This window comes from Pseudomonas sp. NPDC090592, assembly GCF_044769185.1.
Classification (GTDB): domain Bacteria; phylum Pseudomonadota; class Gammaproteobacteria; order Pseudomonadales; family Pseudomonadaceae; genus Aquipseudomonas.
The window spans coordinates 1-54,250 of the sequence record NZ_JBIVXJ010000035.1 but is presented as its reverse complement, the minus strand read 5'-3'; the positions used below and the strand labels follow the sequence as shown (position 1 = coordinate 54,250).

Here is a 54,250-nt window from a genome sequence, read left to right as displayed (position 1 = left end):
CTTGTTACACACGATCTTCCCAAAAAGTGCGGGGGCGGCCCCCCCCCCACCACAATGTCCCCTTGCGCTTCCCCCCCCCCCCCCCCGGGGGGGGGGGGGCCGCCCCCGCGAAGAGGCCGGCACAGGCAACACAAATGTCACTGCCCAGTGACAATCCCGCCGTCCTTCGTGACATCCACCCAAACCCCGCTGGCTAGAATTCGCAAACGACTGGCAAGGATCAAGCTGGCCCATGAACACCCTCAATCTGCCACCCACCAGCTGGCTCAACGCCCCGGCCCATTCCAACTGGCGCCAGGCCGAAGCACAGCGTCTGCTGCATTTCGCCAAGGCCGCGAAACTGCCTGACGGCTTCGGCAACCTCGACGCCAACGGGCAACTCGCCCCCGGCGCCCGCGCCGAAACCATGAACACCGCGCGCATGACCCACTGTTTCGCCCTGGCCCACCTGCAGGGCATCCCCGGTTGCCTGGCGTATGCCGAACACGGCGTGGCCGCCTTGCGCGGCGCCATGCAGGACGCCAGCTATGGCGGCTGGTTCGCCCACCCCGGCGGCCAGGAAGACAGCGGCAAGGCGGCCTACCTGCATGCTTTCGTCGCCCTGGCCGCCAGCTCGGCAGTGGTGGCCGACGCGGTTGGCGGCCGGGCCCTGCTGGCTGACGCAGTCCAGGTGATCGAAACGTATTTCTGGAGCGAAGCCGAAGGCGCCCTTCGCGAGACCTTCTCCCGCGCCTGGCAATTACCTGAGCCGTACCGTGGCGCCAACAGCAACATGCACGCGACCGAGGCATTCCTGGCCCTGGCAGATGTCACCGGCAACAGCCTGTGGCTACAGCGCGCCTTGCGTATCGCCGAGCGCATCATCCATACCCATGCTGCCGCCAACGGCTATCGGGTCATCGAGCATTTCGACGCCCATTGGCAGCCGCTACCGGATTACAACCACGAACACCCCGCCGACCATTTCCGGCCGTATGGCACCACGCCCGGGCATGCCCTGGAATGGGCGCGGTTGCTGCTGCACCTGGAGGCCAGTCTCGAGCAGGCCGGCCTGCAGGCTCCGCAATGGCTGCAAGGGTGTGCTCGCGGCTTGTTCGAAACAGCCTGCCAGCAGGCCTGGAACGCTGATGGCAAACCTGGTTTCGTCTACACCCTGGATTGGGTCAATCGCCCGGTCGTACATGCACGTTTGCACTGGGTGCATGCAGAAGCCTGCGCCGCCGCCGCAGCCCTGTTGCAGCGTACTGGCGAGGCACAGTACGAGCAGTGGTACCGCAACTGCTGGGGCTTTATCGCCAACCACTTCATCGACGCCGTCGGTGGCAGCTGGCACCACGAACTCGATGCCCGCACCCGGCCAGCCGGGACTATCTGGCCCGGCAAGCCTGACCTCTATCACGCCTATCAGGCGCTGCTGCTGCCAGGCCTGCGGCTTGCCCCCAGCCTGGCCAGCAACCTGGCCGGCAATGTAACCAGATGATGACATTCACGCATCGCTTCGTTACCTGACGAGGCGGGCACGCTGTTTAGACTCCATGCAACGCAAGCGATCGACTTGCACGGCATAACAACAAGAAAGGTGCTTCGATGAATTCCACGCTCCGTCTCGCTGCCGCCATATCCCTGGCCTCTCTACTCCCGCTCGGTGCCCAGGCTGCCGAATCCAAAGGCAGTGTCGAAGTGGTGCACTGGTGGACGTCTGGCGGTGAAAAAGCGGCAGTCGATGTGCTGAAGGCGCAGGTCGAGAAAGACGGTTTCACCTGGAAGGACGGCGCTGTTGCCGGTGGTGGTGGTGCCACTGCCATGACCGTACTCAAGAGCCGCGCCGTCTCCGGCAACCCGCCGGGTGTCGCGCAGATCAAAGGCCCGGACATCCAGGACTGGGCGGCCACCGGCCTGCTCGACGCCGACGTGCTCAAGGATGTGGCCAAGGAAGAGAAGTGGGACTCGCTACTCGACAAGAAGGTCGCCGACACCGTGAAGTACGAGGGTGACTACGTCGCCGTACCGGTGAACATCCACCGCATCAACTGGCTGTGGATCAACCCCGAAGTTTTCACCAAAGCCGGCATCGACAAGGCGCCTGCCAGCCTGGACGAATTCTACGCCGCCGCCGACAAGCTCAAGGCCGCTGGTTTCATCCCGCTTGCCCACGGTGGCCAGCCATGGCAAGACAGCACCGTGTTCGAAAGCGTGGTGTTGGCCGTGATGGGCGCCGACGGTTACAAGAAAGCCATGGTCGACCTCGACAGTGCGACCCTGACCGGCCCGCAGATGGTCAAGGCGCTGACCGAGCTGAAAAAGGTCGCCACTTACATGGACCCGGATGGCAAGGGCCAGGACTGGAACCTGGAAGCCGCCAAGGTCATCAACGGCAAGGCCGGCATGCAGATCATGGGTGACTGGGCCAAGAGCGAATGGACCTTGGCGAAGAAAACCGCCGGCAAGGATTATCAGTGTGTGCCGTTCCCGGGTACCGACAAGGCCTTCTTGTACAACATCGACTCGCTGGTGGTGTTCAAGCAGAACAACGCTGGCACCTCCGCCGGTCAGCAGGACATCGCGCGCAAGGTGCTGGGTGAGGACTTCCAGAAAGTCTTCAGCACTAACAAAGGCTCGATCCCGGTGCGTAACGACATGCTTGCCGACATGGGCAAATATGGTTTCGATGCCTGCGCGCAAACCGCCGCCAAGGATTTCCTGGCCGATGCCAAGACCGGTGGCCTGCAGCCAAGCATGGCGCACAACATGGCCACCACGCTGGCCGTGCAGGGCGCGTTCTTCGATGTGGTGACCAACTACATCAACGACCCCAAGGCCGACCCGGCCGATGCGGCGAAGAAACTGGCGGCGGCGATCAAGGCTGCCCAGTAAGGGCTGACGCAATCCCGCTGTAGGAGCGGCCTTGCGTCGCGATGGGCTGCGCAGCAGCCCCAGAACCTGCGCACTCGATCTTTCAGATAGGTGTTGAACTTGCGTCCTTGGGGCTGCTTTGCAGCCCATCGCGACACAAGGCCGCTCCTACAGGGGAGTGCGGCGCCTTTGAGGTGAACCATGACCACTACAACCGCCCAACTGCGGGCCTCACCCCTGGACGCGCTTCAGCGCTGGCTGCCCAAACTGGTGCTGGCGCCGAGCATGTTCATCGTCCTGGTGGGCTTCTACGGCTACATCCTCTGGACCTTCGTGCTGTCCTTCACCACCTCGACGTTCCTGCCCACCTACAAATGGGCTGGCCTGGCGCAATACGCCCGGCTGTTCGACAACGACCGCTGGTGGGTCGCCAGCAAGAACCTGCTGCTGTTCGGCGGCCTGTTCATCGCCATCAGCCTGGCTATTGGCGTGTTGCTGGCGGTGCTGCTGGACCAGCGCATCCGCCGCGAAGGCTTCATCCGCACTATCTACCTGTACCCCATGGCCCTGTCGATGATCGTTACCGGCACCGCCTGGAAGTGGCTGCTCAACCCCGGCATGGGCCTGGACAAGCTGCTGCGCGACTGGGGCTGGGAGGGCTTTCGCCTGGACTGGCTGATCGACCCCGACCGGGTGGTGTATTGCCTGGTGATCGCCGCCGTGTGGCAGGCCTCGGGCTTCATCATGGCGATGTTCCTGGCCGGCCTGCGGGGCGTCGACCCGTCGATCATCCGCGCCGCGCAGATGGATGGCGCCAGCCTGCCACGCATCTACTGGACCGTGGTGCTGCCGAGCCTGCGTCCGGTGTTCTTCAGCGCGCTGATGATCCTTTCGCACATCGCCATCAAGAGCTTCGACCTAGTGGCAGCAATGACCGCAGGCGGCCCGGGCTATTCGTCCGACCTGCCGGCCATGTTCATGTACTCGTTCACCTTCAGCCGCGGCCAGATGGGCATGGGCTCGGCCAGCGCCATTCTCATGCTCGGGGCAATCCTGGCGATCCTCGTGCCGTACCTGTACTCGGAGCTGCGGAGCAAACGTCATGCATAGCCCTGCCAACAAGGCGCCGCTGAGCGCGAGCCGTATCGCCATCCACGCCGTACTGCTGGCTGCGGTGCTGTTGTACCTGGTGCCGCTGGTGGTGATGCTGCTGACCAGCTTCAAGAGCCCGGAAGACATCAGCACCGGCAACCTGCTGAGTTGGCCGCAGGTGATTACCGGCATTGGCTGGGTCAAGGCCTGGGGCACGGTCAGCGGCTACTTCTGGAACTCGATCATGATCACCGTGCCAGCGGTATTGATCTCCACCGCCATCGGCGCGTTGAACGGCTATGTGCTGTCGATGTGGCGCTTTCGCTGCTCGCAGCTGTTCTTCGGCCTGCTGCTGTTCGGCTGCTTCCTGCCGTTCCAGACCGTGTTGCTGCCGGCCTCGTTCACCCTCGGCAAGCTCGGCCTGGCCAGCACCACCGGCGGCCTGGTGCTGGTGCATGTGGTCTACGGCCTGGCCTTTACCACGCTGTTTTTCCGCAACTTCTACGTGAGCATCCCCGATGCGCTGGTCAAGGCCGCGCGGCTGGACGGTGCCGGGTTTTTCACCATTTTCCGCCGCATCATCCTGCCGATGTCCACGCCCATCATCATGGTCTGCCTGATCTGGCAGTTCACCCAGATCTGGAACGACTTCCTGTTCGGTGTGGTGTTCTCCAGTGGCGACTCACAACCGATCACCGTGGCGCTGAACAACCTGGTCAACACCAGCACCGGGGCCAAGGAATACAACGTCGACATGGCGGCGGCGATGATCGCTGGCCTGCCAACCCTGCTGGTCTACGTGGTAGCAGGCAAATATTTCGTCCGCGGGCTCACGGCCGGCGCGGTCAAGGGGTAAGTCATGGCAACGCTCGAACTTCGCAATGTGAACAAGACCTACGGCAGCGGCCTGCCGGACACCCTCAAGGACATCCAGCTGTCGATCAAGGATGGCGAGTTCCTGATCCTGGTTGGTCCTTCTGGTTGCGGCAAGTCGACCTTGATGAACTGCATCGCCGGCCTGGAGCAGATTACCGGCGGCGCGATCCTCATCGACGAGCAGGATGTCAGCGGCATGAGCCCCAAGGACCGCGACATCGCCATGGTGTTCCAGTCCTACGCGCTGTACCCGACCATGAGCGTGCGCGAGAACATCGAGTTTGGCCTGAAGATCCGCAAGCTGCCCCAGGCCGCTATCGACGAAGAGGTGGCGCGGGTGGCCAGGCTGCTGCAGATCGAGCACCTGCTGGCGCGCAAGCCGGCGCAGCTTTCCGGTGGCCAGCAGCAACGGGTGGCCATGGGACGGGCGCTGGCGCGACGGCCGAAGATCTACCTGTTCGATGAGCCGCTGTCCAACCTCGATGCCAAGCTGCGGGTCGAGATGCGCACCGAAATGAAACTGATGCACCAGCGCCTGAAGACCACCACCGTGTACGTCACCCATGACCAGATCGAAGCCATGACCCTGGGCGACAAGGTGGCGGTGATGAAGGACGGCATCATCCAGCAGTTCGGCACCCCGCAGCAGATCTACAACGACCCGGCCAACCAGTTTGTCGCCAGTTTCATCGGTTCGCCGCCAATGAACTTCATCCCGGTGCGCCTCACCCGGCAGGAAGGGCGCCTGCTGGCCGTGCTCGACAGTGGCCAGGCACGTTGCGAGCTGCCTTTGGGCGCAGCCGGTGAAGAACTGGATGGCCGCGAGATCATTCTCGGCATCCGCCCTGAGCAGATCGCCCTGGGTGCCGCCGAGGGCAACGGCCTGCCAGGCATCCGCGCCGAGGTGCAGGTGACCGAACCCACCGGGCCGGACCTGCTGGTGTTCGTCACCCTCAACCAGACCAAGGTGTGCTGCCGCCTGGCGCCGGATGTGGCGTGCCGGGTGGGTGACAGCCTCAACCTGCAATTCGACCCGGCCCGGGTGTTGCTGTTCGACGCCAACAGCGGCGAGCGCCTGCACCTGGCCAGCAGTGCCACAACCGCAAAGGACAACGTGGCTCACTTCAAAGGCCGTTAACTCGTCTACACCATCAATAAGAAAAAAGAGGACGCAAAGGGATGGAACAGCGCAAACGCATCAGGACACTGGGTTCGCTGGCATTGCTCGCCGTGGTCGGCAGCGGCAGCGCGCAAGCTGCCGAGGCTTTCTCCAGTGAATCGAAATGGATGACCGGCGACTGGGGCGGCACGCGTACCGAGCTGCTGGACAAAGGCTATGACTTTACCCTCGATTACGTCGGCGAGGTGGCCGGCAACCTGCATGGCGGCTACAACGACGACAAGACTGCCCGCTACAGCGACCAGTTCGCCCTGGGCGCGCACCTTGACCTGCAGAAGATTTTTGGCTGGCACGATGCCGAGTTCAAGCTGGCGATCACCGAGCGCAGTGGCCGCAACCTGTCCAACGACCGCATCAGCGACCCGCGCGCCGGGCAGTTCAGCTCGGTACAGGAAGTGTGGGGCCGTGGCCAGACCTGGCGCCTGACCCAGATGTGGATCAAGCAGAAATACTTCGACGGCGCCCTGGACGTAAAATTTGGCCGCTTCGGCGAGGGCGAGGACTTCAACAGCTTCCCTTGCGACTTCCAGAACCTGGCCTTCTGCGGCTCGCAAGTGGGCAACTGGGTCGGCGGCATCTGGTACAACTGGCCGGTCAGCCAGTGGGCGCTGCGGGTGAAATACAACATCACCCCGGAATTCTTCGTGCAGGTCGGCGCCTTCGAGCAAAACCCGTCCAACCTGGAAACCGGCAACGGCTTCAAGCTCAGTGGCAGTGGCACCAAGGGCGCGATCCTGCCGGTGGAGGCGGTGTGGTCGCCCAAGGTCAACGGCCTGCCGGGCGAGTACCGGCTGGGTTACTACTACAGCACCGCCAAGGCCGACGATGTGTTCGACGACATCAACGGCAACCCGCAGGCGTTGAGCGGCGGGGCCTTCAAGTCGCATTCCAGCAAGCATGGCTGGTGGGTGGTGGCGCAGCAGCAGGTCACTGCGCATGCGGGTGATGTCAACCGTGGCCTGAGCCTGTTCGCCAACTTCACCGTGCACGACAAGGCCACCAACGTGGTCGACAACTACCAGCAGGTGGGGATGGTCTACAAAGGCGCCTTCGATGCCAGGCCCAAGGATGACATCGGCTTTGGTGTGGCGCGAATTCATGTGAATGACGACGTGAAGAAGCGCGCTGAATTGCTCAATGCCCAGAGCGGAATCAACGATTACGACAACCCAGGCTTCGTGCCGCTGCAACGCACCGAGTACAACGCCGAGCTCTACTACGGCTTTCACGTCACCAACTGGCTGACCGTGCGGCCCAACCTGCAGTACATCAAGAGCCCCGGCGGGGTGGACGAGGTGGACAACGCGCTGGTCGCGGGGTTGAAGATTCAGTCGTCATTCTGAGGGCATTTGTTGTAAATTTACGCCAATCCCTTTTCGGTTCCCGGCACCCACTGGCCTGCAGTGGTTGTCGGGGATAGGCCGAGACAGCGCTATCTCAAACAACAAGAGCTCTGAACCATGCCCGAACATCCGCTCCATCGCTTCTTTTCCTCGCAGCGGCCTAGGCCTGTATTCGAGTGGGAGCGTTACCAGCAGCGCGATGTGCTGATCATCGATCACCCCCGTTGCCAGGCGGTATTCAGCCGCCAGGGCGCGCAGCTGCTGCATTTTCAGCCAGCGGGCGAACGGCCATGGCTGTGGTGCGCCGAGCAGTGGCCGCAGGTGGGGGCGATTCGTGGTGGCGTGCCGGTGTGCTGGCCCTGGTATGGCCGCCACCCCAGTGAGGATTTATGGCCGGCCCATGGCTGGGCACGGCTGCTGGACTGGAAGCTGGTGGACAGCCGCGAAGACGAGCAGGGCGTGACCCTGAAGTGGCGGCTGGACCTGTGCGACTGGCAGGTTGACCTGCATGCAAGGCTCGGTAACCGTATGGAGCTGAGCCTGAGCACCGAGCACCAGGACAGCGAACCCTGCCAGCTGAGCCACGCGCTGCTGGCCTATTGGCGTATCAGTGACGTGTCTGAGATAGCGCTGTCTGGGCTGGAGGATATTGAAGGCTACGACCGCCTCAATCGCCAGGTCTGCCGCGAAGAAGGCGCGCTGAAGCTCAAGGGCGGCTGCCAGAAGGTCTACCCCGGCACGCCGCGGGTGCAACTGCAGGACCCGGCCTGGCAGCGCGAGCTGTGCATCGATACCGGTGATAGCGACGACACCGTGGTCTGGCACCCGGGCAACCGCCCGCTGATGGGCGTGACCGGCCGCGAAACCCAGGGTTTTGTCTGCGTCGAAGCCGCCAGCGGCAGTGGTGAGGGCTTGAGCCTGGCGCCGGGGCAGCGTGCCCACCTGAGCCTGCAGGCGCACCGGCTCAGTTGAGTTCGTCGTCCTCGATCGGGTAGCGGCTGGCGTTGAGGCTTTCCTTGATCTTGCGCAGGTGCGGCTGGAAGTCCACGCCGCGGCGCAGGGTCATGCCGGTGGCCAGCACATCGAGCACGGTCAGCTGGATGATCCGCGAGGTCATCGGCATGTAGATGTCGGTGTCTTCCGGCAAGGGAATGTGCAGGCTCAGGCTGCAGGCATTGGCCAGCGGCGAGCCGGCGGCGGTCAGGCCCAGTACCGAGGCACCGTTTTCACGGGCCAGGCGGGCCACTTCGACCAGTTCGCGGGTGCGCCCGGTGTAGGAAATGATCACGAACAGGTCACCGGTGTGCGCCACCGAGGCCAGCATGCGCTGCATCAGCACATCGGCGTGGGCCGACACTGCCAGGTTGAAGCGGAAGAACTTGTGCTGTGCATCCAGGGCCACCGGGGCCGAGGCGCCAAGGCCGAAGAAGTGGATCTGCCTGGCCTGGATCATCATGTCCACGGCACGGCTGACCTGCAGCGGGTCGAGTTGCTGGCAGGCACTGTCGAGCGAGGCGATGGCACTGGCGAAGATCTTCTGGGTATAGGCGGCCGGGTCATCGTCGGCCTCTACTGCACGGCTGACATAGGCGGCGCCGCTGGCCAGGCTCTGCGCCAGTTGCAGCTTGAGTTCCGGGTAGCCGCTGACGCCAAACGAGCGGCAGAAACGGTTGACGGTCGGCTCGCTGACCTTGGCCGCCTGGGCCAGCGCAGCAATGCTGAAACGGGTAGCTTGTTGCGGGTTGAGCAGGATGACTTCGGCGACTTTGCGTTCGGCCTTGTTCAGCTCGTCGAGGCGGCCCTGGATCTGTTCCAGGAGGTTTCGCACGCGGTCCATGGGTGTGTCCTTGGGTCGGGAAGACAGCCGGCTGACGAAGCAGCAGGCTTTTTGCACGGTCGTCTATCGTACTGTCGGTGCGGGTGGCGCACCACTTGTCTGTAATACTTATGTGCGATGTTGTGGTTTTTACTACATTATCCCTTGAAAACCGTATGTGAAAGCGGTATTCCTAGACCAACTTTAGGAAAGAACCTACATCATGGCTGCGATCAGTGTCGAACCTTGCACCTTTGCCCTGTTTGGCGCCCTTGGCGACCTGGCATTGCGCAAGCTGTTTCCTGCGCTCTATCAGCTCGACCGTGCCAACCTGCTGCACCCGGACAGCCGCCTGCTGGCGCTGGCCCGCGAGGCGGGTAGCGCGCAGGAGCACCTGAACAGCATCGAAGCCCATTTGCGCCGGCACGTACCCGAGGCCGATATCGAGCCTGCCGCATTGGGCCGTTTCATGGCCCGACTGGGCTATCAGCACCTGGACTTTCTCCAGCCCGAGGGTTACCAGGCACTGGCCGAACAACTGCCGGGCGAGCAGCCGCTGATCGCCTACTTCGCCACGGCGGCGGCGGTGTACGGGGCCATCTGCGAAAACCTCGACAAGGCGGGGCTGGCTGCACGCACCCGGGTGGTGCTGGAAAAGCCCATTGGCCACGACCTGGAGTCGTCGCGCCGGGTCAACGATGCCGTGGCCCGGTTCTTCCCCGAGGGCCGGGTCTACCGTATCGACCACTACCTGGGCAAGGAGACGGTGCAGAACCTGATTGCCCTGCGTTTCGCCAACAGCCTGTTCGAAACCCAGTGGAACCAGAATTCCATCTCCCACGTGGAGATCACCGTCGCCGAAAAGGTCGGTATCGAAGGCCGTTGGGGCTATTTCGACAAAGCCGGCCAACTGCGTGACATGATTCAGAACCACCTGCTGCAGTTGCTGTGCCTGATCGCCATGGACCCACCCAGCGAGCTTTCCGCCGATGCCATTCGTGACGAGAAGGTCAAGGTGCTCAAGGCCCTTGCACCGATCACTGGCGAAGGGTTGAGCACCCGGGTGGTGCGTGGCCAGTACATTGCCGGCTACAGCGAAGGCAAGCCTGTGCCCGGCTACCTGGAGGAAGACAACGCCAACGCCCAGAGCGACACCGAAACGTTCGTCGCCCTGCGCGCCGACATTCGCAACTGGCGCTGGTCGGGTGTGCCGTTCTACCTGCGGACCGGCAAACGCATGCCGCAAAAGCTGTCGCAGATCGTCATCCACTTCAAGGAAACGCCACACTACATCTTTGCCCCGGAACAGCGTTTGCAGATCGGTAACAAGCTGATCATCCGCCTGCAACCGGACGAAGGCATTTCTTTACGGGTGATGACCAAGGAGCAGGGCCTGGACAAGGGCATGCAGCTGCGCAGTGGCCCCTTGCAGCTGAATTTTTCCGACACCTGGCGTAGCGCACGCATTCCGGATGCCTACGAGCGGCTGTTGCTCGAAGTGATGCGCGGCAACCAGAACCTGTTCGTGCGCAAGGACGAAATCGAATATGCATGGAAATGGTGCGACCAGTTGATCGCCGGCTGGCGTAACGCGGGCGATGCGCCCAAGCCTTACGCGGCGGGCTCCTGGGGGCCAATGAGCTCGATTGCATTGATCACACGCGATGGGAGGGCGTGGTATGGGGATATCTGAACTGACGCTGCCAGCAACCGTAAAGGTTCACGACCTGGCAAACGCCAAGGCGCTGGCTGAAACCCTGGCCCATGACGTGGCCGAACGGCTGCGTGCAGCCATTGCTGCCAAGGGCCAGGCTTGCGTGGTGTTGTCCGGCGGCCGCAGCCCGGTGCCGTTCCTTGAGAAGCTGGCCAGCGAAAACCTGGACTGGGCCAAGGTCACCGTCAGCCTGGCGGATGAACGCTGGGTACCGGTGGAGCACGCCGACAGTAACGCCGGCCTGTTGGCCCGTCACCTGTTGAAGGGGGCGGCGGCCAAGGCCCGTTTCGTTGGGCTTTACCAACAGGTGGAGAACCTCGATGCAGCTGCGCTGAAGGCCGAGCAAACCCTGGCCGGGTTGCCGCCCATCGACGTGCTGGTGCTGGGCATGGGGGACGACGGCCATACCGCTTCGCTGTTCCCGGCCAGCCCCAACCTGGAAGCCGGCCTGGAGCTGGCTGGTCAACGTCGATGCCTGCCGATGCTGGCGCCAAGCGTGCCCCACCAGCGCCTGTCCATGACCCGCTCGCTACTGGCCAGCGCTGCCTTTACTGCGCTGTCCGTGCAAGGGCCGGGCAAACTCGCTACCCTGCGCGCCGCGCTGGCTGGCAACGACCTTACTGAAATGCCGATTCGCGCTTTTCTTCACGACCCCCTGGACATCTACTGGTGCCCATGAGCCAAGGATCCACTGTCATGACCACCCTCGAACGCCCACAGCCCAAGCTCTCGATGGCCGACAAGGCCGCCCGGATCGACGCCATCTGCGAAAAGGCGCGCATCCTGCCGGTAATCACCATCGCGCGTGAGGAAGACATCCTGCCGCTGGCTGATGCCTTGGCCGCTGGCGGTATCCGTACCCTGGAAGTGACCCTGCGTTCACAGCATGGCCTGAAAGCGATCCAGGTACTGCGTGAGCAGCGCCCGGAATTGTGTGTAGGGGCAGGCACCGTGCTGGATCGCAGCATGTTCGCTGCTGTCGAGGCGGCCGGTGCGCAGTTCGTCGTTACCCCGGGCATCACCCAGGACATTCTCGAAGCGGGTGTAGACAGCGAGATCCCGCTGCTGCCGGGTATCAGCACACCGTCCGAAATCATGATGGGCTACGCCCTGGGCTATCGCCGCTTCAAGCTGTTCCCTGCGGAAATCAGCGGCGGCGTGGCGGCGATCAAGGCCTTTGGCGGGCCGTTCGGTGATATCCGTTTCTGCCCTACGGGCGGCGTGAATCCAGCCAACGTGCGCAATTACATGGCCTTGCCCAATGTGATGTGCGTGGGTGGCACCTGGATGCTCGACAGCAGCTGGATCAAGAACGGCGACTGGGCGCGGATCGAAGCCTGCAGTGCCGAGGCGATGGCGCTGCTGGACGCCAACTGAATCTGTTGTGTGCTTAACGGCTTGTGGGGCGCTTGGTCGGCGCCCCTTTTTTTTGCTCCGCAAATTACTTCCTGTAGAACGTTTCCTGATGAGGAAAAAAGAACATATAGGCGTGGTCGGCCAAGGCCCCTTAGTCTCTTGCACCCTGGAACTATCTAGAGGTGTACGATGGCAAGCTATGAACTTTTGTCACCCGACGAATTTCCACGTTTAAGCGGCTCCTATCTGATTGAAAAGTACCTCTTGGGTGGAGATGAGTCTAATCGTGGGTGTTGGGTGGAAGGCGAAACTGTTTATGGCAGGTTTGCGCTTCCTACCGGAAATAGCAACGTCTTTACCCGTCCCGTTTTTGCCTACCTTGATTATTTGGGGACTCATATTGCCTTGGGCACCGAGGAGTGTGAGCTTGAGTTCTCTCGCGCCAGTGGGCATGAAGTCTGGTTTGCTCACGAGCCCGAGCGCTTTTCTGCACCCAAAGCGCTTGAGTTGGTCAATGTGATCTCGGAATTAATGCCAGGCGTCTGCCCTGCGGAGAGTTGGAAGCCGCAATCATTGGTGAGGCATTCGGTGCGTGTAGCAGGGACTGAGCGCTATGTAGCTTGCCAGGTGAAGTTGGTTTATGCGCATTGGTTGAAAGAAGGTACACCCGAGTGTGCCGATTTGTTCTCGGTACAGCCGGCGTCTGCGCAGGGCAATAGCGATGGGGTGTTCTTTCTCTCCTCGGTCGCCACGGACATGGTATTGGTAACGCCTGCCTCAATTGAAGTTAGTGCGCCACTATCGCGAAAGCTGATTTACCACCTGGTCTTGAATCTAGCATCCGAAGCGTCCGGCACCGATGGTTGGGGCTTCAATGAGCGGGCGCTTGATAGCCAATTCTTGCAATACTGACCAAGGGGATGTCATGACTAACCAAATAGACGAAATCATGCAGTACCCGCTCATGAGAGGGTCGTATGAAATCGAGCAGTACTTGATAGGCGACGAACTCAAGGCCGGTTGTTGGATTGAAGGTGATACGAAATATGGTGATGTGCACTGTGGCAACCAGGATTGGGCTACCTATACGCGCCCCGTCTTTGCCTACCTGCAGCATGTCGCCACGATTCGATCCAATGTACAGACGGAGCATGAGCGAGAAGTGGTTGTTTGCGAGGGCTTCAGCAAGAGCTTTTCCAGGGGGGTCGAGTTTTCGGTTGGCTTCTCAGCTGATTTCAGTGCCGTCAATGTGGGGGCCGAAATCTCCGCCATGTTCTCGGTGACGGAAACCATAAGCAGTTCTCAATCCATCAAACGCGCCCTCAAGGTCAAAGGAGAAGGGACCATCATGGTGTATCAAGTGCACCTGGTTTACGCTCACCATTTAACGTCTGCGGGTATGCTTGCCTTCAGTGTCCCTAACTCCAGGGCTGCTGAAATATTCGATAATGATGGGCGGCGAGTGCGGGAAGACCTTACGTTGCTCTCCTCAGTGGTCTGTGATCAGCTTGTTCCGGTCAGGCTGGAAAAATCAATAAGACCCCTGACCTGGAAGCAGGTCACTGAGGCCGTCCTGTTCAAGCAGTATGAGAAGGAACGAGGCGCCAGGCGCTGGAACTTCGATTTCTCCGCCGCGTGAACACTCGCAATAAAAAAGCCCGCTTCCAGTAAGCGGGCTTTTTGCGTGCAGGTGTGACTCAGGCCGCCTTGGCTTCCTGCTGGCTCAGCGAGCGGTTCAGTGCACTGAACAGTGCCTTGAAGCTGGCCGTGGTGATGTTTTCATCGATGCCTACACCATGCACCGGACGGCCACCGGCTACTCGCAGTTCAATGTAGGCCGCCGCCTTGGCATTGGTGCCAGCACCAATCGCATGCTCGTTGTAGTCCATGATCTCAACCGAAATCGGCAGGCCGGCTACCAGCGCTTCCAGGGCGCCGTTGCCCTTGCCGCGCCAGTGCAGGGTGGTTTCACCTTCGCCGGCCACTTCCACTTCCACGGCGCTGTGGCCGTTTTCTTCCTGCAGGCGGTGGCTGACCAGTGCATACGGTGCGTTGGCCTGGAGGTATTCCTTGTGCAGCAGGCTGTAGATCTGCTGGGCGGTCATTTCCAGGCCCAGGCGGTCGGTTTCACCCTGAACCACCTGGCTGAACTCGATCTGCATACGGCGCGGCAGGCTGATGCCGTATTCCTGTTCGAGCAGGTAGGTGATGCCGCCTTTGCCCGACTGGCTGTTGACGCGGATCACCGCCTCGTAGCTGCGGCCGATGTCGGCCGGGTCGATCGGCAGGTACGGCACTTCCCACAGCTCGCCTTCCTGCTGCTTGGCGAAGCCCTTGCGGATGGCGTCCTGGTGCGAGCCGGAAAATGCGGTGTGAACCAGGTCGCCGACATACGGGTGACGCGGGTGCACCGGCAGCTGGTTGCACTCTTCGACGACTTTGCGCACGCCGTCGATGTCGGAGAAGTCCAGTTGCGGGTCGATGCCCTGGGTGTACAGGTTCAGCGCCAAGGTCACCAGGTCCACGTTACCGGTACGCTCACCGTTGCCGAACAGGCAGCCTTCGGCGCGGTCGGCGCCGGCCATCAGGCCCAGCTCGGTGGCGGCAATGCCGGTGCCACGGTCGTTGTGGCAGTGCAGGCTGATGATCACGCTGTCGCGGCGGCTGACGTTACGGCAGAACCACTCGATCTGGTCGGCGTAGATGTTCGGCGTGGACACTTCCACGGTGGCCGGCAGGTTGAGGATGACTTTGTGCTCAGGCGTCGGGTTCCACACTTCGATGACTGCGTCGCAGACTTCCTTGGCGAACTCCATTTCGGTGGCGCTGAAGGTTTCTGGCGAGTACTGGAAGGTCCAGTGGGTTTCCGGCTGCTGGGCTGCGTACTTGACGAACAGCTTGGCCGCGTTCACCGCGATGTCCTTCACGCCTTGCTTGTCCTGGTTGAAGACAATGCGGCGGAACGACGGGCTGGTGGCATTGTACAAGTGCACGATGGCTTTCTTGGCACCGCGCAGCGATTCGAAGGTGCGGGCGATCAGGTCTTCACGGGCCTGGGTGAGCACCTGGATGGTGGTGTCGTCCGGGATGTGACCGTCTTCGATCAGGGTACGCACGAAGTCGAAGTCGGTCTGCGAGGCAGACGGGAACGAGGCTTCGATCTCCTTCACGCCCACCTGCACCAGGGTCTTCCAGAAGCGCAGTTTCTTCTCCGAATCCATCGGCTCGATCAGCGACTGGTTGCCATCACGCAGGTCGGAGCTGCACCAGATTGGTGGCTCGGTGATGGTTTTCGACGGCCAGGTACGGTCAGGCAGGTCGATGGTCGGGAAGGCGCGGTATTTCTTCGAAGGGTCTTTGAGCATGGTCATGGAAGCAATCCTTTTGTGTGCGGCCGAGATCGGGCCTGCCGGGCAGTAACGAGATGAAGGGGCGAGGCGACGCGATTCAGCCTGGTAGTCGGGCGCTGACCAGGCAGAGGCTGCGATGTTGTCGGAGCAGGATGAGGGTGCTGAAGGTTTTCATGCCTTCAAACTTAACCAGTGAGATGGGGGATGGCAAGCGTTCGGGGAAAATTGAGAGGAATGCTTAAAAAAAGCGCTTAGGCGAGATTTTATGGCTGATGTTTTCTAGCTGGCTATTGATTGTTGCGCAGTACTTTTCGATGGCGCAACACAGTTGAACTGATAGTACCTGTGCTGGCATCTTCGCGGGCGCGCCCGCTCCCACAGGTATTGCGCCGAGTCCGAGGGCTGCACTGTACCTGTGGGAGCGGGCATGCCCGCGAAGCAGGCGCCGGGGTTTCAGGGCTGGAACGCACCAATGAATATCGCCGGATCCACTCGCGCATCATTCAAGCTGACATTCCAGTGCATGTGCGGCCCGGTAGCCCGCCCGGTCGAACCCACGCGCCCGACCACTTCGCCCCGGCGCAGCTGCTGCCCCACCTGCACATCGATCTTCGACATGTGGCAGAACATGCTGATGAACCCCTGCCCATGGTCGACAAACACGGTGCGGCCATTGAAGAAGTAATCCCCCACCAGAATCACCTTGCCATTGGCCGGTGTCTTGATCGGCGTGCCTGCTGGCACCGCGAAGTCCAGCCCGGCATGCGGGTTGCGTTCTTCGCCATTGAAGAAGCGGCGAACACCAAACTTGCTCGAGAGTGGGCCGTTGACCGGCTTGTCGAGGATCAGGTTGCTCGGCAGGGCAGGGCTGAAGCTGCGGTAGGCCTTGATCTGCTCGGCCAGTTCACGGTCGATACGCTTGAGGTCGGCGGGGTTCGGGTTGACCTGGCGAGTGTTCTTCAGCGTGATGCGCTGTTCGGGGTACTTCTTGCTCCCCACGCTGAAGGGCAGTGTGCGGCCGCCTTGGTTCAGCACGGCAGTGCCGGGCTTTTGCGTCAGCGGGATGCCGACGATGGCCAGCCAGGTGTCCTGCTCCTTTACCACCAGCACCGGCTTGCCGTCGAAGCGGGCACTGGGCACGCTGGCAGCTGGGCCCAGGTCGACCACGGCCACGCCACCAGGCACCGGCTTGTTCAGTGTGCGGGTGATGTAGCTGGCCTGGGCGCCGCCGGCGAGCAGCAAGAGGAAGAGGGCAAGCAGGGGCGCGAGCAGGCGGGGCATGTGTCAGTCCAGTAGTGAGAGGGTGACCGGGGTCAGGTGGTTGTCTTCGACGCGCACCCGCAGTTCGCCTTCGTTCAGGCGCGCAGTCAGGCGCTGGCCGTTGCGGGTTTGCCCGGCGCTGCGGATGGCGTGGCCCTGCTCGTCCAGCAGGATGCTGTAACCACGGGCGAGGGTGGCCAGCGGGCTGACCACTTGCAAGGTTTGCAGCTGGGCCTGGAAGCGTTGGCGACGGTCTTTCAATACCTCGCGCATGGCCCGCGGCAGGCGCTCGGCCAGGCTGTCCAGGCGCTGGCTCAGCAGTTTCAGGTTGCGCCCCGGGTGCTGGGCGGCCAGGCGCGTGTCCATGCGGGCCAGGCGCTCGCGGCGCTGGCTGAGGCTGAGCATGAACGCCCGGCGCAGGCGCATGTCCAGGTCGTCCAGGCGCTGGGCCTGCTGGCGCAGGCGTTCGCCTGGGTGGCGCAGGCGCCGGGTCAGTGACTCCAGGCGCAGCCGGTCATGGGTCAGGCGGTTCTGCATGCGCAGCAGCAGGCGCCGTTGCAGGCCGTCCAGGCGTTGCTGCAAGCCGCTGTTGTCAGGGGCCAGCAACTCGGCGGCGGCAGACGGTGTGGGGGCGCGTACATCGGCCACGAAGTCGCTGATCGATACATCGGTTTCATGGCCCACGGCGCTGACGATAGGGGTGACGCAGGCGGCCACGGCACGCGCCACGGCTTCTTCGTTGAAGCACCACAGGTCCTCCAGCGAACCACCACCACGGGCCAGGATCAGTGCATCGAAACCAAGGCTGTCGGCCAGGCGAATCGCGCGCACGATCTGCGCGATGGCTTCGCGGCCCTGCACCGCCGTGGGGAGCAGGTTGAGTTCCACCTGCGGGGCACGTCGGCCGAACACGCTGATGATGTCGCGGATCACGGCGCCGGTAGGCGAGGTGATGATGCCGATCCGTTGTGGGTGAGCCGGTAGCGGCTTTTTGCGTTCGGTGCTGAACAGCCCCTCGGCACTGAGCTTTTCCTTCAATGCCTCGAAGGCCAGACGCAGTGCGCCGTCGCCTGCCGGCTCGACGGTGTCGAGAATCAGCTGGTAGTCGCCACGCCCTTCAAACAGCGAAACCTTGCCACGCACCCGCACTGCCAGGCCGTCGCGCAGGGCCTGGCGCACCCGCGTGGCGTTTTGCCGGAACAGCGCACAGCGTACCTGGGCGCCGCTGTCCTTGAGGGTGAAGTACATGTGGCCGGACGCCGGGCGGGCGAGGTTGGAGATTTCGCCTTCCACCCACACGCTGCGGAACACGTCTTCCAGCAGCACCCGGGCGCGGCCGTTGAGTTGGCTGACGGTAAGGACCTCACGGTCCAGGCCGAGTCGTTCGAAGGGGTCTTTGATCATGGTGGGCATCATAAGGGGCGAGGTAGGGGGCGCCAAGTGCATGTCGGGAGATTTATGGTGGTGTCGAGATCGAGCGCCGCCCGCGCGGCGCTTCGCGGGGCAAGCCCGCTCCCACATTTGTTTCGGGCCAGTCCATCCTGAGTTCTTGTCGCGCGGGCCTTTGTTGGTACAACGCGATATCGTGCCTTGCGCCAAGGGGGGGCGTGCGCCTATGTAAGCAGGAATAATTGGCCCGAAACAAATGTGGGAGCGGGCTTGCCCCGCGAAGCGCCGCGCGGGCGGCGCTCGATCTCAAAGGCGCTATAACTTCCCTGGCATGCACCTGTCCGCCGCGCCACAATCTCGCGACGGACACCCAAGGACACCCCAGGACTCCAGCACGATGCTCACCCAGCTCCCCCTCGCACCCTACGAATGGCTCCCCATCCTCCTGGCCATCGCCGCCGCCTACATCGTCTTTGGCATAGCCGGTTTCGGTACCGCGCTGGTGGCCGGCCCGGTGCTGATCCACTTCATGCCGTTGTCACGGATCATTCCACTGCTGGTGCTGCTCGACTTTGTCGCGGCCTTCGGCAACCTGCTGCCTTCGCGCCGCGATGTGGTGCGCGGCGAGTTGCTGCGGCTGTTGCCGTTCATGGCGATTGGCTGCACCTTGGGCGTGGTGTTCCTGTTGCAGTTGAAGTCCGATTTGTTATTGCTGTTGATGGGCCTGTTCGTCACGGCCTATGCGCTGTACGGCCTGGCGGTGAAAGTACGGCCGGCGCACCTGTCCGGTTTCTGGGCCGTACCGATGGGCACCGCAGGTGGGCTGTTCGGCGCTTTGTTCGGCAGTGGTGGTTTTCTGTACGCCCTGTATCTGAGCGCCCGGCTGGAAGCAAAGGAACAAGTGCGCGCCACCCAGAGCGCGCTGATCAGCTGTAGTACGGTTGTGCGCCTGTCGCTGTTCCTGATCGCTGGCGTTTATGCCGACCAGCGTCTGCTGCTGCTCGCTGCCTGCCTGCTGCCGGTGATGTTCATCGGCCTCTGGGTCGGGCGCCGGCTTACCCACCGGTTGTCCCGCGAAGCCTTCGTGCGCCTGATCACCTGGCTGGTGCTGGCCAGCGGCCTGGCGCTGATCGGTCGCTACCTGAGCGGCTGAGCTGTAGAATTGCAGGATTCCCGCAGTCCGCAGGCCCGCTTCGTTCATGAATACCCAGAGCATCATCGTCCCCAAGCTGTCCACCGTCGAGGTGCACGAAGCCCGTGCCCGTGCCATCCTGCGCTGGCTGGTGCGCGAGAAGATCGTCGAAGAGCAACTGACTACCTGCGGGCGCACTGGCAACCGCATGGGCCATGCCTTGGCGGCGGGCGCGCGCAAGGTCGCCCTGCATCCTGAAAAGCTGCCGTTTGGCGAGCAGGTCAATGGCCTGGAAGTGATGCTCAAGCGCTGCATCTATACCCCGACCGAGGGGTTCCTCGAGGAAGCCGGCTGCCCGGAATGCCGCCGCGAAGTGGGCGAGCCGCTGTTCGAAAGCCTTGAAGAGTGGACCCCGGCAGTGAGCGACAACTTCACCTGCCCGCTGTGTGGCCACGAAGATGACATCAATGGCTTCATTTTTCTGCAGCCATGTGCCTTTTCCAACCTGGGGTTCATCTTCAACAACTGGGGCGAGGCCGGGTTTACCCAGGCCTTTCTCGACAGCTTTGCCGACTGGCTCGACCAGCCGGTGGCGGTGGTGCAGGTAAAACTGCCACAAGGCTGACCGAAGGCCCTTATTTTGCATTGAGCGGCGCGCCGTGCATGAGTATAATGGCGCGCTTCCATTTTTCCCGCCCGGGAGCCCCCGCGATGCTGCGTATCAGCCAAGAAGCCCTGACCTTCGACGATATCCTCCTTGTACCTGGCTACTCCGAGGTACTGCCCAATGAAGTCAGTCTCAAGACCCGTTTGACTCGTGGCATCGAGCTGAACATTCCGCTGGTTTCCGCTGCCATGGATACCGTGACCGAAGCGCGTCTGGCCATTGCCATGGCCCAGGAAGGCGGTATCGGCATCATCCACAAGAACATGACCATCGAACAGCAGGCCGGCGAAGTGCGCAAGGTCAAGAAGTTCGAGGCTGGCGTGGTCAAGGACCCGATCACCATCGACGCCGACGCCACCGTGCGCGACCTGTTCGACCTGACCCGCCTGAACAACATCTCCGGCGTACCGGTGCTGGCGAACGGCGACCTGGTCGGCATCGTCACCTCCCGTGACGTGCGCTTCGAAACCCGTCTGGACGCCAAGGTCCGCGACGTGATGACGCCAAAAGAGCGCCTGGTCACCGTCCGCGAAGGCGCCGACAAGAACGAAGTGCGCGAGCTGCTGCACAAGCACCGCCTGGAAAAAGTCCTGATCGTTGACGACAAGTTCAACCTCAAGGGCATGATGACCGTCAAGGACATCGAAAAAGCCAAGGCCTACCCGCTGGCCAGCAAGGACGACCAGGGTCGCCTGCGCGTTGGTGCTGCCGTCGGTACCGGCAAGGACACCGGCGAGCGCGTTGCCGCCCTGGTTGCCGCTGGCGTTGACGTGGTGGTGGTCGACACCGCACACGGTCACTCCAAAGGCGTTATCGACCGCGTTCGTTGGGTGAAGGAAACCTACCCGCAAGTGCAGGTGATCGGCGGCAACATCGCCACTGGCGCTGCTGCCAAGGCCCTGGCCGAAGCGGGCGCGGACGCCGTCAAGGTCGGTATCGGCCCAGGCTCGATCTGCACCACCCGTATCGTTGCCGGTGTCGGCGTGCCGCAAATCAGCGCCATCGCCAACGTTGCCGCAGCACTGGAAGGCACTGGCGTGCCACTGATCGCCGACGGCGGCATCCGCTTCTCCGGTGACCTGTCCAAGGCCATCGTTGCCGGTGCTTCCTGCGTGATGATGGGTTCGATGTTCGCCGGTACCGAAGAGGCCCCGGGTGAAGTCGAGCTGTTCCAGGGCCGTTCCTACAAGGCCTACCGCGGCATGGGCTCGCTGGGTGCCATGGCTCAGGCGCAAGGCTCGTCCGACCGCTACTTCCAGGACTCCTCGGCCGGTGCCGAGAAGCTGGTACCGGAAGGTATCGAAGGCCGTGTTCCCTACAAGGGCGCCCTGGCCGCGATCATCCACCAGCTGATGGGCGGCCTGCGTTCGTCCATGGGCTACACCGGCAGCGCAACCATCGAAGAGATGCGCACCAAGCCGGAATTTGTACGCATCACCGGTGCCGGCATGGCCGAGTCCCACGTGCATGACGTGCAAATCACCAAAGAAGCCCCTAACTACCGCGTCGGCTAACGCCTCCAGCGGTAAGCGACAAGCTTCAAGCTACAAGCGGTAGTTGCGCTGCAGCAACTACCGCGTTCTCCCCGATCAACTTGCAGCTTGCGGCTTGACGCTTGCAACTGCATCAGAGATTGAGTCATGGCCCTCGACATTCACGCTCACCGCATCCTGATCCTCGATTTCGGTTCCCAGTACACCCAGCTGATCGCCCGCCGCGTGCGCGAAATCGGCGTGTACTGCGAACTGCACCCGTTCGACATGGACGATGAAGCGATCCGCGAATTCAACCCGCGCGGCATCATCCTCGCTGGCGGCCCCGAGTCGGTTCACGAGGCCAACAGCCCACGTGCCCCGCAGGCCGTGTTCGACCTGAACGTACCGCTGCTGGGCATTTGCTACGGCATGCAGACCATGGCCGAGCAGATGGGCGGCAAGGTCGAAGGTTCCGACCTGCGTGAATTCGGTTATGCCCGCGTCGATGTGGTCGGCAAGAGCCGCCTGCTCGACGGCATCGAAGACCACGTAGACGACGACGGCGTACTGGGCCTGGACGTGTGGATGAGCCACGGCGACAAGGTCACCCAGATGCCAGGCAACTTCCACGTGCTGGCCAGCACCCCAAGCTGCCCGATCGCCGGCATGTTCGACGACAGCCGCGGCTACTACGGCGTGCAGTTCCACCCGGAAGTGACCCACACCAAGCAGGGCGGTCGCATCCTGTCCCGCTTCGTGCAGGACATCTGCGGCTGTGAAGCCCTGTGGACCCCGTCCAACATCGTCGAAGACGCCATCGCCCAGGTGCGTGAGCAAGTTGGCTCGGCCAACGTCCTGCTGGGCCTGTCCGGCGGCGTTGACAGCTCGGTGGTTGCCGCGCTGCTGCACCGCGCCATTGGCGACCAGCTGACCTGCGTATTCGTCGACAACGGCCTGCTGCGCCTGCACGAGGGCGACCAGGTGATGGCCATGTTCAAAGAGAACATGGGCGTCAAGGTGATCCGCGCCGATGCTGAAAAGCAGTTCCTCGACAACCTGGAAGGCGAAGCGGACCCTGAGAAGAAGCGCAAGATCATCGGCCGCACCTTCATCGACATCTTCGATGCCGAAGCCAGCAAGCTGGACAACATCCAGTTCCTCGCCCAGGGCACCATCTACCCGGACGTGATCGAGTCGGCTGGCGCCAAGAGCGGCAAGGCCCACGTGATCAAGTCGCACCACAACGTCGGTGGCCTGCCGGAAGAGATGAACCTCAAGCTGGTCGAGCCGCTGCGTGAGCTGTTCAAGGACGAAGTGCGCAAGATCGGCCTGGAACTGGGCCTGCCGTACGACATGGTCTACCGCCACCCGTTCCCGGGCCCGGGCCTGGGCGTGCGCATCCTGGGTGAGGTGAAGAAGGAATACGCCGACATCCTGCGTCGTGCCGACCACATCTTCATCGAAGAGCTGCGCAAGGCCGACTGGTACCACAAGACCAGCCAGGCGTTCGTGGTGTTCCAACCGGTCAAGTCGGTTGGCGTTGTTGGCGACGGCCGTCGCTACGCCTGGGTCGTAGCCCTGCGCGCCGTCGAGACTGTGGACTTCATGACCGCACGTTGGGCGCACCTGCCGTACGAGCTGTTGGAGACTGTCAGCGGCCGTATCATCAACGAAATCGACGGTATCTCGCGCGTTACCTACGACGTGTCGAGCAAGCCGCCGGCTACTATCGAGTGGGAATGATTGAATACCCGAAAATAGCCGATACTCAATAGCAATGAAAATCAAAAGCCCGCGTAACTGCGGGCTTTTTGCCTTCCAACGGAGCTAAGCGCCAGAGTGGTTTTGCATGGCCAAGGAGTACATCTCTGTGGCATGGTACGGGGCAGTGGTTGAGCCAAATTTCATGCGGGCTGCCAAGCAGTATATCTAGTAGTTGAGGGCAGCGGCTCAGCGCCATCTAAGCTCATTTTTCACATTCAGGTCCCGTGGTTAATGCGGGGGATTGCCTTAGGGAGCGTCTGTGATCGCTACGCCATCTTCGTTTCCATATCGCCCTTATCTTGCTCCGCTGCTTTTGATCGATGCCGCTGGTAACGCGGATCAGCAATCCGCCGATATGTTGGCGTCCCTCGTTCATAGTGCCTTATCTCCATCAGCCATCCCGGTGTCTGCTGCACCTGGAGCAGTACGAGTTCGCGTTGTGGGCAGTGCAAGCGCAGCAATCCTTCATGGCGGGCTCTGGATCTCCACCCTAAGCTATAGCCAATCCACTCCACCAGCATGGGCGATAGTAGGCTCGAGTATCCCTAATGACGTTTCGCAGCACTTGGTGGTAATCGCTGCCAAAGGTAGTAGGGCCGCGATCTGTGCCTCTGACACGTCTATCTATTCGTCACTGGTTCGGGCAATAGCAGGTAGCTTCGCGCCGCTTGATCGGGTGAGCATGGACAGCGCCTTCGTTGGATCTCAGGCCAAGGCAATATGGATGAATGGCGTGCATGCGCCCACGTCTGTCAAGCCAAGCGCAAAGACGCTGATGGGGTCAGCACTTGAGTACTCGATAGACCCGCTCGGAGACCAGAGTTTTTATTACTCGGCCATGCGTAGCACAGTCACTATCAGTCAGGGAGGCCAGCCAACTGAGCGTGTTGTTGGCGTTTCGCCTGGCAAAGCTCGTGTTTGGACAGGTCGACCTAAGGATTGGACTGCCTTTATAGGTGAGCTGGAGGCATTGATTGATCACGCCGCAGGGCTTCATGCTGGTAGGAACCTCTATGGAGCCTTGGCCCGGACTGTGACAGATTTCACGACGGTTGGCGCCCCGTTCTCAGTTGTTGTTCTACCGCCCGAGCTGCTCTCGGAGGATGATGTCTCAACTTCCTTGCGCGAAATAGCCGTAGCATGGGCGTACGGCGCCAAGCTGGACATTACAGGCGGAACGGCGACTACCATTACGGTGGAAGTAAGTCTGCAAGGGCTGAATCTCGGTAAACTGTCGATCAATATTACTCCTCAAATCGACAGGCATCTGATCGAAGGCGCTTGGACAGACATCTACGTCGATCCCGACCCATTAATCGCAACCAAGCAAAGGGACGCGCGCGCAGTGGGCCTAGAGCATCTGATCGATCGCGACTGGATCAGCATTCACTATGACAGCGGTCACACTTTGACGCAGGGCCAGCTTTTTCTACCAAAGTTCCGGGATGCTCCCTTTGATTGGGGCAAATCGCTCGATCTTAGGGGCTACGATGTTAACGTTGAAAAGCCGGAGCACGACAAGGCTCATCCACTGATCAATTGCATTGCAGCAAACGACAGAAATGGGAATAAAGACACTTCGCTCTTTGCTTATGTGGTCGAGCAAATGTTCAAGGATGCCAGCGGCAATCGCTACGGATGGCTTGCCAGCGATGATGGTTCCATGGAGTTTGCCGATTTTGTCCATATCGATCCAGTCGCGGAGGTTGTCACGCTGGTCCATGTCAAAGCCGCCAACTCGGATGTGGTCTCACGTGAAATTTCAGTTTCGGCGTACGAAATTGTCATTGGCCAAGCTATCAAGAATCTGCGCCACCTTGATCATCATCATCTCGCCGATGCCCTCCACAAGGGGCAGCACAAAAAAATTGCCAGGGCCGTTTGGCACAACGGCATTCGCCAAACTAATCGTAAAGGCATTATTCAGGCCGCCCGGGCACTGCGTCCGGATTACACGCGACAATTGCTCGTGCTTCAGCCGCAGTTGACCGACGCGGAGCATAAAGCCTGCTGTGACGGGACTGCGACGCCTGGTCGAATTGAGCGCCTGAAGTTGCTGAGCACGCTGCTAAACGGCGCGCGGGCCAATGCAAATAACGTCGGCGCCAAGTTTTCATGTCCGCGATGCGTGTAGCTGCAGGAGGAGGGTAGTGAAGGGCGAGAGAATAGGGAGAAGCTCAGTTGCTCTCATGTACCCATTTCGCCAACCTAGCGCGCCTGCTAAGGCCCATGTCGTCGCACCATACGTAGAACTGGCCGTTCTCGGTGCGGATGCATGCCAGTACGCCAATATCTGCTTTAACCGTTAGCAGCACATTGGTTTCGAACGGAGCAACCAGGTGGTGCGGCGCTACGGGCCTGAACGGCGCGGGCAGTCGTGTTCTGTCGCTGGTAGCGTCGCCACCGATATGCAAACAGCGACTGTACGTCGTGTGACAACACTTCACTTAATATTTCCCATTTGCAGGTGTATCGTATTCGCCCTTCATCGTCAGCCATTGCTGGCAGCTTGATTGCGCAGAACACGAGGTACCCGCACCGATGTCCTTCACCCGTCGACAAATGCTCAAAGGCCTTACCGGCCTGGTTGTGGTTGGCCTGGGCGCCGGTGGCGCGGCGCGTTACTGGCTGGGCAAGGTCGAAGATGACAATGCCGGGCATGATTACGAGCTGATCGCAGCGCCATTGGACGTAGAGCTGGTGCCGGGCTTCAAGACCGAGGCTTGGGCCTTTGGCCCCTCGGCGCCGGGCACTGAGTTGCGCGTGCGCCAAGGCACCTGGCTGCGGGTTCGCTTCATCAACCACCTGCCGGTGGAAACCACCATCCATTGGCACGGTATCCGCCTGCCGCTGGAAATGGACGGCGTGCCGTATGTGTCGCAGTTGCCGGTCAAGCCAGGCGAGTACTTCGACTACAAGTTCCGCGTGCCGGACGCCGGCAGCTACTGGTACCACCCGCATGTCAGCAGCTCCGAGGAATTGGGGCGCGGCCTGGTCGGGCCGCTGATCGTCGAAGAGCGTGAGCCGACCGGCTTCGAGCATGAGCGCACCCTTAGCCTGAAGAACTGGCACGTGGACGAGCAGGGCGCCTGGCTGCCTTTCAGCATCCCGCGCGAGGCTGCGCGCAACGGGACTGCCGGGCGCCTGATCACCATCAACGGCCAGGCCGACTCGGTTACCGAACTGCCGGCCGGCCAGGTGGTGCGTGTGCGTTTGCTCAACCTGGACAACACCTGGACCTACCGCATCAACCTCAAGGGCAACTGCGAGGCGAAAATCTATGCCCTCGACGGCAACCCGGTGACCCCACGCCCATTGGAAGACGAGTACTGGCTAGGCCCCGGCATGCGTATTTGCCTGGCCATCCGCATTCCCCAGGCGGGTGAGGAAATCTCCCTGCGTGACGGCTTCGTGCGCCTGGGCACCTTGCGTTCGGTGGCCAGCAACGACGCGCCGAGTGACTGGCCGCCGGCGCTGCCGCCCAACCCGATCGCCGAGCCGGACCTGGAGAATGCCGAAAAGCTGAACTTCAATTTCGAGTGGGCGGCCAAAGTCTCTGTCACCACTGACCCGGACAAACCGTCGAGCATGTGGCAAATCAATGGTCAGGTCTGGGATATCACCGACAAAACCTGCGCCGACCGCCCCATCGCCACCTTGAAAAAGGGCAAAAGCTACATCTTCGAGCTGAAGAACATGACCCAGTACCAGCACCCGATCCACCTGCACGGCATGAGTTTCAAGGTGATCGGCTCCAACCGCCACGACATCAAGGAGCCGTGGTTCACCGACACCTACCTGCTGGGCAAGAACGAGCGCGCGCAGGTGGCGCTGGTGGCGGATAACCCGGGTACCTGGATGTTCCATTGCCACGTCATCGACCACATGGAAACCGGCCTGATGGCCGCGATTGCGGTGGTCTGATGCGCCCGCAGATCATTGATCGCAGCCGCGATCAGGAATTCATGCGCCTGGCCCTGGCCTTGGCCGCCGAAGGCGCGACCATGGGCGAGGTGCCTGTGGGGGCGGTGCTGGTGCAGCATGGGCAGGTGATTGGCCAGGGCTTCAACCGGCCGATCATCGACAGCGACCCGAGTGCGCATGCCGAGATGGTGGCGATCCGCGCGGCGGCCAGGGCGGCCAGCAACTACCGCCTGCCCGGCAGTACCCTGTACGTGACCCTGGAACCCTGCAGCATGTGTGCGGGGCTGATTGTGCATTCGCGGGTGATGCGCGTGGTATATGGCGCGCTGGAGCCCAAGGCGGGGATCGTGCAGAGTCAGGGGCAGTTCTTTGGCCAAGGCTTTTTGAACCACCGGGTGATGGTGGAGGGCGGGGTGCTGGCGGAGGAGTGCGGGCAGATTCTCAGTGACTTCTTCAAGGCGCGTCGGGCCAAGGGCTAACCTGTGCCGGCCTCTTCGCGGGCATGCCCGCTCCCACAGGAATATCACACCCCTCAGGCCTGTATTTAACCTGTGGGAGCGGGCGTGCCCGCGAAGAGGCCAGATCAGGTTTACATCGGCGGCGACTGGTCTGCCGGCTTGTCCTTGTTCACCCCAGGTACATGCAGGTTACCCTCGGCCACCTGGCCTTCAAGCTGCGGCTGGGTCACCCAGGTGAGGATGTCGTAGTAGCGACGGATGTTGGCCACGAAGTGCACCGGCTCACCGCCACGGGCATAGCCGTACTTGGTCTGCCGGTACCACTGCTTCTGCGACAGGCGCGGCAGCATCTTCTTCACATCCAGCCATTTGTTCGGGTTGAGCTTCTCGCGTTTGGCCAAAGCACGCGCGTCTTCCAGGTGGCCGCTGCCTACGTTGTAGGCGGCCAAGGCAAACCAGGTGCGATCCGGCTCCTGGATACTGTCGTCCAGTTCAGCCTTGATCTTCATGAAGTACTTGGCACCGCCCTGGATGCTCTGCCTGGGGTCCAGGCGGTTGGACACGCCCATGGCCTGGGCGGTGCGCTGGGTCAGCATCATCAGGCCACGCACGCCGGTCTTGGAGGTGACCTCCGGCTGCCACATCGACTCCTGGTAGCCGATGGCGGCCAGCAGGCGCCAGTCCACCTGCTCGACCTTGGCGTAGCTCTTGAAGTGCTTCTCGTACTTGGGCAGGCGCTGCTGCAGGTGTTGGGCGAAGGTGTAGGCCCCGACATAGCCCAATACGTCGACATGGCCGTAATAACGGTCTTTCAGGCGCTGAAGGGTGCCGTTCTTCTGCGCCTTGTCGAGAAATTCGTTGATCTCGTTGAGCAGGCTGTTGTCTTCGCCCGCTGCCACTGCCCAGCGCTGGTCGCGGGTGTCGCCCACGTCAAAGGCAACGCGTACGTTGGGGAAGTACACCTGGTTCATCGACAGCTCGTTGGAGTCGACCAGGGTCAGGTCGATCTGGCCTTCGTCGACCATGCGCAGCAGGTCGACCACCTCCACGGCATCCGACTCTTCATATTCCAGGCCAGGGTTCTGCTTTTTCAGCTCGGCCAGAAGGTCAGCATGGCTGCTGCCTTTGAGCACCATGATTTTTTTGCCGACCAGGCCCTTGGCGTTGGTCGGGCGTGGGCGGCCGTTGCGGTAGATGACCTGTGGGGTCACTTCCAGATACGGGTGCGAGAATTTTGCCTGCGCGGCGCGCCGCTCGCTGCTGACCAGGCCAGCGGCTGCAAGCACGGGGCCGGAAGGTTTGCCAAGGTCGTCGAACAATTCGTCGAGGTTGTCGGCGGTCTCGATCTCCAGCTTTACGCCGAGATCGTCGGCAAAATGCTTGACCAGCTCATATTCGAAGCCGGTTTCGCCGTTACGGTCCTGGAAGTAGGTGGCCGGGCTGTTGCGGGTGATGACGCGCAGCACGCCGTCCTCCTTCACGCGCTCCAGGGTGCTGGGTTTTTCAACGCAGGCACCGAGCAGCAGAAAGAGTCCGGTTGCGAAAAGCCATTTGGCGCAACGCTGGCGCAAAGCAGTGTGGGCGAACATAGGTTGCAGTATACGCAAAGGACCGGCCCAACCATATCTCGACAACTGTTAGCTTGTCTGGTAGCAGTTTCTGTGCTGCAAGCCATAAGCTGCAAGCTGCAAGAAAAAGCAGTCGGCGCCAGGCCTGCTTTTTCTTGTGGCTTGCAGCTTATGGCTTGCAGCTTTTTTTCTGACCCGAAAGTCCGGTTCCACCGCCCGGCAGCCGTGGCGTAGAGCGGGTGCCGAAAGCCATCGAATTAGGCTAGAATGCACGGCCTCTAAGCACACCCCTTCCTGAGGCTGTCCCGACGATGTTGATCCTGCGCGGCGCTCCTGCCCTTTCTGCCTTTCGCCACGGTAAATTACTCGAGCAACTGAGCCAGAAAGTCCCCGCTGTTACTGGTTTGTATGCCGAATTCGCCCACTTCGCCGATGTCGACGGCGAGCTGACCGCCGACCAGCAGCAGGTGCTGGGCCGTCTGCTCAAGTACGGCCCGAGCGTGCCGGTACAGGAGCCGACCGGCCGACTGTTCCTGGTCGTACCGCGCCTGGGCACCATTTCGCCCTGGGCCAGCAAGGCCAGCGACATCGCCCACAACTGCGGCCTGCAGTCGATCCAGCGCCTGGAGCGCGGCATCGCCTACTACGTGGCCGGCACCCTGAGCGACGCTGACGCTGCATTGGTCGCCGCCGAACTGCACGACCGCATGACCCAGCGTGTGCTGGCTCAGCTGGAGCAGGCGGCCGACATGTTCAGCCACGCCCAGCCCAAGCCGATGACCTCGGTGGACATCCTGGCCGGTGGCCGTGACGCGCTGGCCAAGGCCAACATCGACCTGGGCCTGGCCCTGGCCGAAGACGAGATCGACTACCTGGTCAATGCCTTCCAGGGCCTGAAGCGCAACCCGAACGACATCGAACTGATGATGTTCGCCCAGGCCAACTCCGAGCACTGCCGCCACAAGATCTTCAACGCAAGCTGGGACATCGACGGCCAGGCTCAGGACAAGAGCCTGTTCGGCATGATCAAGAACACCTACCAGATGCACAACGAAGGCGTCCTGTCTGCCTACAAGGACAACGCCTCGGTCATCGTCGGTAACGTGGCCGGCCGTTTCTTCCCGAACCCTGAAACCCGCCAGTACGGCGCGGTGCAGGAGCCGGTGCACATCCTGATGAAGGTGGAAACCCACAACCACCCGACTGCCATTGCCCCGTTCTCCGGCGCCTCCACCGGCTCCGGTGGCGAAATCCGCGACGAAGGTGCTACCGGCCGTGGCGCCAAGCCCAAGGCTGGCCTGACCGGCTTCACCGTGTCCAACCTGCGCATTCCGGGCTTCGAACAGCCATGGGAACAGGCCTACGGCAAGCCGGAGCGCATCGTCGACGCCCTCGACATCATGATCGAAGGCCCACTGGGCGGCGCTGCGTTCAACAACGAATTCGGTCGCCCGGCCCTGACCGGTTACTTCCGTACCTTCGAGCAGGCCATCAACACCCCGCACGGCGAAGAAGTGCGCGGCTACCACAAGCCGATCATGCTCGCCGGCGGTATGGGCAACATCCGTGAAGACCACGTGCAGAAGGGCGAGATCACCGTCGGCGCCAAGCTCATCGTGCTCGGCGGCCCGGCCATGCTGATCGGCCTGGGCGGCGGCGCCGCTTCGTCGGTGGCGACCGGTGCCAGTTCGGCAGACCTGGACTTCGCCTCGGTACAGCGCGAAAACCCGGAAATGGAGCGCCGTTGCCAGGAAGTCATCGACCGTTGCTGGCAGCTGGGCGACGCCAACCCTATCGCCTTCATCCACGACGTTGGCGCCGGTGGTATCTCCAACGCCTTCCCGGAGCTGGTCAACGACGGTGGCCGTGGTGGCCGCTTCGAACTGCGTAACGTGCCCAATGACGAGCCGGGCATGGCCCCGCACGAAATCTGGAGCAACGAGTCGCAAGAGCGTTACGTGCTGGCCGTCAGCGCGGTCGACTTCGAGCGTTTCCAGGCCATCTGCGAGCGTGAGCGTTGCCCGTTCGCCGTGGTCGGTGAAGCCACTGAAGAGCCGCACCTGATGGTAAGCGACAGCCACTTCGGCAACACCCCGGTGGACATGCCGCTGGACGTGCTGCTGGGCAAGCCGCCACGCATGCACCGTTCGGTTACCCGCGAAGCCGAGCTGGGCGATGACTTTGACCCAAGCAAGCTGGACCTGGACAACGCCGTGCAGCGCGTGCTCAGCCACCCGGCCGTGGCCAGCAAAAGCTTCCTGATCACCATCGGCGACCGCACCATCACCGGCCTGGTTGCCCGCGACCAGATGGTCGGCCCGTGGCAGGTACCGGTGGCCGACTGCGCCGTCACCGCCACCAGCTTCGACGTCTACACCGGTGAAGCCATGGCCATGGGCGAGCGTACCCCGCTGGCACTGCTGGATGCTCCTGCTTCCGGCCGCATGGCCATCGGCGAAACCCTGACCAACCTGGCCGCTTCGCGTATCGAGAAACTGTCCGACATCAAACTGTCGGCCAACTGGATGTCCGCTGCCGGCCACCCGGGCGAAGACGCCCGCCTGTACGACACCGTCAAGGCTGTCGGCATGGAGCTGTGCCCGGAGCTGGGCATTACCATTCCGGTCGGCAAAGACTCGATGTCGATGAAGACCAAGTGGAGCGATGAGGGCGTAGAGAAGAGCGTTACCTCGCCGATGTCGCTGATCATCACCGGCTTTGCTCCGGTCACCGACATCCGCAAGACCCTGACCCCGCAACTGCGCATGGACAAGGGCGAAACCGACCTGATCCTGATCGACCTGGGTCGCGGCAAGAACCGCATGGGCGCCTCGATCCTGGCGCAGACCCACGGCAAGATCGCTGCCCAGGCACCGGACGTCGACGATGCCGAAGACCTCAAGGCCTTCTTCGCCGTAATCCAGGGCCTGAACGCCGACGGCCACCTGCTGGCCTACCACGACCGCTCCGACGGCGGCCTGGTCACCACCGTGCTGGAAATGGCCTTTGCCGGCCACTGCGGCCTTGACCTGCACCTCGACCCGCTGACCGACAGCAAGGGCGACGTGCCGGCCATCCTCTTCAACGAAGAGCTGGGCGCGGTCATCCAGGTACGCCAGGATGCCACCCCGGACGTGCTGGCACAGTTCAGCGCTGCTGGCCTGGGCGAAGGCTGCGTCGCGGTGATCGGTAAACCGGTCAACAACGGCGAAGTGTCCATTAGCCTGAACGGCGAAGTGCTGTTCGACGACGATCGTCGCATGCTGCAGCGCCAGTGGGCTGAAACCAGCTACCAGATCCAGCGCCTGCGCGACAATGCCGACTGCGCCGACCAGGAATTCGACCTGCTGCTCGAGGAAGACAACCCGGGCCTGTCGGTGAAGCTGGGCTTTGACGTCAACGACGACATCGCCGCACCGTACATCAAGAAGGGCGTGCGCCCGCAAGTGGCCATCCTGCGCGAGCAGGGCGTCAACGGCCAGGTCGAGATGGCTGCTGCCTTCGACCGCGCCGGCTTCGCTGCTATCGACGTGCACATGAGCGACATCCTCGCGGGCCGTGTCGACTTCGAAGCCTTCAAGGGCCTGGTTGCCTGCGGTGGCTTCTCGTACGGTGACGTGCTGGGTGCCGGTGAAGGCTGGGCCAAGTCGGCGTTGTTCAACGCCCGTGCCCGTGACGCCTTCCAGGCCTTCTTCGAGCGTACCGACAGCTTCGCCCTTGGCGTGTGCAACGGTTGCCAGATGATGTCCAACCTGCACGAGCTGATCCCGGGCACCGAGTACTGGCCGCACTTCGTGCGTAACCGCTCGGAGCAGTTCGAAGCCCGTGTGGCCATGGTCGAGGTGCAGAAGTCCAACTCGATCTTCCTGCAGGGCATGGCCGGTTCGCGCATGCCGATCGCCATCGCCCACGGCGAAGGCCACGCAGAGTTCGCCAGCGAAGAAGCGTTGCTGGAAGCTGACGTGTCCGGTTGCGTGGCCCTGCGCTACGTCGACAACCACGGCAAGGTCACCGAAGCCTACCCGGCCAACCCGAACGGCTCGCCGCGTGGCATTACCGGCCTCACCAGCCGCGACGGCCGCGTGACCATCATGATGCCGCACCCGGAGCGTATGTTCCGCGCCGTGCAGAACTCCTGGCGCCCGGATGAGTGGCAGGAAGATGCCGCGCTGATGCGTATGTTCCGCAATGCGCGGGTATGGGTGAACTAAGGCGTGTACAAGCTTGCCTTCTTCGTCCCCGCCAGCCATGTCGAAGTGGTCAAGGCCGCTGTGTTCGCCGCAGGTGGCGGGCGCATCGGTGACTATGACCACTGCGCCTGGCAGACCCTGGGCCAGGGCCAGTTCCGCCCGTTGAACGGCAGCCAGCCGTTCCTCGGGCAAATGGGCCAGGTCGAGGTGGTGGAGGAGTGGAAGGTGGAGCTGGTGGTGGCGGACGAGTTGATCGCTCAGGTCGTCGCTGCGCTCAAGCAGAGCCACCCGTACGAGACGCCAGCCTACGAAGTCTGGCGGCTCGCCGACTTCTAGACCGCATCAAGGCTATTCGCGGGCACGCCCGCTCCCACAGGTATTTCACAGGTCCTGAACCTAGTGATATCCCTGTGGGAGCGGGCGTGCCCGCGAAGAGGCCCTACAACCCAGCGACAATCTCCTTGCCAGGCTCAGGCCGCTTCAACATTCCACAAGCCAGCAACCCCACCTCGAACAGCACCCACATCGGCACCGCCAGCATCGTCTGCGAAAACACATCCGGGGGCGTCAATATCATCCCCACCACAAAGCACCCCACGATCACGTAGGGCCTGCTGCGCCGCAACGTAGCGACATCCGCCAACCCCACCCAGACCACGATAAACGTCGCCACCGGGATTTCGAACGCCAGCCCGAACGCCAGGAACAGCGCCAGGATAAAGTCCAGGTACTGGCTGATATCGGTCATCATCGCTACGCCGTCCGGCGTCACGCTGGCAAAGAAGCCGAACATCATCGGGAACACCAGGAAGAACGCGAAAGCCATCCCGCCGTAAAACAGCACGATGCTCGACACCAGAAGCGGCAGGGCAATACGCCTCTCACGGCGGTACAGCCCCGGCGCCAGAAAACCCCAGGCCTGGTGCAGCAGCAGCGGCATGGCCACGAACAGCGCACACATCGCCGTCAGCTTGAACGGCGTCAGAAACGGCGAGGTGACGCTGGTGGCGATCATGCTCGCGCCTTCTGGCAAAAAACGCCGCAGCGGCTCGGAAATGAGCGTGTACAGCGTTTGGGCGAAGGGGAACAGGCCGGCGAATACCAGCGCCACCAGCGCCAGGCAACGCACCAGGCGCTTGCGCAGGTCACGCAGGTGTTCGGTCAGCGGCATGCTGGCCGCCGGGTCCATGGCAATACTCATGAGGCGTTTTCCTTGGGGGCGGCGACCGTGGCGGCATCATTGGCCGGCTCCGTGTTCAGGCTGATACCCTGGCGGATTTCCTGCTCCAGGCGCTGCAACGGCGCGCTGTCGAGGTTGGGCAGCTCGATCTCGCGTTCTACCTGCGTGCGCAAGGCATGCATGGCCCGGCGTGCCTGGCCAAGGCCGCGGCCCAAGGTGCGCGCTGCCACTGGCAGGCGCTCCGGGCCTAGCACCAGCAAAGCGACGACGCCAACCAGCAGCAACTCGCTGAAGCCTACCTCGAACATCAGGCCTGACGATCCGCTTGTGGTTGTTGCGTGGCCTGGCCGTTCAGCGGGGCCTGTTGCTGTACTTGCGGCTGGCCAGGGGCATCGACGTCGTTGTCACCGCCCATGGACTTGCGAAAACCCTGGATTGCCTCACCCACATCGCTGCCCAGGCCCTTGAGGCGCTTGGTGCCAAACAGCAGGAATACGATCAGCAGTACGATCACCAGTTGCCAGATTCCAATGCCACCCATTGCGACCACTCCTGTAAGGTCATGAAAAGGAAGGGCAATCCTGCCTCGTGCAGATGACGTGCACATGACGAACGGGCACTGCCATCTACCTGCAACACGCCACGTGTTGACTGGCGTCTTTATTGCGCGAGCGAGGCACGCACGGATGGGTGGCAGGCAACAACAGGGCGCGGCCCTGTTGATGGTGATGGTGGTACTGGCGATGCTGGCGGCGGGCATGGCCTGGCTGGTGGAAGATGGTCGGCGCCAGGTCGATGAAGTGCGCCTGCTGCACCAGCGGGTACAGGCGCGGGCCATGGAACAGGCCGGCCTGGCCTATGCCGCGCAGGCCCTGCGTGACCCGGCCTGGCGGCTGAGCCCGCTGTTCTGGCAGGCCCTGCGCGGGCAGCCGCTGAACTACGACTTTGGCGCCGGCCAGGCGCAGTTGCGGGTGCGCGACCAGCACACCTGCTTTAACGTCAATGCGCTGCTGGGCGCCGATGGCGAGCGTGCCGAGCGCCAGCTGCGCTACCTGCTGGGCGACGACATGGCGGCTGAGCGCCTGGTCGATGCGCTGGCCGACTGGCTTGACGCCGACAGCGATACCCGCCTGCAGGGCGCTGAAAGTGCCCAGTACTTGCGCCAGCAACCGGCACGTTTGGCCGCCAACCAGCCAATGCTGGACACTAGCGAGTTGAACTTGCTGCTGGAGCCGGACGCCGGTCGGCAGGGGCGCTACCCGATGCTGTGCGCCTTGCCGCAGGTGACGGGCTGGCGGCTGAACGCCAATGCGCTTGGGCTGGAGCATCTGCCGTTGCTGGAGGCGTTGTACGAGGGGCGTTACCCGCGGTCGCTGCTCAGCCGCATCATCAGTGGCAGGCCGGCGTCGGGGTACGTGGATGCGGGCGCACTGCGCCAGGCGTTGGGGGCGGTGGATGACGAAACGTTCGAACGGCTGAGTGAAGGTTTACTGCTTAACAGCGGGTACTTCTTGCTGCAGCTGTCGTTCGAGGAAGAGGGGCGGGTGATACGCAGCGAGTTCCAGGTGGAGGCGTTGGGTGTGGTGCAGTGGCATGCCCGGGTGCCTGCGCAGCAAGTGCGGGTGCGTAGCCGGGAGCCCCTAGCCTGGTAAGTTTCACTGGCCTCTTCGCGGGCAAGCCCGCTCCCACAGGTACTGCACAGGTTTTGAAATCTGCGCGGTCCCTGTGGGAGCGGGCTTGCCCGCGAAGAGGCCAGTAAAGCCAGCACAAGGCTGGCTGTACCGCACCGGATCAGACGGTCCCGATCTCCCCGCCATCATTACGCTGGATCACCACCGTCGAAGCCCGCGGCCTTACCGTTGCCCCAGCCGGCGTAGCGTCGGTGGCCTTGTCGGTATACGGCCAGTTCCCCGGGTGCTGAATGTTCACAAACAGCGTCTTGTTGTCCGGGGTAAAGCTGATTCCGGTCACTTCGCAGTCATTCGGCCCCACGAAGAAGCGGCGCAGGTTCACTTGGTTCTGCGCATTCACCGGCACCTGCTTGCCACTGGCATCCACCAGGTCGGCGGGAATCACAGCCAGCAGTTGATCGTTGGTGTACTCGGTGAGGGTGCTTTCGCCGTTGTCAGTCTCGAACCACAGCACGCCACGGCTATCGAAGCTCATGCCGTCCGGGCTGGCGAACTGGTTTAGCTCGGTCAGCCCGGAGCGGTTGATGTCGGCAGTGCCGGCAGCGTTGGCGCCGAACACGAAGATGTCCCAGGTGAAGCTCAACTGGTCGTCGCTGTCGTGCCAGCGAATGATGTGGCCGTGGCGGTTAGGGCCGCGCGGGTTGGCCGCATCGACTTTTTCCGGGGTGCGTGCGCTGTTGTTGGTCAGGGTCAGGTACACGTCGCCGTTCAGCGGGTTGACCGTGGTCCATTCCGGGCGATCCATCGGCGTGGCTCCCACGGCATCACCCGCCCCACGGGTGTTGAGGATGATGCCTGGCAGATCGCCGTAAAGCGCACCCAGGGTGCTGCCGTTGGTGGTGGCGGTGCCTACGTCCAGCAGCAGCCATACGCCGGTGCCGTCGGCATTGAAGCGGGCCACATACAGCTTGCCCTGGTCCAGGTACTTGGCGCCGGTGGCCAGGCGGTCGGCCGGGTTGGCATCGGCGGCGTCCCACACGGCGGTGGACACCCACTTGTACAGGTACTCGTTGTTCGAGTCGTCACCCATGTACCACACCAGCGGCTTGCCGGCGACAGGCAGGCCCGGGGCGCAGCCCTCGTGGCGGAAACGGCCCAGCGCGGTGCGCTTGGTGGCCAGGGTGCTGCTGTTGTACGGGTCGATCTCGACGATGTAGCCGTAGGTGCTGGCTTCGTTGCGGTAGTCGTCGGTGGCGCTGGCGCCCTTCACGGTGACGTCGAAACGGGCGAATTCATCAGCCACTTCGGTGCTGTCACCGGCAGCGGTTTCCCACTTGTACTGGCCGCTGGAGGTGCCCACGCCAATGCGGCGCTGGTCTTCGGGGCGGGTGCCCTTGTTGACGAAGATGCCCGGCCAGTTCTCTTCACAGGTGAGGTAGGTGCCCCACGGGGTGTAGCCGTTGCCGCAGTTGTTGTTGGTACCGCGGCAGTGGGTGCCAGCGCTGGAGTACTTGGTCTTCACGTGGTCGGTGCCGCGCAGCGGGCCGGTGATTTCCATGCGCGAGGCGGTGGTGAAGCGGCGGTTCAGCGGGTCGTTGTCGACCACCTGCCAGCGGCCGTTCACCTTCTGCAGGCGCACCACGCCAGCACCGTGGGCGTTGATTTCCTTGCGCACTTCTTCAGCCGGGCGTTTGCCGTTGACGTCCGTGGTCGGGCCGGCCGGGTGCAGTGCGGCGGTGTCGATGTACTCGAAGTTGATCGCCAGCAGGCCGTCTTCGGAGCTGCCGTTGATGGGGAAGAAGTGCATGCCGTCATGGTGCATGCCCATGGCGTTGGCCTGGTCGGTCGAGGTGTTGCTGCCGTCGGACTTCCATGGGTTGCCGTTGCTGTTGATCGGTGTGCCCCACGGCGCCAGCACGTAGGCGCTGTAGCCGGCGGCCACCACGCAGGCGTCGGTGCGCGAGCCCGGGATCGACTGGAAGCCCAGCGCCAGTTTCGGCACTTCCGGCTCGGTGACTGGTGGCTCGGTTACCGGTGGTTCGGTGACCGGATCATCGTGATCGGAGCCACCACCGTCGAAGCAGCCTGTCAGGCCGGTACCGGCGATCATGGCGATGGCGGCGCCCAGGCTGCCGCGCATCACGCTGCGGCGGCTCAGGTAGGCGTCCATGACAGTGGCCATCGGCAGGTTGCCGCTGTGGTTCCGGTCCAGGTTGTCGCCGGTATCTCGACTCATCAGGGTGTCCTTATATTGGCTGAGTTAGAGGAAACCGCGACTTTAGTGGGGAAATATGATGATTCATTGGCAAAAATGTTAACGGGGTTTTAAAACGACTCGATCTTAGAAAATTACCTGACAGATCAATTTGGAATGTCTGTCGGAATTCTGCCATCAAACTGTAATGCCAACGCCGCAACATCCGGAGCCCTGAATGAACATGGATAAGGATGGCGGGTTCGATGGCAAGCAGCATGCACAGGCGCGAAGTGATCGGCTGGATGGGTATCGGGGCCTTGGCCCCGTTGCTCGGCGCCTGCTCTGCTTTCCCGGCGCAGCAGGGTGGTAACGCCCGCCTTGACCTGCTGTATGTGGCCGACACCCTCGATGCCCGCCAACCTGGCCAGGCCGTTGTGCCGGCTACCCGCCTGGGGCCGGTCAGCCATTTGGGCCGCGCACCGTGGATGACGGGCAGCAGCGCCAGCCTGGCCTACCCGCAACTGGCGCCGTTGCTTGATGCCCGCCAGGCAAGTGGCGCCCAGCTGGGTGGCTATGCGGTGCTGGCGGCGCTGCTGGAGCAACTGCGCGCCGAGGCGGGTGCAGGCAACAGCCTCAGCCTGGAAAACGGCCAGGGCTGGAATGGCAGTGGCCTGGCCTACCTGACCCAAGGTGAGAGCGGCGTACAAGGTAGCCAACTGTTGGGCAGCGAGGTGCGCGTCAGCAGCGACGAACGTGTGTTGTGGCCGCAACGCAGCCATGGGCTGTATCGCCAGACTAGCGTCATTACCTTGGGGGCCGGGCTGGCGGACGCGCAGCGCCAGGCGTTGGGGCTGCAAGCCTTGCACGTCTTCGAGCGCGGCGGTGCCCGGGTTGCCGTGGTCGGTGTCACGGACCCCTATGCCCAGGATCAGAAAGCCTCCCTGAAACAGTGGTACCAGTCTTTGCAGCCCGTGTTCGAACAGGCCCGGCGCGAGGCCGACCTGGTGGTGGCCATGGCCGATGTGGGCACCGGCCCGGGCCTTTGGCTGGCCGAGCGGGTGCCGCAAGTGGATGTGCTGCTGTGTGCCCGCGGCCAGGATCTGTGGCCGGCACCGGTGGAAGTGACCCAAGCCAGCGGCCGACGCGTGCCAGTGGTGTTCGCCGGCTGCCGGGGTAGCGGTGCAATGCGCCTGCGTTGCCAGCAGGTGGCGGGCGTATGGCAATTCGACGGGCGTTTCTTCCCGGCCTTTGAGCAGCAACTCACACCCGCCGCACAACTTCGTGCCGGGCAGCTGGAGGCAACGCTCCGCCTGCAGCGCGCTGGCCATGCGGCGTGGCTGGATCAGCCGCTGGCCCGCGCGCCACAGGCATTGTGGCGCCGCGATACCCGAGGCGGCAGCTGGGATCGGCTGCTGCATCAGGCCTTGGCTGACGACAGCAGCATGCCGGTGTTGCTGCCAGGCCTGCGCTATGACTACCCGCTGCCTGCGGGCGCGTCCATCACCCGCGAACACTTGATCAGCCTGACCGGTGGCTACCCGGCGCCCGTGGTCGAAGCGCCGGCCCGGCAGGTGGAACAAGTGCTGGAGAACGCCGCCGAGCAACTGTTCGGCGACCCAATGCTGCTGGACAACAGCCAGGACCTGCCACGCTGGCAGAGCCAGGCCTGGGGTGTCAGCTACAGCCCGCAAGGCAAGCGCATCACCGGGCTGGAACCGGTACCGGGCCTGTGTCGCACCTTCGGCCTGCAATTCGACAGCCAGGCGGGTGAACCCCTGTGGCAGCGGGTTGAAGCCTGGCTCGCCCGCCAGCCGGCCGGCTGGCAACTGGCGCCGCTGCAATGGCCCGAGGTGCGCTACGTGCAGGGGCACCCGGGGTGGCACCCACGGCAGTTGGCCTCGTGACATTCGCCTCGCGCCTGTTCACTGGCGCTGGCCTGACCCTGGCCGGCTGGCTGGCGGCCCAGTGTGTGTTGCAACTGGGCCGCCAGCCGCAACCCGCCACTGCACCGGCCGCTACCGTTACGCCGCTGCCTGGGCTGATGGTCGGCCACTGGCAAGCGCCGGTCGATGACGCAGCCATCGCCATCACCCGCCTGCCGCTGCAATACCTGGGCGGCCTCAAGGCCCAGCCGCTGGCTGCCAGCGTGGTGGTGCTGCGCTATGGCCAGCAGGTGCGCACCCTGGCCCGCGGCCAGCGCCTGGCGCCGGGCATCGTGCTGCAGGACATCGACAGCGATGGCCTGATTTTCAACAACCAGGGGCGGCGTGAACGCCTGCCCTGGCCGCCACGCCCCGCCGTGACCGGCTTCAAGCGCCAAGGATGAACGATGCCTGTTAGATACTGCGTGGCGGCCGCGCTGAGCCTGGCCTTGTCCATGGCCTGCGCCGAAGAGCCGGTGTTCGATGACAACGGTACCCCGATGTACGAGGTGAACTTTGTCGACACCGAACTGGGTGAGTTCATCGACAGCGTGTCGCGCATCACCGGCACCACCTTCATCGTCGACCCCAGGGTCAAGGGCAAGGTCACCGTGCGCACCGTCGACCTGCACGACGCCGATGCCATCTACGACATCTTCCTGGCGCAGCTGCGCGCCCAGGGTTACGCCACCGTCGACCTGCCCAACGGCAGCGTGAAGATCGTCCCCGACCAGGCCGCGCGCCTGGAACCGGTGCCGGTGGAAACCGGTGGGCAGCAGGGGGAGGGCAGCGACAGCGTGGCCACCCGCGTATTCAAGGTGCGCAACGCCGCCAACGAACAAGTGCTGGGTATCCTCAAACCCCTGATCGACCCACGGGTCGGGGTGATCACCCCGTACCCGGCTGCGCACCAGCTGGTGATCACCGACTGGCGCAGCAACCTCGACCGCATCGCCAGCCTGCTGCGCCAGCTCGACCGCCCGCAAGAGGCACCGAGCAATGGCAGCACCCAGGTGATCTACCTGCGCCATGCCAATGCCGGCGAAGTGGTCAAGGTGTTGCGCGGGCTCAGCCAGGAAGGTGCGGTGCCGGCAGAAGGGGCGGGTGAAGGTGAGGGTAAGGACAGGCCCGTGGTGGCTAGCAGCGGTGGCCCGGGCATTCGCCTGGAATATGAAGAAGGCACCAACGCCGTGGTCATGGTCGGCCCCGACAGCGAGCTGGCCGCCTACCGCGCCATCGTGGAGCAGCTGGACATTCGCCGCGCCCAGGTGGTGGTGGAGGCGATCATCGCCGAGGTGTCCGACAGCAGTGCCCAGGAGCTGGGCGTGCAATGGCTGTTTGCCGACGAAAAATTCGGTGCCGGTATCGTCAATTTCGGCAGCAACGGGGTGAACATCGCCAACATCGCAGGGGCCGCTGCCAGTGGCGACAACGAGGCGCTTGGCGACCTGCTGTCTGCCACCACCGGCGCCACGGCGGGCATCGGCCATTTCGGCGGCGGGTTCAATTTCGCCATGCTGGTCAATGCGCTGAAGGGCAAGAGTGGCTTCAACCTGCTGTCCACGCCCACCCTGCTGACCCTGGACAATGCCGAGGCTTCCATTCTGGTCGGCCAGGAGGTGCCTTTCGTCACCGGTTCGGTCACGCAGAACAATGCCAACCCGTACCAGACCATCGAGCGTAAAGAGGTCGGGGTGAAGCTGCGCATCAAGCCGCAGATCAATATCGACAACAGCGTGCGCCTGGACATCGTCCAGGAAGTGTCTTCCATCGCCGAGTCCAGTGCGGCCAGCGACGTGATCACCAACAAGCGCGAGATCAAGACCAAGGTCATGGTCGAAGACAATGGCCTGGTCATTCTTGGCGGCCTGATCAGCGACGAGTTTAGCACCAGCAGCCAGCGCGTGCCGCTGCTCGGCGATATCCCCTACCTGGGCAGGCTGTTCCGCTCCGATGCGACCAAGAACGCCAAGCAGAACCTGATGGTGTTCATCCGCCCGCGCATCCTGCGCGATGGGCCCAGCCTTGCCGGGCTCAGCGAGGACAAGTACCGCACCTTGCAGCAGACCACGCCGCTGCAATTGCCGGACCTGGCAGAAGGCAAGCCGCTGTTGCAGGTGTTCCCCGCCAGCCGTGCGCGCCTGGAAGGCGGTGACTGGTGATGCTGCCATACCGCCAGGCACGCCAGAGCGGCGTGGCCATGGCCTTGACGGAACAGGGCTGGCAGCTGTGGCTGCGGCCCAACGCCGACAGTGCCCAGTTGCAGGAGCTGCTGCGCGTGCATGGCCAGCCCGGTGCGCTTGAATACCTGGAAGCTGCCGCGTTCGATGAACGCCTCGGCCAGCTGTACCAAACCGGCGATGCCGCCACCGAAGCGCTGATCGAAGGCATCGGCGACCAGGTCGACCTGGACAGCCTGATGAGCGAGATGCCGCGCATCGAAGACCTGCTGGAAAGTGATGACGAAGCCCCGGTGATCCGCCTGATCAACGGCCTGTTCGGCCAGGCCCTGCGCCTGCGTGCCTCGGATATCCATATCGAAACCTTCGAGCAAAACCTGGTGGTGCGCCTGCGGGTCGATGGCCACCTGCGCGAAGTGTTGCGCCCACCGCGGGCGCTGTCAGCCATGCTGGTGTCGCGGATCAAGGTCATGGCGCGGCTGGACATCGCCGAAAAGCGCCAGCCCCAGGACGGCCGTATCACGTTGCGTGCGGCGGGGCGCGAAGTGGACGTGCGGGTTTCGACACTGCCCGGCATTCATGGCGAGCGTGTGGTCATGCGTGTGCTCGACAAGCAGGCCAGCCTGCTGGCACTGGATAACCTGGGCATGCCGCCCGCCGTGTTGCAGGGCCTGCGCAGTTGCCTGGCGCGGCCCAATGGCATTGTGCTGTCTACCGGGCCGACCGGTTCGGGCAAGACCACCACCCTGTACGCCAGCCTCAACAGCCTCAACGATGGCAGCCGCAACATCCTCACCGTCGAAGACCCGGTGGAGTACGCCATCGCCGGCATCGGCCAGACGGCCATCAACCCGCGTGCCGGCCTGACCTTCGCCAGCGGCCTGCGCGCCATTCTGCGTCAGGACCCGGACGTGATCATGCTTGGCGAAATCCGCGACCAGGAAACCGCGCAGATCGCCGTGCAGGCCAGCCTCACCGGCCACCTGGTGTTGTCCACCTTGCACACCAACAGTGCCGTGGGTGCGGTGACCCGCCTGCGCGACATGGGCATCGAACCGTTCCTGATTGCCTCATGCTTGCGGGGTGTGCTTGCCCAGCGCCTGGTGCGGCGCTTGTGCAGTTGCGCCGTGGCGCATCCGCTGCAACCTGCCGAACGTGACCTGTGGCCGGAGCTGGCAGCGCTGGGCAGCAGCTACCACGCAGTCGGCTGCGAACAGTGCCAGGGCAGCGGTTATGTCGGGCGCCTGGGGCTGTATGAATTCATCGAACTGGATGCCGGGCTGATCGGCTTGCTGTACGACGGCGCCAGCGAACTGGCCATGCAGGATTACCTGGGCGAGCGCCGCCAGAGCCTGGTGGCGATGGCCAGCGATTGCCTGGCCCGGGGCGAGACCAGCCTGGCTGAAGTGCTGCGTGTGGTGCAGGGCTAAGGTATGCCGACTTATCGCTATCAGGCTGTCGACCTGGCGGGCAAAGCGCACAAGGCCAGCCTGCAGGCCGACAGCGAACGCCATGCGCGTCAGTTGCTGCGGGAACAGGGCCTGTTCGCCCGCCAGTTGCAGCGTCATGAAGCCGGTACCCGACAACCTCGGCGCCAACGCCTGAGCCGTGCCCAGTTGTGCGAGCTGACCCGCCAGCTGGCAACCTTGACCGGGGCCGGCATCCCGTTGGTCGATGCATTGGCCACCCTTGAGCGCCAGTTGCGTCAGCCGGCCTTGCACAGCGTGCTGGTGGCCCTGCGCGGCTCGCTCGCCGAAGGCCTGGGCCTGGCCCGCAGCCTGGCACGCCAAGGGGCGCCGTTCACGGGGTTGTACTATGCGCTGGTCGAGGCTGGCGAGCGTTCCGGGCGCCTGGCGCAGGTGCTGACACGCTTGGCCGACCACCTGGAACAGGTGCAACGGCAACAACACAAGGCCCGTACCGCTCTGATCTACCCTACCGTGCTGATGGGCGTGTCGCTTGCCGTGGTTGTCGGCCTGATGACCTTTGTCGTGCCCAAGCTCACCGAACAATTCGCCCACGCCGGGCAAAGCCTGCCGCTGATTACCTCGTTGCTGATCGGCCTGAGCCAGGGGCTGGTACACGCCGGGCCGTGGTTGTTGGGGCTGGCGTTGCTGCTTGGCGTGCTCGGCGGCTGGTTGCTGCGCAAGCCGCACTGGTGCCTGCGCCGCGACCAGCTGCTGCTGCGCCTGCCGCGCATCGGCAGCCTGTTGCAGGTGCTGGAAAGCGCACGCCTGGCACGCAGCCTGGCGATTCTCACTGGCAGTGGCGTGGCCCTGCTCGAAGCCTTGCAAGTGGCCACCGAAACCGTCGGCAACCGGCGTATCCGCCTGGCCATGGAGCAGGTGCGCCAGCACGTTCAGGGCGGCACCAGCCTGCACCGTGCGCTGGATACCAGCCAGCAATTCCCACCGCTGCTGGTGAACATGGTTGGCAGTGGTGAGGCCAGCGGCACCCTGGCCGACATGCTCGAACGCGTGGCCGACGACCAGGAACGCGGTTTTGCCCGCCAGGTGGATACCGCCATGGCGCTGTTCGAACCCATGATGATCCTGGTGATGGGGGCCGTGGTGCTGTTCATCGTGCTGGCCGTGCTGCTACCGATCATGCAACTCAACCAGGGCCTGCAACTGTGAAGACAAGGAGTATTGCCATGCAGCATCGACGTCACCGCCAACGCGGTTTCACCCTCATGGAAATCATGGTGGTGATCTTCATCATCGGCCTGCTGATCGCCGTGGTCGCGCCCAGCGTGTTGGGCAACCAGGACAAGGCCATGAAGCAGAAGGTGATGGCCGACCTGGCCACCCTGGAACAGGCGCTGGACATGTACCGGCTGGACAACCTGCGCTTCCCGAGCGGCGAACAGGGCCTGGCTGCGCTGGTGAAAAAACCGAGCCAGGAACCGCTGCCACGGGCCTGGCGCAGTGACGGCTACGTGCGCCGCCTGCCGGAGGACCCGTGGGGCACCCCGTACCAGTACCGCATGCCCGGTGAGCATGGCCGGGTCGATGTGTACTCGCTGGGTGCCGATGGCCAGCCGGGCGGCGAAGGCCAGGATGCCGACCTGGGTAACTGGGAGTTGTAAGGGTGCGGTGTCAGCGGGGTTTCACGCTCATCGAGTTGCTGGTGGTGCTCGCCATCGCTGGCCTGATGACGGGCCTGGCGGTGGCCGGGTTAGGCAGCGGCCAGGCCCGTGTCGACCAGGCTTTGCAACGCCTGGCTAGCGAGACCAGGGACCAGGCTGCGCTGGCCCGGCATGCCGGGCAACTGCGTGGCCTGCGCTGGAATGGTCAACGCCCGGAGTTCGTGCGGCGTGAGGGAAATGCCTGGGTGGTCGAACCCATTGCATTGGGAGACTGGCCCAAGGGCCTGCAACCGGACTGGCCCGCCAGCCCGCAGCCTCGCCTGCTGTTTACCCCGCATGGCTGGGCGCAGCCGGGCAGCGTGCGCTGGCGCTGGGTCGACGGCAGCCAGCAATGGGCCTGGAGCCGCGATGGCCGCCTGCAGGTGGCCCCATGAGGCAACGTCAGCGCGGGTTCACCTTGCTGGAAGTGACCGTAGCCCTGGCGATTGCCGCCGTGCTTGCGGTGATCACCAGCCAGGTTCTGCGCCAGCGCCTGGCCGTGCAGGGCAACCTGCAACAGCACCGCCTTGGCCTGCTGTGCGCGCGTGAACTGCAAACCCGCTTTGCCGTCGAACAATTCTGGCCTGCTGCCAACCAGGCAGCAGGCCAGCTGAGCCAGGGTGGCCAACAGTGCCACTGGCAACTGCAACTGCGCCGCACCGGCGTGCGCGACTTGCGTCGCGGGGAACTGCAACTGTACGCCGACCGTGACCAGCGCCTGCCGCTGGGCCAGTACACCGTGTTTCTGGAGCGCCCATGACTTACACAAGTCGAGAAGCCCGCACGGCCTCTGTGGGAGCGGGCAAGCCCGCGAATCAGGCGACGCGGTGGCTGGCACCGGCTAGGCCGGTGTTCGCGGCGGTTCGACGCATCGACGCGCCCGCTCCCACAGGGGGGCAGCGTATCCAGCAGCGCAGAGTTTCACCCACAAAACACTGCCAGGCAGGCCTCACCCTCATCGAACTGATGGTCGCCCTGGCCCTGACCGCCTTGCTCGGCATCATGCTCGCCGCCCTGGTCAATGGCTGGATGAAAGTGCGTGAACGCCTGCAAGTCACCACCCAGCAAACCTCGGTGCTGGATTTCTGCCTGGCCCTGGAGCGCCGCTTCGACAGCCCGGTACTGCGCCGTGTCTACGACCAGCGGCTCCCCTTGGCCAGCCGCTGGCTGGACTGGCAGCCGGCAAGCAATCAGTTGCAATGGGTTGCCACCACGGGCCTGCCGGAAGCTGAAGGGGGCTCGCGGCTGCAACGTCAGCGCCTGCGCTTCGAGGCCCGCGAGCAGCGCCTGCTGCTGGAAAGCTCGGCCGACCTGTATGCCGCCGCTGCCCCACGTTGGCTGCAGCGCGAGCAACTCGACCGGGTCAGCGCGATGAATGTCCTGTACTACCAGGGTGGCCGCTGGCTGGCCTGGCCTTCCGACCAACCTGCGCACCCCGGCCGTGGCGTGCGCCTGGAATTGCAGCGTGATGGAGCACCCTATGTCTGCACCTTTGCCCTTCCGTGGGGGCGTTCATGAGCGTTGAATGGCTGCGACGTACACCTGCTCAGCCGTGGTTGTTGCTGCGCCCGGTGGGTGTCTGGCACTGGGCAGTGGCCGAGGGCGGGGTTGTGCTGCGCCAAGGGCAGGGCGAACCCCCGGCGAAGCTGCAAGCCCGGGTCGCACTGGTTTTGCCTGCCGAGGCGTGCAGCCTGTTCCGCGTGCCGGCCCCACCCGGGCTCAGGCGGGAAGAGTGGCCATTGTTGCTCGAAGACCGCTTGATGCAGCCACCGGACGAAGTGACTTGCGCCTGCCTGGCCCGCGAGCCTGGTTACCTGCGCTTGCTGGTTGTGGCCCGTCAGCAATTGGAAGGCTGGCGCGGGCAGTGCGCTGCATGGGGATTGCAGGTTGAGCGTTGCTGGGCGGAGTATCAGTTGCTGCCCACAGCAGAGCCGGGTACTGCCTGGCACTGGCAGCGAACGCCCGGTATGTCCGTGTACAAAGGCTTGACCGAGGACCAGCAGGAACACTGGCTGGCGTGGCCCGATGCCTTGGGAGAAATGCCGCAGCAACCTTGGGCACAGCTGCAAAAGGTCTTATTGACTGGCGACTGGCCGAGCACGCTGCCCGACCTCGATTCGATGCCTGGCCTGTTCGAGCGTGCCCGCAAGGCACTTTCATTGCCTGTGGTTTCGCGTGCGCAGCAACAGCTGGTGGCGGCTTGCCTGGTGCTGGCGGCAGTCTGGGGCAGCCTGTGGTTGAGCCAGCAATGGCGTCAGGCACAAGTCTGGCGTGCCCAGGTCATTGCCGTGACAGGCGAGCAGGCCAGCCCACGGCACGCCGCCCAGGCGCTCAAGCGCTTGCGAGAAAGCGCTTTGCAGCAGCAACTGCGCACACGCCAGCTCGAAGACCTGCAGGCGGCTTTGCAGGTTTGGCTGCATGATCACCCCGGCTGGCGCCTGCAAGCGGTGCGCTTCGATGGCCAGCACTGGCAGCTGCGCCTGGAGGGCGACGGCGTGGCACCGCCCTGGCAGGAAATCGCCAAGGCCGCGGGTGCTGCCGTTGCGGTTCAAGGTGGCGAAGTGGTTTTCGATTTGGGGGCCGCAGCATGAACCTGGAGTGGATACAGCACCATCGATTGAAGTTCGCCTGGTTGCTGGTTGCCGTGTTGCTGGCCTTCCTCGCGCTGCGCTGGGGCTTGGCGCAATGGCGTGAACTCAGCCAGTGGCGCGGGCTGGCTGAGCAAGCCGCCAGTTTGCAGGGTGGCCCTAGCGTGAGCATGGAGCGCCTGAAACAGTCGGCCGAGGCGCGGCAGGTTGCACTGGCCGAGGTCGATACGCAAGGCGAAGCCTGGCAGTTGCGCGGGCAGGTGGCCGATGCGCGGGTGCTGCAAGACTGGTTGCAGGCCCTGCGCAGCGAAGGCGTACAGCCGCTGCAATGGGGGCTGGAGCAGGATGGCAAGGCATTGCGTTTCGACCTGCTGGTGCAGCCATGAGCCGATTAGCCGTGGCGTGGGTACTGCTGGTATTCGGCCTGACATTGCTGGTGGAACTCCCTGCCGCCTGGGTCGCACGCGGCTTCGACCTGCCAATGCAAGCCGCCCGTGGCAGCCTGTGGCAGGGCCAGGCGCAACAGTTGGGGCCAGTCGGGCCACTGCGTTGGTCGGTGCAGCCTTGGCGCATGCAGGCAACTGCGCAGTTGGGGTTTCAGGGCCAGGCCTGGCAGTTGCGCGCCGAAGGCTGGCCATGGCGCTGGCAACTGGAGGCAAAGGCGATGGGCACTGAGGCGACGGCGGCCACGGATTACCGCCTGGCCGGGCTGTGGCAGGGCGTAGTACGCATGCAGGGGGCAGGGCGGCAATGCCGGGCCAGCCAGGGCCGCGTTACAGTCAGCGACCTGGCGTTGAGCGCGCCGTGGTCGCTGGGCCTGGGGCAGGGCTGGCTGGAAGTGGACTGCCGCAGCGGCTGGCGCCTGCGTGGTCAACTGGCGCAGCAGGGGCAGCATCAGTTGCTGGTAGATGCCGACCTGCCCGCACGGCGGGCCCAGGTAGCGTTCGAGTTGCAGCCTGATGCAACGTTGACGCCATTGCTGCGCGGAGCACAATGGCTCGGGCCGCAGGCGCTGGCAGGGCAGAAGGAGCTGCGGTGGTAGTGTTTGCCGTGGCCTTTTCAGCGCCTGTGCGATCGAGCGCCGCCCGCGCGGCGCTTCGCGGGGCAAGCCCGCTCCCACATTTGTTGCAACGTGCCACACCTGTCAGGCCATGGTTTCCAGCCTTGTGGGGCCGACTCGATTTCCCCACTGGCGCTGCTGCCGCCCCACCTGTCTCAAGACATGCACCAAGGCTGACAACGCCTCTCCCACAGGCATGGCCACGTTGCAACAAATGTGGGAGCGGGCTTGCCCCGCGAAGCGCCGCGCGGGCGGCGCGCGATCTCAAAGGCGCAACCACCGTCACGCCAGGCGCTAAGGCCGAATCTCGATCAACGTCCCGTCCCGCACCAGGTCCCACACTTCCTGCATGTCACGGTTACGCATGGCAATGCAGCCATCGGTCCAGTCCAGGGTGTGGAAGTACCATTCCGGGTACTCGTCGTTGATCGGTGTGCCGTGAATCATGATCATGCTGCCGGCACTCACCCCTTCGCGGGTGGCACGGGCCGCGTCACTGATGTTCGGGTAGTTGATGTGCATGGCCAGGTTGAAGCGGTCGCTTTGCTTGCGCCAATCGAGCCAGTACAGGCCTTCGGGGGTTTTCTTGTCGCCCTCGCGCTCCTTGGCGCCCTTGGGCTGCTTGCCCAGGGAAATGCGGTAGGTTTTCAGCGGCTCGCCACGGCTGATCAGCTGCAGGCGGCGCTCGGACTTGATCACCAGCACCTTGTCGATCAGCGGTTGCATGGCCTGCTGCGAAGACGATGCCGTTTGCGCTGCCGGCACGGGCTTGCGGATGATGGTCTCGGTGAAGGCCGCCTGGGACACCGAGGTAACGCAAAGGCAGAAAAGGGCAAGCAACCAGCGCATGTAACGGTATCCCTGAAGGCTTCTTCTATGTAGAGGTGGTGGTCGTGACGTTCATCGGTGGCAGGTATTCATGGCCAATGGGGTAGTGTTGCCCGATGCGGTCGCGATAGTAGCATTCTAGTGTGCGCGTGACGGTGCGGAAAGCCAGCTCGCCCCACGGTATCTCATGTTCTTCGAACAAGCGCACCTCAAGGCTTTCGACACCCACATCAAAGGCAAGGTCCGCCAGCTCGGCGCGGAAGAATACATGCACCTGGTCGATGTGCGGCAGGTCGAACAATTGGTACAGGCTCATTTCCCCGACCCGCGCGCAGGCCTCTTCGACGGTTTCGCGACGGGCGGCCTGGTCAAGGGTTTCGCCGTTTTCCATAAAGCCTGCGGGCAGGGTCCAGAAACCGCGTCGTGGTTCGATAGCCCGCCGGCACAGCAGCACCTGGCTGCCCCAGGTGGGTAGCACGCCAGCGACGATGTTGGGATTCTGGTAATGGATGGTCTGGCAAGACTCGCAGACAAACCGCAGGCGGCTGTCGCCTTCGGGAATCCGCTGGGTGACCGGGTGGCCGCACGCGCTGCAGAATTTCATGTGAAGTTCCTTTTGTTCAAGGCTATCTTGGCGCGCCGGCAGGGCGCTGCGCAAGCGCAGGGGCTTGGGTGCTTCGCGGCTTTGGTGCATCATGCAAGGCAGGCCTTGGATACGAGCGTGCGCAATGCTGGACGAGCTACTTCGCCGAATGAGCAACCACCAACCCGCATCACTGGAAACCGACCGACGGTTCCCTGAAGCGGCGGTCCTTTTGCCCGTTACCCGTAGCGAAGCGCCCGAACTGGTATTGACCCTGCGCGCCAAGGGCCTGTCCACCCATGGCGGTGAAGTCGCTTTTCCCGGCGGGCGCCGTGACCCGGAAGACCCGGACCTGGTGTTTACCGCCCTGCGCGAAGCCGAGGAAGAAATCGGCCTGCCGCCTGGGTTGGTGGAAGTGATCGGTCCGCTCAGCCCACTGATTTCGCTGCATGGCCTTAAAGTGACGCCATTCGTCGGGGTTATTCCCGACTTCGTCGAATACCGCGCCAACGACGCCGAAATCGCGGCAGTATTCACTGTGCCGCTGGAATTCTTCCGCCAGGACCCGCGCGAACATACCCACCGTATCGATTACCAGGGGCGCAGCTGGTATGTGCCCAGTTACCGCTATGGCGAATACAAGATCTGGGGGCTCTCGGCGATCATGATCGTCGAACTGGTGAACCTGCTGTTCGATGCCGGCATCAGCCTGCACCAGCCCCCTGAGCGTTACATCGAAAACTGAGCGGGGCCTACCCCGCCGTCTGCGTTCCAGCCTGAGGAGCATGCATGAAATACCGCCTGGGCGACCTGCGGGTCGAAAGCCATCCCACCAGTTGGGCCGCACCCAACGCCACGCTGATCGGCAATGTGCGCCTGCAGGCCGATGCGAGTGTGTGGTTTGGCGCGGTGTTGCGCGGGGATAACGAGCTGATCGATATCGGCGAAGGCAGTAACGTGCAGGATGGCACGGTCATGCACACCGACATGGGCTCGCCGCTGACCCTGGGCAAGGGCGTGACCGTAGGCCACAACGCCATGCTGCATGGCTGCACGGTCGGCGACTACAGCCTGGTGGGCATCAATGCGGTGATCCTCAACGGTGCGCGCATCGGCAAACATTGCATCATCGGGGCCAACGCGCTGATCGCCGAGGGCAAGGAAATCCCGGACGGTTCGCTGGTAATGGGCTCGCCAGGCAAGGTGGTACGCGAGTTGACCGAGCAGCAGAAGCGCATGCTCGAAGCCAGTGCCGCGCACTACGTGCATAATGCCCGGCGTTATGCGCAAGAGCTGGTGGTTGATGATGAATGATGTGGTAGAGCGGCCGGTGGCCTCGCCTTGCGTGAGCATTTGCGCACTGGACGAGCAGGATATCTGCACCGGGTGCCAGCGCACCGTGGCGGAGATTGGCCGCTGGGGGCGGATGGACAACGACGAGCGGCGGGCAGTGCTCAAGCTTTGCCATGAGCGGGCAGTACAGGCCGGCCTGATCCTTTAGGTTGACGCGCACCCTGTAGGAGCGGCCTTGTGTCGCGATGGTCTGCGAAGCAGACCCAGGATTTCGGCTGCGCTGCACCATTTTTGGGTCTGCTTCGCAGCCCATCGCGACACAAGGCCGCTCCTACAGGGTTTGCCGTTGCCTGCGGGGTGAGCCAGCGGTAATCTGTACGGCTTGCCCACAGACTACCCGCCATGTTCTATCTGATCGCCTATATCAGCAGCGTAGTGCTGATCAACTACGCGTTTTCCAGTGCCCCGCACCTGGACATCATCTGGTCCGCCTGGGGTGGCCTGGTGTTCATCCTGCGCGACATGGTGCAGACCCGCTTCGGCCACGGCGCCCTGGTTGCCATGCTGGTGGCCCTGGTGCTTTCCTACGTTACCTCGGAGCCGGCCATCGCCCTGGCCAGCGCCACGGCGTTCTTCATTTCCGAGCTGATCGACTGGCTGGTGTTCAGCATCACCCGTCGGCCACTGCGTGACCGCCTGTGGTTGAGCTCGGCGCTGAGCATTCCGGTGGATACATTCATCTTCTTCGGCATGATCGGCGCCCTGACCCCGGCGGTGGTCGGCACCGCCATGGCCTCCAAGCTCGCCGGTGTCACCGCCGTGTGGCTGGCCATGGCATTTCGCGCCCGGCGGGCCGCCGTTGCCGGTTGATGGTGTAGAATAACGGTCCTTTTTCAGCGGGCAGTGCCAAGCCTGGTGCGGCCCCGGATGCCTTCGAGGACCTGAAATGACCCGTATCGGAACCCCCTTGTCGCCCACCGCGACCCGTGTACTGCTGTGCGGCTGTGGCGAGTTGGGCAAGGAAGTGGTGATCGAGCTGCAGCGCCTGGGCGTCGAAGTGATCGCCGTCGACCGCTACGCCAATGCCCCGGCCATGCAGGTGGCGCATCGCAGCCACGTGGTCAACATGCTCGATGGCGTTGCCCTGCGTGCAGTGATCGAGGCCGAGAAACCGCACTACATCGTCCCTGAAATCGAAGCCATCGCCACCGCCACCCTGGTCGAGCTGGAAAACGAAGGCTTCAACGTGGTGCCGACCGCCCGCGCCACCCAGCTGACCATGAACCGTGAAGGCATCCGTCGCCTGGCCGCCGAAGAGCTGGACCTGCCGACCTCGCCGTACCACTTTGCCGACACTTATGAAGACTACGCCAAGGCCGTGGCCGATGTCGGCTACCCGTGTGTAGTCAAGCCGGTGATGAGCTCGTCGGGTAAAGGCCAGAGCCTGCTGCGCAGCGATGCCGACCTGCATAAGTCGTGGGACTACGCGCAGGAAGGCGGTCGCGCCGGCAAAGGCCGCGTGATTGTCGAGGGCTTCATTGACTTCGAATACGAAATCACCCTGCTGACCGTGCGCCACGTTGGCGGCACCACCTTCCTGGAACCGGTTGGCCACCGGCAGGAGAAGGGCGACTATCAGGAGTCGTGGCAGCCGCAGGCCATGAGCCCGAAAGCGCTGGCCGAGTCGCAGCGCGTGGCCAAGGCGGTTACCGACGCCCTGGGCGGTCGTGGCCTGTTCGGCGTGGAGCTGTTCGTGAAAGGCGACCAGGTATGGTTCAGCGAAGTGTCGCCACGCCCGCATGACACTGGCCTGGTGACCCTGATTTCCCAGGACCTGTCGCAGTTTGCCCTGCACGCCCGCGCCATTCTCGGCCTGCCGATTCCGGTGGTGCGCCAGTTTGGCCCGTCGGCATCGGCAGTGATCCTGCCGGAAGGGCAATCGCAGCAGACCAGCTTCGCCAACCTGGGCGCCGCGCTGAGCGAACCGGATACGGCCATCCGCCTGTTTGGCAAGCCGGAAATCAACGGTACCCGCCGCATGGGCGTGTGCCTGGCGCGTGACGAGTCGGTCGAGCTGGCGCGCGCCAAGGCGACCCGCGCTTCGCAGGCGGTCAAGGTCGAGTTCTGATCTGAGAGTGCTGGGGCCGCTTTGCGGCCCTATCGCGACACAAGGCCGCTCCTTGTATCTCGACTTTCGCCTCTCAAAAGGCGAAAGTTCTCGACTGATCATCGAGGGAAGGCCTTGAAGCCGAGC

General features: G+C 63.3%; 50 protein-coding genes. 39 read left to right on the top strand and 11 right to left on the bottom strand.

The features are described from left to right. The first annotated feature begins 232 nt into the window (after window positions 1-232). From ACIQUI_RS24515 to ACIQUI_RS24485, 7 genes are all read left to right on the top strand, one after another. Complete coding sequence (locus ACIQUI_RS24515) at window positions 233-1,480, top strand: AGE family epimerase/isomerase (protein WP_403203243.1); 1,248 nt, start codon at window positions 233-235, stop codon at window positions 1,478-1,480. A 107-nt stretch (window positions 1,481-1,587) separates the two neighbouring features. Continuing rightward, window positions 1,588-2,874, top strand: a complete 1,287-nt coding sequence (locus ACIQUI_RS24510; protein WP_403203242.1) for an ABC transporter substrate-binding protein — start codon at window positions 1,588-1,590, stop codon at window positions 2,872-2,874. A gap of 180 nt (window positions 2,875-3,054) precedes the next feature. Further along, entirely contained in the window at window positions 3,055-3,963 is a 909-nt protein-coding gene (locus tag ACIQUI_RS24505; RefSeq protein ID WP_003255050.1) for a carbohydrate ABC transporter permease, read from the top strand. Next, the gene (locus ACIQUI_RS24500; RefSeq protein WP_403203241.1) at window positions 3,956-4,801 is read left to right on the top strand and encodes a carbohydrate ABC transporter permease; all 846 of its coding nucleotides are present in this window, start codon (window positions 3,956-3,958) and stop codon (window positions 4,799-4,801) included. Before ACIQUI_RS24505 ends, ACIQUI_RS24500 begins: the two co-directional genes overlap by 8 nt. A gap of 3 nt (window positions 4,802-4,804) precedes the next feature. Further along, entirely contained in the window at window positions 4,805-5,959 is a 1,155-nt protein-coding gene (locus tag ACIQUI_RS24495; protein WP_403203240.1) for an ABC transporter ATP-binding protein, read from the top strand. A gap of 41 nt (window positions 5,960-6,000) precedes the next feature. Then, window positions 6,001-7,344, top strand: coding sequence for a carbohydrate porin (locus tag ACIQUI_RS24490; protein ID WP_403203239.1), 1,344 nt, complete (start codon window positions 6,001-6,003; stop codon window positions 7,342-7,344). A 117-nt stretch (window positions 7,345-7,461) separates the two neighbouring features. Beyond that, window positions 7,462-8,316 carry a D-hexose-6-phosphate mutarotase gene (locus tag ACIQUI_RS24485; RefSeq protein ID WP_403203238.1) on the top strand — a complete coding sequence of 285 codons (855 nt, stop codon included), beginning with the start codon at window positions 7,462-7,464 and terminating at the stop codon, window positions 8,314-8,316. On the opposite strand, the gene hexR is transcribed toward ACIQUI_RS24485, so the two are convergent. Beyond that, window positions 8,309-9,172, bottom strand: a complete 864-nt coding sequence (hexR, locus tag ACIQUI_RS24480; RefSeq protein ID WP_197854446.1) for a MurR/RpiR family transcriptional regulator — start codon at window positions 9,170-9,172, stop codon at window positions 8,309-8,311. The two genes, ACIQUI_RS24485 and hexR, sit on opposite strands and share 8 nt — an antisense overlap. Before the next feature lie 211 nt (window positions 9,173-9,383). On the opposite strand from hexR, the gene zwf reads away from it, so the two are divergent. From zwf to ACIQUI_RS24455, 5 genes are all read left to right on the top strand, one after another. Beyond that, on the top strand, window positions 9,384-10,853 hold the full coding sequence (gene zwf / locus ACIQUI_RS24475) for a glucose-6-phosphate dehydrogenase (RefSeq protein WP_403203237.1): 1,470 nt from the start codon (window positions 9,384-9,386) through the stop codon (window positions 10,851-10,853). Continuing rightward, window positions 10,840-11,553, top strand: coding sequence for a 6-phosphogluconolactonase (pgl, locus tag ACIQUI_RS24470; protein ID WP_403203236.1), 714 nt, complete (start codon window positions 10,840-10,842; stop codon window positions 11,551-11,553). Before zwf ends, pgl begins: the two co-directional genes overlap by 14 nt. Before the next feature lie 17 nt (window positions 11,554-11,570). Further along, the gene (locus ACIQUI_RS24465) at window positions 11,571-12,251 is read left to right on the top strand and encodes a bifunctional 4-hydroxy-2-oxoglutarate aldolase/2-dehydro-3-deoxy-phosphogluconate aldolase (RefSeq protein ID WP_049275724.1); all 681 of its coding nucleotides are present in this window, start codon (window positions 11,571-11,573) and stop codon (window positions 12,249-12,251) included. A gap of 168 nt (window positions 12,252-12,419) precedes the next feature. Next, on the top strand, window positions 12,420-13,142 hold the full coding sequence (locus tag ACIQUI_RS24460; protein WP_403203235.1) for a monalysin family beta-barrel pore-forming toxin: 723 nt from the start codon (window positions 12,420-12,422) through the stop codon (window positions 13,140-13,142). A gap of 13 nt (window positions 13,143-13,155) precedes the next feature. Then, entirely contained in the window at window positions 13,156-13,869 is a 714-nt protein-coding gene (locus tag ACIQUI_RS24455; RefSeq protein WP_403203234.1) for a monalysin family beta-barrel pore-forming toxin, read from the top strand. Window positions 13,870-13,927: 58 nt separating this feature from the next. Here the strand turns inward: ACIQUI_RS24455 and leuA are convergent, their stop codons facing one another. The 3 genes from leuA to xseA all read right to left on the bottom strand — a co-directional run bounded on the left by leuA (window position 13,928) and on the right by xseA (window position 18,244). Next, a complete protein-coding gene (leuA, locus tag ACIQUI_RS24450) occupies window positions 13,928-15,601 on the bottom strand; it encodes a 2-isopropylmalate synthase (protein WP_403203233.1) in 1,674 nt (557 codons plus the stop codon). A 432-nt stretch (window positions 15,602-16,033) separates the two neighbouring features. Next, entirely contained in the window at window positions 16,034-16,861 is an 828-nt protein-coding gene (locus ACIQUI_RS24445) for a peptidoglycan DD-metalloendopeptidase family protein (RefSeq protein ID WP_403203232.1), read from the bottom strand. Window positions 16,862-16,864: 3 nt separating this feature from the next. Then, window positions 16,865-18,244 (bottom strand): exodeoxyribonuclease VII large subunit, encoded by a 1,380-nt coding sequence (gene xseA, locus ACIQUI_RS24440; RefSeq protein ID WP_403203231.1) that lies wholly within the window; start codon window positions 18,242-18,244, stop codon window positions 16,865-16,867. A 382-nt stretch (window positions 18,245-18,626) separates the two neighbouring features. Between xseA and ACIQUI_RS24435 the strand changes: the two genes are divergently transcribed. The 7 genes from ACIQUI_RS24435 to tadA all read left to right on the top strand — a co-directional run bounded on the left by ACIQUI_RS24435 (window position 18,627) and on the right by tadA (window position 27,670). After that, the gene (locus tag ACIQUI_RS24435) at window positions 18,627-19,382 is read left to right on the top strand and encodes a sulfite exporter TauE/SafE family protein (RefSeq protein ID WP_403203230.1); all 756 of its coding nucleotides are present in this window, start codon (window positions 18,627-18,629) and stop codon (window positions 19,380-19,382) included. A gap of 46 nt (window positions 19,383-19,428) precedes the next feature. Further along, window positions 19,429-19,986, top strand: coding sequence for a sugar ABC transporter ATPase (locus ACIQUI_RS24430; RefSeq protein WP_403203229.1), 558 nt, complete (start codon window positions 19,429-19,431; stop codon window positions 19,984-19,986). An 86-nt stretch (window positions 19,987-20,072) separates the two neighbouring features. Beyond that, on the top strand, window positions 20,073-21,542 hold the full coding sequence (gene guaB, locus ACIQUI_RS24425; RefSeq protein ID WP_016713074.1) for an IMP dehydrogenase: 1,470 nt from the start codon (window positions 20,073-20,075) through the stop codon (window positions 21,540-21,542). Window positions 21,543-21,668: 126 nt separating this feature from the next. Beyond that, the gene (gene guaA / locus ACIQUI_RS24420; protein WP_060512552.1) at window positions 21,669-23,246 is read left to right on the top strand and encodes a glutamine-hydrolyzing GMP synthase; all 1,578 of its coding nucleotides are present in this window, start codon (window positions 21,669-21,671) and stop codon (window positions 23,244-23,246) included. Window positions 23,247-23,949: 703 nt separating this feature from the next. Beyond that, window positions 23,950-25,401, top strand: a complete 1,452-nt coding sequence (locus tag ACIQUI_RS24415; protein ID WP_403203228.1) for a hypothetical protein — start codon at window positions 23,950-23,952, stop codon at window positions 25,399-25,401. A gap of 407 nt (window positions 25,402-25,808) precedes the next feature. After that, entirely contained in the window at window positions 25,809-27,191 is a 1,383-nt protein-coding gene (locus ACIQUI_RS24410; RefSeq protein WP_403203227.1) for a multicopper oxidase family protein, read from the top strand. Continuing rightward, window positions 27,191-27,670 carry a tRNA adenosine(34) deaminase TadA gene (tadA, locus tag ACIQUI_RS24405; protein ID WP_403203226.1) on the top strand — a complete coding sequence of 160 codons (480 nt, stop codon included), beginning with the start codon at window positions 27,191-27,193 and terminating at the stop codon, window positions 27,668-27,670. Before ACIQUI_RS24410 ends, tadA begins: the two co-directional genes overlap by 1 nt. Window positions 27,671-27,780: 110 nt before the next feature. Here tadA and mltF read toward each other — a convergent pair whose 3' ends face one another. Then, a complete protein-coding gene (mltF, locus tag ACIQUI_RS24400; protein ID WP_403203225.1) occupies window positions 27,781-29,238 on the bottom strand; it encodes a membrane-bound lytic murein transglycosylase MltF in 1,458 nt (485 codons plus the stop codon). A gap of 290 nt (window positions 29,239-29,528) precedes the next feature. Here mltF and purL point away from each other — a divergent pair, with 290 nt between their 5' ends. Both purL and ACIQUI_RS24390 read left to right on the top strand, forming a co-directional pair. Further along, the gene (purL, locus tag ACIQUI_RS24395) at window positions 29,529-33,428 is read left to right on the top strand and encodes a phosphoribosylformylglycinamidine synthase (protein ID WP_403203224.1); all 3,900 of its coding nucleotides are present in this window, start codon (window positions 29,529-29,531) and stop codon (window positions 33,426-33,428) included. Between the two features lie 3 nt (window positions 33,429-33,431). Then, window positions 33,432-33,743, top strand: a complete 312-nt coding sequence (locus ACIQUI_RS24390) for an NGG1p interacting factor NIF3 (protein WP_403203223.1) — start codon at window positions 33,432-33,434, stop codon at window positions 33,741-33,743. Between the two features lie 103 nt (window positions 33,744-33,846). Here ACIQUI_RS24390 and tatC read toward each other — a convergent pair whose 3' ends face one another. From tatC to tatA, 3 genes are read right to left on the bottom strand one after another with little or no spacing between them, the layout of a single operon-like run. Then, on the bottom strand, window positions 33,847-34,608 hold the full coding sequence (gene tatC, locus ACIQUI_RS24385) for a twin-arginine translocase subunit TatC (protein WP_403203222.1): 762 nt from the start codon (window positions 34,606-34,608) through the stop codon (window positions 33,847-33,849). Beyond that, window positions 34,605-34,895, bottom strand: a complete 291-nt coding sequence (gene tatB, locus ACIQUI_RS24380; RefSeq protein ID WP_300025220.1) for a Sec-independent protein translocase protein TatB — start codon at window positions 34,893-34,895, stop codon at window positions 34,605-34,607. The genes tatC and tatB overlap by 4 nt, the downstream gene beginning before the upstream one ends. After that, complete coding sequence (gene tatA, locus ACIQUI_RS24375) at window positions 34,895-35,128, bottom strand: twin-arginine translocase TatA/TatE family subunit (RefSeq protein ID WP_403203221.1); 234 nt, start codon at window positions 35,126-35,128, stop codon at window positions 34,895-34,897. The genes tatB and tatA overlap by 1 nt, the downstream gene beginning before the upstream one ends. Before the next feature lie 145 nt (window positions 35,129-35,273). Here tatA and gspK point away from each other — a divergent pair, with 145 nt between their 5' ends. Further along, a complete protein-coding gene (gspK, locus tag ACIQUI_RS24370) occupies window positions 35,274-36,239 on the top strand; it encodes a type II secretion system minor pseudopilin GspK (RefSeq protein ID WP_403203220.1) in 966 nt (321 codons plus the stop codon). 139 nt (window positions 36,240-36,378) lie between these two features. Here gspK and ACIQUI_RS24365 read toward each other — a convergent pair whose 3' ends face one another. Further along, window positions 36,379-38,454 (bottom strand): PhoX family protein, encoded by a 2,076-nt coding sequence (locus ACIQUI_RS24365; protein ID WP_403203219.1) that lies wholly within the window; start codon window positions 38,452-38,454, stop codon window positions 36,379-36,381. Window positions 38,455-38,678: 224 nt separating this feature from the next. On the opposite strand from ACIQUI_RS24365, the gene ACIQUI_RS24360 reads away from it, so the two are divergent. The 12 genes from ACIQUI_RS24360 (at window position 38,679) to ACIQUI_RS24305 (ending at window position 49,274) form a co-directional block, all read left to right on the top strand. Continuing rightward, on the top strand, window positions 38,679-40,319 hold the full coding sequence (locus tag ACIQUI_RS24360; protein ID WP_403203218.1) for a lipoprotein UxpA: 1,641 nt from the start codon (window positions 38,679-38,681) through the stop codon (window positions 40,317-40,319). Then, entirely contained in the window at window positions 40,316-40,741 is a 426-nt protein-coding gene (locus ACIQUI_RS24355; protein ID WP_403203217.1) for a pilus assembly protein PilZ, read from the top strand. The genes ACIQUI_RS24360 and ACIQUI_RS24355 overlap by 4 nt, the downstream gene beginning before the upstream one ends. Window positions 40,742-40,744: 3 nt before the next feature. Beyond that, window positions 40,745-42,499, top strand: a complete 1,755-nt coding sequence (gene gspD, locus ACIQUI_RS24350; protein ID WP_403203216.1) for a type II secretion system secretin GspD — start codon at window positions 40,745-40,747, stop codon at window positions 42,497-42,499. Further along, window positions 42,499-43,947, top strand: coding sequence for a GspE/PulE family protein (locus ACIQUI_RS24345; RefSeq protein WP_403203249.1), 1,449 nt, complete (start codon window positions 42,499-42,501; stop codon window positions 43,945-43,947). Before gspD ends, ACIQUI_RS24345 begins: the two co-directional genes overlap by 1 nt. Before the next feature lie 3 nt (window positions 43,948-43,950). After that, window positions 43,951-45,153: a type II secretion system inner membrane protein GspF gene (gene gspF / locus ACIQUI_RS24340; protein WP_403203215.1), complete on the top strand. Its 1,203-nt coding sequence runs from the start codon at window positions 43,951-43,953 to the stop codon at window positions 45,151-45,153. A gap of 17 nt (window positions 45,154-45,170) precedes the next feature. After that, complete coding sequence (gspG, locus tag ACIQUI_RS24335; RefSeq protein WP_403203214.1) at window positions 45,171-45,605, top strand: type II secretion system major pseudopilin GspG; 435 nt, start codon at window positions 45,171-45,173, stop codon at window positions 45,603-45,605. 2 nt (window positions 45,606-45,607) lie between these two features. After that, window positions 45,608-46,039, top strand: coding sequence for a type II secretion system minor pseudopilin GspH (gspH, locus tag ACIQUI_RS24330; protein WP_403203213.1), 432 nt, complete (start codon window positions 45,608-45,610; stop codon window positions 46,037-46,039). Continuing rightward, window positions 46,036-46,404: a type II secretion system protein GspI gene (locus tag ACIQUI_RS24325; RefSeq protein ID WP_403203212.1), complete on the top strand. Its 369-nt coding sequence runs from the start codon at window positions 46,036-46,038 to the stop codon at window positions 46,402-46,404. The genes gspH and ACIQUI_RS24325 overlap by 4 nt, the downstream gene beginning before the upstream one ends. Before the next feature lie 143 nt (window positions 46,405-46,547). Then, entirely contained in the window at window positions 46,548-47,162 is a 615-nt protein-coding gene (locus tag ACIQUI_RS24320; protein WP_403203248.1) for a prepilin-type N-terminal cleavage/methylation domain-containing protein, read from the top strand. After that, window positions 47,159-48,235 carry a type II secretion system protein GspL gene (gene gspL, locus ACIQUI_RS24315; RefSeq protein ID WP_403203211.1) on the top strand — a complete coding sequence of 359 codons (1,077 nt, stop codon included), beginning with the start codon at window positions 47,159-47,161 and terminating at the stop codon, window positions 48,233-48,235. Before ACIQUI_RS24320 ends, gspL begins: the two co-directional genes overlap by 4 nt. Beyond that, the gene (gspM, locus tag ACIQUI_RS24310) at window positions 48,232-48,618 is read left to right on the top strand and encodes a type II secretion system protein GspM (RefSeq protein ID WP_403203210.1); all 387 of its coding nucleotides are present in this window, start codon (window positions 48,232-48,234) and stop codon (window positions 48,616-48,618) included. The genes gspL and gspM overlap by 4 nt, the downstream gene beginning before the upstream one ends. Then, a complete protein-coding gene (locus ACIQUI_RS24305; RefSeq protein ID WP_403203209.1) occupies window positions 48,615-49,274 on the top strand; it encodes a hypothetical protein in 660 nt (219 codons plus the stop codon). The genes gspM and ACIQUI_RS24305 overlap by 4 nt, the downstream gene beginning before the upstream one ends. Before the next feature lie 312 nt (window positions 49,275-49,586). Here the strand turns inward: ACIQUI_RS24305 and ACIQUI_RS24300 are convergent, their stop codons facing one another. Together ACIQUI_RS24300 and ACIQUI_RS24295 are read right to left on the bottom strand one after the other, a co-directional pair. Continuing rightward, window positions 49,587-50,141 carry a murein L,D-transpeptidase family protein gene (locus tag ACIQUI_RS24300; protein WP_403203208.1) on the bottom strand — a complete coding sequence of 185 codons (555 nt, stop codon included), beginning with the start codon at window positions 50,139-50,141 and terminating at the stop codon, window positions 49,587-49,589. Between the two features lie 25 nt (window positions 50,142-50,166). Continuing rightward, window positions 50,167-50,724, bottom strand: a complete 558-nt coding sequence (locus tag ACIQUI_RS24295) for an NUDIX hydrolase (protein WP_403203207.1) — start codon at window positions 50,722-50,724, stop codon at window positions 50,167-50,169. Window positions 50,725-50,848: 124 nt separating this feature from the next. Here ACIQUI_RS24295 and ACIQUI_RS24290 point away from each other — a divergent pair, with 124 nt between their 5' ends. From ACIQUI_RS24290 to purT, 5 genes are all read left to right on the top strand, one after another. Then, a complete protein-coding gene (locus ACIQUI_RS24290) occupies window positions 50,849-51,448 on the top strand; it encodes a CoA pyrophosphatase (RefSeq protein WP_391130395.1) in 600 nt (199 codons plus the stop codon). Between the two features lie 44 nt (window positions 51,449-51,492). Next, entirely contained in the window at window positions 51,493-52,017 is a 525-nt protein-coding gene (locus tag ACIQUI_RS24285) for a gamma carbonic anhydrase family protein (protein ID WP_016713007.1), read from the top strand. Next, window positions 52,007-52,204: a DUF1289 domain-containing protein gene (locus ACIQUI_RS24280; RefSeq protein ID WP_403203206.1), complete on the top strand. Its 198-nt coding sequence runs from the start codon at window positions 52,007-52,009 to the stop codon at window positions 52,202-52,204. Before ACIQUI_RS24285 ends, ACIQUI_RS24280 begins: the two co-directional genes overlap by 11 nt. Window positions 52,205-52,398: 194 nt before the next feature. Beyond that, on the top strand, window positions 52,399-52,866 hold the full coding sequence (locus tag ACIQUI_RS24275; protein ID WP_403203205.1) for a preQ0 transporter: 468 nt from the start codon (window positions 52,399-52,401) through the stop codon (window positions 52,864-52,866). Between the two features lie 76 nt (window positions 52,867-52,942). Continuing rightward, a complete protein-coding gene (gene purT, locus ACIQUI_RS24270) occupies window positions 52,943-54,124 on the top strand; it encodes a formate-dependent phosphoribosylglycinamide formyltransferase (protein ID WP_403203204.1) in 1,182 nt (393 codons plus the stop codon). The last annotated feature ends 126 nt before the right edge of the window (window positions 54,125-54,250 follow it).

Coding starts and splice junctions, on each gene's coding strand:
- leuA (WP_403203233.1), bottom strand. CDS start 15,601: ATGACCATGCTCAAAGACCCTTCGAAGAAATACCGCGCCTTCCCGACC.
- zwf (WP_403203237.1), top strand. CDS start 9,384: ATGGCTGCGATCAGTGTCGAACCTTGCACCTTTGCCCTGTTTGGCGCC.
- ACIQUI_RS24510 (WP_403203242.1), top strand. CDS start 1,588: ATGAATTCCACGCTCCGTCTCGCTGCCGCCATATCCCTGGCCTCTCTA.
- mltF (WP_403203225.1), bottom strand. CDS start 29,238: ATGTTCGCCCACACTGCTTTGCGCCAGCGTTGCGCCAAATGGCTTTTC.
- gspD (WP_403203216.1), top strand. CDS start 40,745: ATGCCTGTTAGATACTGCGTGGCGGCCGCGCTGAGCCTGGCCTTGTCC.
- ACIQUI_RS24285 (WP_016713007.1), top strand. CDS start 51,493: ATGAAATACCGCCTGGGCGACCTGCGGGTCGAAAGCCATCCCACCAGT.
- ACIQUI_RS24365 (WP_403203219.1), bottom strand. CDS start 38,454: ATGAGTCGAGATACCGGCGACAACCTGGACCGGAACCACAGCGGCAAC.
- ACIQUI_RS24485 (WP_403203238.1), top strand. CDS start 7,462: ATGCCCGAACATCCGCTCCATCGCTTCTTTTCCTCGCAGCGGCCTAGG.
- ACIQUI_RS24500 (WP_403203241.1), top strand. CDS start 3,956: ATGCATAGCCCTGCCAACAAGGCGCCGCTGAGCGCGAGCCGTATCGCC.
- purT (WP_403203204.1), top strand. CDS start 52,943: ATGACCCGTATCGGAACCCCCTTGTCGCCCACCGCGACCCGTGTACTG.
- ACIQUI_RS24360 (WP_403203218.1), top strand. CDS start 38,679: ATGGCAAGCAGCATGCACAGGCGCGAAGTGATCGGCTGGATGGGTATC.
- gspF (WP_403203215.1), top strand. CDS start 43,951: ATGCCGACTTATCGCTATCAGGCTGTCGACCTGGCGGGCAAAGCGCAC.
- tatA (WP_403203221.1), bottom strand. CDS start 35,128: ATGGGTGGCATTGGAATCTGGCAACTGGTGATCGTACTGCTGATCGTA.
- ACIQUI_RS24490 (WP_403203239.1), top strand. CDS start 6,001: ATGGAACAGCGCAAACGCATCAGGACACTGGGTTCGCTGGCATTGCTC.
- ACIQUI_RS24505 (WP_003255050.1), top strand. CDS start 3,055: ATGACCACTACAACCGCCCAACTGCGGGCCTCACCCCTGGACGCGCTT.
- ACIQUI_RS24460 (WP_403203235.1), top strand. CDS start 12,420: ATGGCAAGCTATGAACTTTTGTCACCCGACGAATTTCCACGTTTAAGC.
- ACIQUI_RS24275 (WP_403203205.1), top strand. CDS start 52,399: ATGTTCTATCTGATCGCCTATATCAGCAGCGTAGTGCTGATCAACTAC.
- ACIQUI_RS24290 (WP_391130395.1), top strand. CDS start 50,849: ATGCTGGACGAGCTACTTCGCCGAATGAGCAACCACCAACCCGCATCA.
- tadA (WP_403203226.1), top strand. CDS start 27,191: ATGCGCCCGCAGATCATTGATCGCAGCCGCGATCAGGAATTCATGCGC.
- ACIQUI_RS24415 (WP_403203228.1), top strand. CDS start 23,950: ATGGACAGCGCCTTCGTTGGATCTCAGGCCAAGGCAATATGGATGAAT.
- gspL (WP_403203211.1), top strand. CDS start 47,159: ATGAGCGTTGAATGGCTGCGACGTACACCTGCTCAGCCGTGGTTGTTG.
- ACIQUI_RS24325 (WP_403203212.1), top strand. CDS start 46,036: ATGAGGCAACGTCAGCGCGGGTTCACCTTGCTGGAAGTGACCGTAGCC.
- ACIQUI_RS24495 (WP_403203240.1), top strand. CDS start 4,805: ATGGCAACGCTCGAACTTCGCAATGTGAACAAGACCTACGGCAGCGGC.
- ACIQUI_RS24455 (WP_403203234.1), top strand. CDS start 13,156: ATGACTAACCAAATAGACGAAATCATGCAGTACCCGCTCATGAGAGGG.
- ACIQUI_RS24435 (WP_403203230.1), top strand. CDS start 18,627: ATGCTCACCCAGCTCCCCCTCGCACCCTACGAATGGCTCCCCATCCTC.
- ACIQUI_RS24465 (WP_049275724.1), top strand. CDS start 11,571: ATGACCACCCTCGAACGCCCACAGCCCAAGCTCTCGATGGCCGACAAG.
- ACIQUI_RS24300 (WP_403203208.1), bottom strand. CDS start 50,141: ATGCGCTGGTTGCTTGCCCTTTTCTGCCTTTGCGTTACCTCGGTGTCC.
- tatB (WP_300025220.1), bottom strand. CDS start 34,895: ATGTTCGAGGTAGGCTTCAGCGAGTTGCTGCTGGTTGGCGTCGTCGCT.
- gspM (WP_403203210.1), top strand. CDS start 48,232: ATGAACCTGGAGTGGATACAGCACCATCGATTGAAGTTCGCCTGGTTG.
- pgl (WP_403203236.1), top strand. CDS start 10,840: ATGGGGATATCTGAACTGACGCTGCCAGCAACCGTAAAGGTTCACGAC.
- ACIQUI_RS24445 (WP_403203232.1), bottom strand. CDS start 16,861: ATGCCCCGCCTGCTCGCGCCCCTGCTTGCCCTCTTCCTCTTGCTGCTC.
- ACIQUI_RS24345 (WP_403203249.1), top strand. CDS start 42,499: ATGCTGCCATACCGCCAGGCACGCCAGAGCGGCGTGGCCATGGCCTTG.
- ACIQUI_RS24295 (WP_403203207.1), bottom strand. CDS start 50,724: ATGAAATTCTGCAGCGCGTGCGGCCACCCGGTCACCCAGCGGATTCCC.
- xseA (WP_403203231.1), bottom strand. CDS start 18,244: ATGATCAAAGACCCCTTCGAACGACTCGGCCTGGACCGTGAGGTCCTT.
- tatC (WP_403203222.1), bottom strand. CDS start 34,608: ATGAGTATTGCCATGGACCCGGCGGCCAGCATGCCGCTGACCGAACAC.
- ACIQUI_RS24280 (WP_403203206.1), top strand. CDS start 52,007: ATGATGAATGATGTGGTAGAGCGGCCGGTGGCCTCGCCTTGCGTGAGC.
- ACIQUI_RS24305 (WP_403203209.1), top strand. CDS start 48,615: ATGAGCCGATTAGCCGTGGCGTGGGTACTGCTGGTATTCGGCCTGACA.
- guaA (WP_060512552.1), top strand. CDS start 21,669: ATGGCCCTCGACATTCACGCTCACCGCATCCTGATCCTCGATTTCGGT.
- purL (WP_403203224.1), top strand. CDS start 29,529: ATGTTGATCCTGCGCGGCGCTCCTGCCCTTTCTGCCTTTCGCCACGGT.
- guaB (WP_016713074.1), top strand. CDS start 20,073: ATGCTGCGTATCAGCCAAGAAGCCCTGACCTTCGACGATATCCTCCTT.
- ACIQUI_RS24410 (WP_403203227.1), top strand. CDS start 25,809: ATGTCCTTCACCCGTCGACAAATGCTCAAAGGCCTTACCGGCCTGGTT.
- gspK (WP_403203220.1), top strand. CDS start 35,274: ATGGGTGGCAGGCAACAACAGGGCGCGGCCCTGTTGATGGTGATGGTG.
- ACIQUI_RS24515 (WP_403203243.1), top strand. CDS start 233: ATGAACACCCTCAATCTGCCACCCACCAGCTGGCTCAACGCCCCGGCC.
- gspG (WP_403203214.1), top strand. CDS start 45,171: ATGCAGCATCGACGTCACCGCCAACGCGGTTTCACCCTCATGGAAATC.
- ACIQUI_RS24430 (WP_403203229.1), top strand. CDS start 19,429: ATGAATACCCAGAGCATCATCGTCCCCAAGCTGTCCACCGTCGAGGTG.